This window comes from Sulfitobacter sp. THAF37 (assembly GCF_009363555.1).
Classification (GTDB): Bacteria; Pseudomonadota; Alphaproteobacteria; order Rhodobacterales; family Rhodobacteraceae; genus Sulfitobacter.
The window spans coordinates 115,041-171,315 of record NZ_CP045373.1; the positions used below are offsets into that span (position 1 = coordinate 115,041).

Sequence of the window (56,275 nt, forward strand, 5' to 3'; positions counted from 1 at the left end):
AGCGTCACACGCCGGTCTTCTCGAGCCGCCGATGGGCGTTCGCATGGCGCGACCAAACCGGCGTCCATTTTGCGATTGCGTCATCGGTGATGCATTCCTCACCGGTGACAATGGCCTCGATGGAAAGATCCTTGACTAGGGCGAAAATGCGCGAGGTCACCCCACCGGTCAGTGCAAGTATCTGCTTGAGCGACTTGACCTTCAGATTGGATTTTTTGTTGAGGGGCATTGCCGCGATGAGTGTCTGGATCATATCCGAGAACTCGGCATCATCGCGCCAGTTTGGCAGGTGATGTTCGTCCAGCCGCCTGGCAAGTTGGATATCACCACGGATGGCATCGACAGCCTCGCTGACCCCGAGGCAGACCAGCGACACTTCGAGTTCATTGCTGAGATACCGCAGAACATTGAGAAAGCGTCGCTGTTCGCGGTGGGTCCCGGCCAAAAGGTTGTGAACCTCGTCGATCATGATCATCCGCAGGCCAAGGTCACGCAGTAGCGCGATGACACGGACTTCGAGGGAAGCCACATTTTGAGCGCGGGCGCTCAGTGCCGTCGCCGGGGCGCCAACGGCGGCCAGGATATGCAGGTAAAACCGCCGTTCATCAGGTGCGGGCGGCGCTTGCAACAGCAGAAGCGGTGTGCGGGTGATGCCTGATGCCGGATCGTATTCTGGTGCGTACTTGCGCGACAGGTTTCGGGCAATCATCGTCTTTCCAATCCCGGAGGCGCCATGCACAAGAAGCCCAGGCATACGGGTTTGTCGTGGCGCTTCGATCATGCCCTGCAAGCGGTCCAACACCTGTTCCGCCCGTGGAAAGCCGATCCAGATATCCGATTGAATGAGGGCGATCCGGCCGTCTTCTTCAGTTGTCCCTGCCCTCAATTCACCATCTCTCCACCTTGAACAATGGGCGCGATGTATCACCCGTATCGATCGCGCGCAGCCCTTCGGTTGACGAGACGGCCGAGTTGGCGCTCTCCAATGTCCCTTTTCTTTCACGGGATCGGCGTTCGGCCTTCGTCAGGCCCCGGCTTTCAGTCTCGATCTGGCGTTGCTGGCGGATCAGCTCAGCCAGAACCAGCTCATTGGACCCGGACTTGCCAAGGGCCCGAGCCCTCCTCATGGCTTCGCGATATTCCCAGAGTGGCACGGGCGGAATTTCCAGATTTCTGTACCGCGCCTCAACAAATCGGCCATCGTCCAGTTCGACCCAGATCATTGAGATATCACGAGGATCGTAGCGAACGACCACCTTTCCATCCCCGCGCCCGATGTGGCCTGCAAGGGCATCGGACCAGTACCGTATCTGGAACAGATGGATGCCGTCACGCCTGATCTTGCGCAGTTCGCTCGGCAGGAAACTCACCTGAAAGGCTTCGATATCAAATGGGATATCGCCCGTCATTTGTTCTGAGAGCGCCTCCCATTTGGCAACGGGCGTGCAGCCAAGACTTGAATGAATGCTGTTGTTGTAACGGCAGATTTCCAAAGCAAACCAACGATCGAATTCGCTCAACGTCATCGTGGCCATGCCTTCGGCATCATAGTCGCCCTTGGTCGTGACCGAGGATTGCGTTGTGCCCGGCAGGAGGTGAACCGCCCCCATCATCGTCCCGATCAAACGTTCGATGTGACCTCCGAAGTGAGGACTTCCCGGCGGTCGATAGACCAGATCGATCCCCCATTCCGCACAGGCCGACCGAAAGGCCCGCGACCGGAAATCGCGGCCATTGTCGACATGGACACTCTGCGGTTTGCCTTGTGCGGGCCAAGGAATATTGCACGCCAATTCCGTCAGAAGTTGCGCCTTGGGGGCAACCGCCTGTGTCAGGCAAAGCGCCACAGACAGACGCGAAGGAGCCTCAAGAGAAGTGTAGTATCCGGTTACCATCCGCGTTGCGATGTCGATCGACAGCGTGACCCAAGGCCGGCCAATTGCTTGGCGCTCAAAACTGTCGACAAGAATAATGTCTGCGGGCGTATGGTCGATTTGCACGATTTCCAGAGGATGATTTGCCTTGTTTTCACCCGTGACCGGCGCAAACTTCTGGCGGGCCGCCTTTGCGCCCTCTCGTGCCTTCGCAACTTTGCGGGCATTCATTGCATCCAGACGACGCTGAACCGTCCGCCGCGTCGGTGGCTGCAGGCCCTGTTGCCAGCACGCGCTGCGGATTTCTGTCACGACGCGCGACAGGCTCGAACGCTCCCGGCGCAAAAAATAACGGCGAAGGTGCTCTTCGATCACCGCTTCGACTTTGCTGGATATCAAGATCGTCCCGGTCGGGCGGCCCCGTTTCCGCGGCGTCAGAGCGCTGGTGCGCCCACCCTCTTCCGCCAACCGCTTTACCCAACGCCAGACCGTCGCCCTGCTGACACCAAGCTCCCAAACGGCGTCATTGATGCCACTTTCCAGACTGCCAGTCCCTTTGAGAAAGGCCTGAACAAGGGGACGCAGCACCGCGGCCCTGCGCGCTTCTTCAGCACCAACGGCAACGTAGTCTTCGCCATCATCATCCATCGATATTTGCCGCAAATGTCTGTGAACCCTGTCTCAGGTTTAAGAGCAAAAATATCGGAATTAAAGGCAAAATCTCATATTTAAGGGCAAAGCACAGCTGTTGATTTCGTTGGATTTCTCATCTCACAATTAAGGGCTACGCGACAGTGGCCGAAGCGCAGGCGGCGGTCGCGGCTTCCGTCACCCTGCCCCCCGGCTATTCTTTGGGCTGGAGCGGGCAGTTCGAGTACCTTGAACGTGCGAAACAGCGGCTGGCCACAGTTGTGCCGTTAACGCTGGCGCTGATCTTTCTGCTGCTTTACCTGAACTTCCGCCGTCTGACGGAAACGCTGATCGTGATGCTGTCGCTGCCCTTCGCGCTGGTGGGCGGCATTTGGCTCATGTGGTTCATGGGCTTCAACATGTCGGTTGCGGTGGCCGTCGGGTTTATCGCGTTGGCCGGGGTAGCGGCGGAAACCGGTGTGATCATGCTCATCTATCTCGATCAGGCGTTGAATGAAGCGCGTGACCGCGCAGACGGCCGGGATCTGACCCGCGACGAGCTCTACGCTGCGATCATGGTGGGCGCAGTAGACCGCGTTCGTCCCAAGATGATGACAGTTGTCGCAATCATGGCCGGCCTGATGCCGATCCTTTGGGCGCACGGCACCGGATCCGAGATCATGCAGCGCATCGCCGTTCCAATGATCGGCGGGATGGTGTCGTCAACTTTGCTGACCCTGATCGTCATTCCGGCGGTTTATGCCATCATCAAAGGCTGGAGCCTCAAGAAGGCCGGTACAGCGCCTGATTTAGCCCTCGGGCAGGCCGCAGAATAAGGGCAACAGCATTAAGGAGGCATTGGGAATCGAGATGAATGCTTGAAACCTATGGCGTCAGAGCGACTTCAACGACGCGAATGGTGGTACTGCCGTCCGCGCCGCTGATTGGTTGCGTCCAGGCCACAAACGCCCCGGTTCCGCCAAGCGCCATCCTCGGAAAACCGACCGATCCGCCGCCTCGATTGATGTGGAGCGCCTGAGGCGCGACACATCCGGCATCTGACGTTACGTGGCACATGACGATCGCTTCACCGCCTCCCACATATTCGATCCAGAGCGCCAATGCGCTGCCATCTGCAAATTGCAGGACGTCCACCCGACCCGCGGCTGCGCCGAGGTCAATGCGGAGCGGTTCGTCGAACTGCGCACCGCCATCGTCCGAGAAGGCAATATGAACCTTCGGCTCGTTCTCGGCTGCAGTGAACCAGACAACGGAAACCTTGTCGTCCATCGTATCAATGGCCGGGCCATTGACGGGACATCCGGCGATCTCCCATCCGTCGTTATGAATCGTGGCGGGCTGCGTCCATTCCCCGTTGGTTTGGCGCACAACCGATATGTCGCGGATTTCGTCGGCGGTTCTGTCACGATAGACCGCCACGATTTCGCCTGATGCAGTCCGCGCTGCAGAAGTCTGGCAACAGGTACAGGTGCGCACATCCAACAGGCTTTCTGGCTGCATCGTTCCGTCAAAGTTGATCTGCCGCGCGCGCAACTGCATCGCATTTTCGAAGCTGTCGCCTTCTGTCTGACTGTCATACTCCCGGCCATCCAGCCACAGCGCCGTCAATCCACCAAATTGGTCGGGTACCAACGAAACAAAACCATGCTCACGTTGAGACCTGTCATCGTGAGGGACAACCGGGTCCGTCCAGCTTCTGCCTTCATCTTTGGAAAAAGCGATTTTGACGTCGTATTGGTAATCGCCCGGTCCATTCAACTCTAGCCATTGTGCCGCCAAACCGCCACCAGCAAGCGCCACTACCGAAGGGAAGTCGGCCCAGTTGATGTAAGTCTTTGACGATACATTAATTGTGCGGACGTCCGACCACTCACTGCCGTTGAGGATGGCCATGCGAACTTCCGCTTCGGTTCCGCTTTCTTCGGTCCAGCTCAGTAAAACCCTGCCATCCGACAAGGGTGCGAGTGATGGTTCGCGCGCATTGATGCCAACAGGTGATCCGCGGTCGGTCAATCTGAATAAACCGGTTTCCTCCGCGTATGATGCGGTGGACGAAGCGAACAATGCACCAAGGATCAGAGTCGACGCAGCAGAACATTTAATCATGAACAGAATTTTCCCACCGGTTGTTGCTTTTCTGTGGCAAACCGAATGCTAATTGACCGTGAGGCAACTCCCATTCTTTCGTCCGACGAATGTGCTTAGTTGATTCCGTTGGCCCGCTGCAAAGCTCGAATGTATGCTACGATAGCAAGGATATCTGATCGCGTCACGCCTTCAACAGCTGGCATGTTGCCAAATTTCCAGTGGTGCGCCCGAACTCCATTCTGCGCTGCGAGGACAAACGCCATGTCGCCGTGGTGGCTGGGTTCATAGATCTTGTGAACAAGCGGAGGAGCGACGCCATCTTGGCCCTGCGCGTTTCGGCCATGGCAAGCGGAACAGACCGCATCATAAGCGCTTGCGCCGATTTGCTCCTGCTCTGTGAAACTGTTTGGTAGCTTGACAGTAGCGAGAGCACCCGCGGGAAGCGCGATGCTGTCCTGCCTCTGGGCGCCCGTCCGAGTGTGGCTCGGTTGCACAATGAACCATACTGCTGCAGCGACGGCGACCAGAGCAAAAAATATCGCTGCCCATTTCATACTATCAAACTCTTTCATGATGTTGCGATGGCCCCCTGCCTTTTTAAAGACGAAGCCGGGCATCTCAGTGGGGCTTGCTCGAATTGACTGACCTCCTGCGGCATGGTGTTGTCTGCTTGAACAATTGCGGATTGCTGGATCGATTTGTTGAAAAAGGTCGTGATTTCGTGGTACCGGATCCGCGTGTCTTCCAGCGTCTGATAGTAATTGAAGAGTTCTTTAAGCGGTGCCGAGAAGTCTTTGTGTGCGGCTAGGACGGCCACCAGGGCACCGAGTGTAATACGCCCTTCGATGACGAAATATCCTCCCAATGAGTAGAACAGGAATGGGGTCAGCGCGGTTAGAAAATTGTTGAGGGCCTTGATGAAGAACTTCAGGTGGAAAATTTTCCTGCGGACGTGCTCAAGCTCTCTAAAACTCGCTCCGGCCGGTAGCAGTCCGGTCGAATTGACCTGCCGTTCATGCAACTGTTCGCTGAGCTGTCTGCCGAGCTGTCGGACTTCCTTGATCCTTGTACGTGAAAGGGCGTTTACACGCCGCTGTAGCTTGGGCAGCAGCACGAGCTGAACTGGCAGCACGGTCAGTGCGGCGGCACCCAACACAGGGTCCTGAACGAACATGAAAAACAGAATCGTCAACAGTGTACCGCCTTGTAGGATTGGCAGCGTGAGGACATCTGCCGCGAAGCCACCTATGGGCTCAACCTCCTGTGCGAGAATAGGGACGATTTCGCTCTGGTTTCGGGAGTCGGGATCGCTGCGCCATTGCCGATAGACCAGCAAGCGGAAGCGCCGCAGAAAACGCTCAGCTACATACCCCTTGAACACGTTGAGGCCGTATTTATTTAGCCCATTCAAGATGATCGCCAGAAGGTAGAGACCAGAGAGAAGCATTAGGAAAACGACCTGATCGACGTCTCGTCCCAAAATGGCAACGGGGAAACGATCAGAATCCAAAGCGTTGTTTACGATCTGCTTTGGCAGTTCGAGGGTCAGATATAGAATAGGCATCGCGATGAGGCTGACCACAATCATCAATGCCTGCTGCCTTCTGGAGTAGCGCAGGACCGTGCTGAAAAGACTGCCTTCAAGCCCCCGAATGGGTTCGGGGTGGAACGTAGGGGCCTGACGGCGCTTCCAAAGCTTGAGAATGCCGCCTATAGCAAGATATGAGCCGACAGTGATCAGCAGCGCGGGTGCCAAGACCAGTATCAGATGAATGAACGGGTGAACCCAGTCTGGCGTCGCATCGCTGTAGTCGTACCCAAACGCGGCAGATACGTTGTGTACAAGCACGTGATACCTGTCCAGGAGTGACATCAAAAACTCTAACCCTTGGATTTCGGCGCAAGGTGATCGTGCACGATGATGACGCCCCACATGCCCGCTTCCCGGTGGCCGGGTATCAAGCATACGAACTCCAGGTTCGTCATATCGGAGAACTCCCAGATCAGCTCGGCATTTTGTCCACTTGGGATCAAAACCGAGTTGGCGCGATCATGTTGCATATCGGGGTGTTCGCGCATCCACTGCTGATGTTTCGCAATTTCGTCAAAGGAGCCGAGAAAGAACTCATGATCCAGAGCGCCTGTATTTCCGATCAAGAACCGAACGACCGATCCCTTTTCAATCTGGATCGCGTCCGGCTCGAAAAGCATGTAGCCGCTTTCTGTCTCCCTGATGGATATTTCGATCGTCCGGTCGAATGAGGAACCGACACCGGGCTTCCCGATCGCATCATGGCCAGGCACTTCGAAGGCCCGCGCATGAGGTTGCTGGCCTTTGCCACTGGAAGCGTTCACTGAGAAAGCCGGAAAGACGAGCACAAGGGCGGTGGTGCAGATTATCAGGAAATTCATACTGCTCGGCTACCTCCTTAACGCTTGATTTTATTGCCTCAAAGCGTTGGGGCCGGGCGTGTTCGCCTCGGCCCCATTGTCTATCTTCACTTCATCTGCGTGACAGTAAGCTTGCCCTTGACCCGGTCGGCAACGAACTCGATGTCCTGACCTTCCGCCATCTTGGCCATCATCGCTTCGTCCGCGCGGAACACCATCGTCATCGCGGGCATATCGAGGTTGACCAGAGGGCCGTGGATGATTGTGACCTTGCCGGCTTTGGCGTCGATCTTCTTGATGGTCCCGCTCGTATATTCCACGTCAGCCTGAGCCATCTGGTCCCCCACTGAGACCGCACGGTGCATTCCGGATTCGTAGTGACCCGGGATCAGGCACGCGGCTTCGAACGTACCAGCATTCGCGAACGTCCAGACGACCTCGCCCGTGGCACCCGGATCAAGACGGATACGGTTCGGGTCGTCGTGTTCCATGTCCATCTTGGCCATTTCGATCTTGTGCTCGGCGTTATTTTCCAGCGTGTCGAGAACAAACTCGTGTTCCAGCTCACCCTTGTTCGTGATGTTGAAGCGGATGGTTTCACCCTGCTTGATGGTCATCTCCTCACTCTCGATCAGCATTTCGCCTTCGTCGTTTTCAAGCAGGGTTACATCAATCGACCGGTCGACTTTTGCCGTATGGCCGGGCATACCGACGGCCATTTTGGCATGACCAACGTCAGCGAAAGCCCCAGTTGAAGCGAAAAGGACGAGAGAGGTGCTCAGAAGAAGTTTTTTCATTTGGTTTTCCTGTAGGTTTGGTTTGGTTGGAGTCGACGAAGGGCCGTTCAGCCCTCCGAGTTTGGTTTTGGTGTGAGAATGGTCTTGGGACTGTTGTTCGAGGCGAACTCGGGCAATTCGCCAGTCCATTCGTAGGCCATCTCGCCCGGAGGATTTTCGTACCAGCCGGGATCGGAGTAATCGTCCGCGTCGATGCCGTCCCGCACCTTTACGACCGAAAACATGCCGCCCATCTCGATGGGGCCGTAGGGCCCCCAACCCGTCATCATCGGGATCGTGTTGTCAGGCAGCGGCATTTCCATTTTCGCCATGTCCCCCATGCCGGACATGCCCATGGGCATGTATTCCGGCTGGAACTGACGGATCTTTTGGGTCAGCGGCTTCTTGTTGACCCCGATGAACGTCGGCACATCGTGACCCATGGCATTCATCGTGTGGTGCGACTTGTGGCAGTGAATCGCCCAATCGCCCAGGTGATCGGCGACGAACTCATAGGCGCGCATCGCGCCCACGGGGATGTCGATCGAAACCTCCGGCCATTGCGCGGCCTCCGGCACCCAGCCACCATCCGTGCAGGTGACCTTGAAGTCATAGCCGTGCATGTGGATCGGGTGGTTTGTCATCGTCAGGTTGCCGACGCGCACGCGCACCTTGTCGCCCTTGTTCACGACCAGCGGATCGATGTCGGGGAAGATCCGACTGTTCCACGTCCACAGGTTGAAGTCCGTCATCGTCATGATGCGGGGCACGTATGTGCCGGGATCGATGTCAAAGGCATTCAGCATGATCAGAAAATCGCGATCCACCGGCATGAAGGTGGGATCCTTGGGATGGACCACGAACATGCCCATCATCCCCATCGCCATCTGCGCCATTTCGTCGCCATGGGGGTGATACATGAACGTGCCGGACTTCACCAAGTCGAATTCGTAGACAAACGTTTTCCCTGGCGGGATGCTGGGATGACTCAACCCGGAGACCCCATCCATGCCCGAGGGCAGGATGAGCCCGTGCCAATGCACCGTGGTGCCTTCCGGCAGCTTGTTGGTGACGTAGATGCGGACCCGGTCACCTTCGACCGCTTCGATCGTTGGACCGGTGGACTGGCCGTTGTAACCCCACAAATGCGCAATCATGCCGTCTGCAAGTTCGCGCTCTACCGGTTCGGCGACGAGGTGAAATTCCTTGACCCCGTTGTTCATCCGGTGCGGCAGGGTCCACCCGTTCAGCGTGACCACAGGTGTGTAGTCCGGCCCTGACGACGGACGCGCCGTAATCGCCGTTGCCGCACTGTCCATCTGCGCGGCTTCGGGGAGGCCCATGTTCAGGGTTTGACCCCAGGCTTTTGAAGAGACCAGCGTTGCACCTGCGGCGCCGGCTCCGAGTAATTGACGTCTGTTCAACATGTCAGTTCCTTTCAGTGTCCTGCGCCGCCACCGGCGGCAAGCGTTGCGCCTTCTCCACCAGCACCACCGCCGCCTTCGCCGCCGCCATAGATCGCGGCGGTCAGATCGGCCTGTGCCATATAGAATTCGCGTTTTGCATTTGCCGCTTCCAGGGATGCGCCAAGTTTCTCGCGCACGTCCGTCAGCAGCTCGAACGTGTTGGTGATCATGCCGTTGTAGGACAGCAAACCCTCTTCTTCGACGGTCGTGCGTAGCGGCACCAGAACGTCGCGGTAGTGGCGCGCGATTTTGTATGCGGCATGATAGGAGGCTTCAGCACCCCGCGCTTCGGACCGGACGTTCACGGCCTTCTCTGCGAGCACGTTGGCCGCTTGTAAGTAAGACAACTCCGCCTTGCGCATCCGGGCTTTGCCGGTGTCGTAGATCGGGATCGCGAACTCCACTTCCACCTGAGGGGTGGTCACGGTTTCCGTTTCTCCGTCCTCAATTTCCCGCTCCGCCTCGAATCCGGCAATGAACTCAAGATCGCTGACAATGCGGGTCTGATCGGTCAGGCCAAACGCCTTGGCCTGCGCTTCCAGGCCAAGTTTGGCAACACGCAGATCCACCCGGTTTCGGAGCGCCTTGGCCTCGATGTCGGTCACACGGCCGACAGAACGCGGCAGTGCAGGAAGGGCATCTGGCACATAGTAATCGACTTCGGTGCCCCAGAGACCCATCAACCTGGTCAAAGCCTCCTTGGACCGAGTGGCGTTCAATCGTGCCTGTGCAAGTTGCCCCGCCAGTTCGGCATTGAATGCCTGTTCGCGGGCCTGCCCAGCTTTGTTGAGTGCGCCGGTCTCGCCCAACCTCATCGCCAGTTCAGAGCCGGCGTCAGAGGTCGCTTTCGCGCGCCGCAGATAACTCACTGCCTCGAAGGCGGCGACTGCATCGACCCATGCCTTTCGCGTCTGATTTGCCAGTGCGAGTGTGTCGTTCACGGCATTGAGCTGAGCCTGCCGGAAGCTTGCATCAGCAATGGCCATACGCTGTTTACGCGTGGTGGCATCGAGGACGTTCGACCGGATCAGCCCTTCGATCGCCCTGTAGGCACCGAGTTCAGGCGCACCGATTCCCAAGACACCAATTGAGACGATCGGGTTTTCCGGCGTCGATTGCTGCCAAGCCTCAGCGGCCGAGAGGCCAACATTGGCGTAAGACGCTTGCAGACCCTTATTGTTCAGCAGCGCAACCTGAACCGCCGTATCGGCCGAGATCGTCTTCCGATGCACCATGCTGTGCACCTGTTTCTTGAGAGCTTCGTTTTCGGCCTGGGTTTCGGCGAAGGCCGTCCGTTTGCCGATGGCCGGTGTGACCTGGCTGGAAATGTTGGCGAAGCCGGCTTTCGGTTCCGTGTAGATACCCGGTACTGCGGTAGCGCAGGCACCCAAAATTAGGGGAAAGCCAAGAACCAGCGGAATCTTAGATACCCGCATCAGTTGCCCTCCGTCTGCTCTTGATTGACGGAACGCCAATCACGGGGGCCTGTCGGACCACGATAGGTGTAGCCAGCCAATGGATCTTGATAGCTGATCGGAGACGAAACGGTCGCGTTGACGACAGCCTGTTGTGTCGCAACGGAGGGCAAAGGGGTAGGCTCATAGGCGCATGCGCCGAGCCCGAGGGCCGAAGCCCCCATAAGTAGATGAATTTTCATGAAGGTATCCTGATTGATGAACGATGTCTCACGCAGAGTCTGCGCAAGGCTCACACCCGGATTGGGCGCCGTTTCAGATCAGGAATCGAGGGGGCCGCAGAAACCCTGATGTTTCGACGGAATGCGTCTGACCGCTCAGGATCATATATTCTTTCGCAGCAATAGGATCCGGGAATACCAAGTCTGCGTCTGGAATGACGACAGAAATGCATATTCCGTTACAACACTGAGTTGATTGATGCTCTGTTTCACCCATGTCGGAGGATATGTCATCCACGTCAACTGTCGCCGGGTGTTTCATGTGGTCGGCGTGGATATCAGTTCCCTGACCAACTGTCGGTTCGCTGAGAAGGGAGCTGATCGATCCAGAATGCTGACCATCATGCATTCCCGAGGCCGCGTGTGCCGCAGAAGGTGGAGACAGAACCAGCGCCAACGCAAAAGCGAAGCAAGTGAGGACTCTCACCCATGTTGAAATGGCGACACGCATTCTCATGGATGGTAAATTGGACATTTTGACAAATTAGTCAACGCTTACAGCGCGGGAAGGTTTGGCACATTCTAGCGAGGCAGGCGAATTCTCGCTGCAAGCGCTCAAAACTGTTGCGCAATAGGTACATAGCAACGTTCACCAGTCAGACAAAAGACGCGAAAATGGCAGGGAATATTTCAATAATGACCGGAAGTGCCGGGACTAAGTCAGTCGCTCCGAGCCGTAGCCTGCATCGTGAATCGCTGCCTTCAGCGCGCTTTCATCCAATGCGCTATCTACCTCGACGGAACGCGCAGTCAGGTCACAGGTGACCGTCGCGTGTGGGTCTATCGTCACAATGGCCTTCTCTATCGACGCGGTGCAATGTCCGCAGTTCATGTCCGGGACGCTGAACCTGATCATCACGATCTCCTTCTTACCGCTCCTATCTAGGGCGTTCCCCTATGGGAAGGTCAATGCCCGAAAAATTCCTCGATGCACCTGTTGACCTTCCAGTGAATGGAACCCTTATGTGAGGCAGGATCAGAATCAGGAGATTTCCATGTCCGGTCCGCACAACGTCCGAATTTCCCTTCAAAACATGTCCTGCGCCTCTTGCGTCGGGCGGGTGGAGCGTGGGCTTTCCGGCCTGCCGGGTGTCAGCGACGTTCGCGTCAACCTCGCCAGCGAGACGGCCCAGGCGCAGATCGACGGGCCGGAGCGCATCTCGGACATCGTCGAGAAGCTGGAACAGATTGGCTATCCGGCCCGTAAGCAGAGCACTCGCCTGAACGTGGCCTCCATGTCTTGTGCGTCCTGCGTTGGGCGGGTGGACAAGGCGCTGGCGGCGGTGCCGGGCGTGCTGGACGTGAACGTCAATCTGGCTTCGGAAACTTCGACGGTGACCTATGTCGAAGGCGCGGTCGCGGTCGCCGACCTGCTAAAGGCGGCGGGTGACGCAGGCTATCCCGCGACCCTGCCGTTGGACAGCGCGCCGGAAGACACGAGTGTCCGCAAGGATGAAGAGGCGCGGAGGCTGGCCCTCAGAACCGCGCTGGCGGCGGCGCTCGCTTTGCCTGTGTTCCTGCTGGAAATGGGCGCGCACCTGATCCCCGGCATGCATGGTCTGATCGGCGACACGATCGGCCATCGGGCAAGCTGGCTGATCCAGTTCGTCCTGACCACGGTGGTTCTGCTCTGGCCGGGGCGCAGCTTCTACACGCGCGGGTTTCCAGCCCTGCTCAAGCGTGCGCCGGACATGAACAGCCTTGTCGCGGTCGGCACTTCTGCCGCCTATCTCTATTCTCTCGTGGCGCTATTCGCGCCCGCGCTGCTGCCCGAAGGGTCGCGTGCCGTCTATTTCGAGGCGGCGGCAGTCATCGTCGTGCTAATCCTGCTGGGCCGGTGGCTGGAGGCGCGCGCCAAGGGCCGCACCGGCGCAGCGATCCAGAAGCTGCTGGGCCTTCAGGCCAAGACCGCCCGCGTGCTGGTGGACGGAGAGCCTGAGGACGTGGCCATCGAGCGCATCGCCGCGGGCGACATCCTGCTCGTGCGCCCCGGAGAGCGGATCGCGGTGGACGGCGAGGTGACCGAAGGCATTGCGCGTGTCGATGAGAGCATGATCACGGGAGAGCCGGTGCCGGTCGCCAAATCCGTGGGCGATCCCGTGACCGGCGGGACCGTCAACGGCACCGGCGCCTTCCAGTTCCGCGCGACGCGCGTGGGGGCGGATACGACGCTGGCGCAAATCATCCGTATGGTCGAAGAGGCGCAGGGGGCCAAGTTGCCCATCCAGGGTCTGGTGGATCGGATCACCCTGTGGTTCGTGCCCGCGGTCATGGCGCTGGCGCTGCTGACGGTTATAATCTGGCCACTGGTCGGGCCGTCGCCCGCCCTGTCCCTTGCGCTGGTCGCCGGCGTTTCGGTGCTGATCATCGCCTGCCCCTGCGCGATGGGGCTGGCCACGCCGACCTCAATCATGGTGGGCACCGGCCGTGCCGCCGAAATGGGTGTGCTGTTCCGCAAGGGCGATGCGCTGCAACAGCTTTCTACCTTCGATGTGATCGCGCTGGACAAGACCGGCACGGTGACCGAAGGACGCCCCGAACTGACCGATCTGGTGCTGGCCGACGGCTTTGAACGGGCCGAGGTGCTGGCGCTGGTCGCGGCAGTTGAAGCGCAATCGGAACATCCCATCGCCGAGGCCATCCTGCGGGCGGCAGAGGCCGAGAACGTTGCCGGGCACGAGGCGCGGAACTTTACCTCCATCACCGGCCACGGTGTCCGGGCCGAGGTCGCGGGCCGCGAGGTGCTGGTGGGGGCCGACCGTCTGATGACCCGCGAAGGGCTGGACATCGGCGCGCTGGCGGACGCGGAACGCCGCCTGGCCGAACAGGGCCGTACCGCGCTTTACGCCGCTATCGACGGACGCGTTGCCGCCATGATCGCCGTAGCCGATCCGGTCAAGCCGTCCAGCGCCGCGGTCATCCGCGCCTTGCACGATCTCGGCCTGAAGGTCGCCATGATCACCGGCGACAAGCGCGAGACGGCAGAAGCCATCGCGCGGGAGACGGGCATCGACCACGTGATCGCGGGCGTGCTGCCGGACGGCAAGGTCGCGGCACTGGATGAACTGCGTGGCACGGGCCAGCATATCGCCTTCGTCGGCGACGGCATCAACGACGCGCCCGCGCTTGCCCATGCGGATGTGGGCATCGCCATCGGCACCGGCACTGACGTCGCCATCGAATCCGCCGACGTGGTGCTGATGTCGGCCGACCTGCGCGGCGTGGTCAACGCGCTGGAAATATCGCGGCGCACCATGCGCAACATCCGCCAGAACCTGTTTTGGGCCTTCGGCTACAATGTCGCGCTGATCCCGGTTGCGGCGGGGGCGCTTTACCCGGTGTCGGGCCTGCTGCTGTCGCCGGTGCTGGCGGCGGGGGCGATGGCGCTCAGCTCGGTCTTCGTACTGACGAACGCGCTGCGCCTGCGCCGTGTGCGCCCGGCGATGGACGAGGCGGCGAAGGCTGTGACCGACCCCCGCCTGTCCCCCGTTCCGGCTGAATGAAAACAAGGAGAAGACGATCATGAATATCGGAGACGTGGCCGACCTGTCCGGCCTTCCTGCGAAGACCATCCGCTACTACGAGGACATCGGGCTGGTCGAGCCGCTGCGCAGCGCGAACGGTTATCGCAGCTTTCGGCAGAGCGACGTCCACAAGCTGGCGTTTCTTGGGCGAGCGCGTGCGCTTGGCTTCACCATCGAGGACTGCCGGAGCCTGCTGAAACTCTATGCCGATACCGACCGCGCCAGCGCGGAGGTCAAGCAGATCGCCGAGGAACACCTCGACCGGATCGACCGGAAAATCGCAGAACTGACCGAGATGCGCGCGACGTTGTCGCACCTTGTCGATGCCTGCGCTGGCGATCACAGGCCTGATTGCCCGATTCTCGCAGATCTGGCGATGGAAGAGGGTAAGACCCGGACCGCAAGGGCAGCGGATTAAGCGGGCTTCGATCTGTCCCCCAGCGGGCCGCGCCACCCATAAGGTGCGACTGGCTGCAGCTATTTCGGAACATTCCAGCGCGGGAAAGTTGTTCCACCTCTAGACTTCACGATTTCGAGAGAGGACAACTTCATGTCATATGGCCGCTTTTTCGCGATGATCGCCACATCTACCGTCGTCATGTTCGGTCTGATGTATCTCAATACCTACCTCTGGACGCATGTGTTTTGGTCGGAAACGCGGGCCTACATGGCTCTCCTGATGGGTGCCACCATGGCGATCATCATGCTGGGCTTCATGCTGTCGATGTATTCCAGCAAGATGGCTAACGCCGCCATCTTCATCGGTGCCGCTGTGGTCTTTGCCGCCTCCCTTTGGCTGGTCCGCAGCCAGGTGACGGTGGGCGACACCAGCTACATGCGGGCAATGATCCCGCACCACTCGATCGCGATCATGACCTCCAGCCGCGCCGATATCTCGGACCCGCGCGTGCGCAAGCTGGCGGATGAGATCATCTATGCGCAGGACAAGGAAATCGCCGAGATGCGTTATCTGGTGAACGATATCGACGCCAACGGTGACAGTCCGGCACAGTCAGAAAGCGGACCGGCGCAGATCGTGAGCCTCGACGAGGCGCTATCAACCCCGGAAGTCGGCATTCTCGACCTCGAATTTCTTACTTCGGAGGACATTGCTCAGATGTTTCCCGGCGGCGCCGCGTGCACGTTCACTTACACCACCACAAGCAGGCCTGCGCTGGCGGTGGGCCGCATCGACGGTGGGAGTGTAGCTCTCGCCAAGATCAGCGGCGATCTGGTGCGGCTGGAGGCTGGCGACGCCGGAAGCACTTGGGGCACGGAGGGCATGACAGTGGCGTTGAGCGCGCCGAGCGGAACCGGCACATTGGACGCAAATAGTGGCGAAATGCAGGACGCCGATCTCGTTCTCGAACTTGGGTCCGGTCTGCGTGCAGGGTATCGCGGATATTACGGTTGCGGTGCCTGAACCAGAAACTGGAGGAAACACCATGCCGAAAGACGCATCGAAATCAGCCCAACTCTACCGGATGGTCATGCAGGATCATCTTTGCCCTTATGGTCTCAAGTCCAAAGACCTGCTCGAACGGGAAGGGTACGAGGTCGAGGATCATCACCTGACGACACGTGAGGAAGCCGATGCCTTCATGGAAAAGCACGGGGTCGAGACCACGCCGCAGACCTGGATCGGCGACAAGCGGATTGGCGGCTACGACGATCTGCGGGTCCATTTCGGCCTCGACGCGCCGGAAAGTGAGCGCTCGGACACCTCCTATCAGCCGGTGATCGCGATCTTTGCCGTCGCGTTTCTGATGGCGCTCGGCCTGTCATGGTACAGCTTTGGAACCATCCTCAGCCTGCGCGCGCTGGAATGGTTCGTCTCGATCTCGATGTGCTTGCTTGCAGTGCAGAAGCTTCAGGATGTCGAGAGCTTTTCGACCATGTTCCTGAATTACGACCTGCTGGCGCGCCGCTGGGTGCGCTACGGCTATCTCTATCCCTTCGGAGAGGCCTTCGCCGGTATCCTCATGGTCGCCGGGGCGCTCACCTGGCTGTCGGCACCCGTGGCCTTGTTCATCGGCACCGTCGGCGCGGTTTCGGTCTTCAAGGCCGTGTACATCGACAAGCGCGAGTTGAAATGCGCCTGCGTCGGGGGAGACAGCAACGTGCCACTAGGGTTCGTCTCGCTCACCGAGAACCTGATGATGATGGTCATGGGTATCTGGATGCCGATCCGGGTCTACCTGATCGGTTGACGGCCCCGCGACCTCTACAGAGGCGCGGCGTGTACGACCTTTTTGACTGGTGGAGATGATCCCCACTTACCAGCCATCGCGCCAAGAGCTGGTTCGAAGTTCGTCAGCCGATTGTCGCGAGAAAGGGAAACGTCCCCAGCAGCCAATATGCAAACCGTGACAGTTGCCCGGTCATGATGGCAAATCCCATGATGATCATGGCAACACCCGCGCCCTTGTAGAGCCAGCGACCGGCCTTGCCGATCTGCCTTACCCGCGCGGCGATGGCGTCGGTGAACAGCGCAGCCAGCAGGAAAGGCACCCCCAGACCAGCGGAATAGATCGACAGCAGCCAGATGCCGTCCGACATGCCGCCGGAGGTCGAACTGAGTGTCAGGATCGCGCCGAGGATCGGTCCGATGCAAGGTGTCCAGCCAAAGGCGAAGGCCAGTCCCAGCACGTAGGCCCCAAACGGGCGACCGCCGGGAATGTCGAGATTGAAACGGGTATCGCGCGAGAACGCATCCAGACGAAAGATACCCACCATGAACAGTCCGAACAGAATGATGATCCCGCCACCGAAATAATTCAGCTCGGTGCGCCATGTCAGCAGCAGCGACCCGAGCGCGCTGGCCCCGGCCCCGAGGGCGACGAAGACCGTCGAAAAGCCCAGCACGAAGCAGGCACTCAATCCGAGCGCCCCGGCACGTGCCCGCAGACCAACCGACCGCGTCGTACGCAGGTCCGGCTGCCCCGCAATGTACGAAACGTAGCCGGGCACCAGTGGCAGTACACAAGGCGACAGGAACGAAATGGCCCCCGCAAGGAAGGCCGCGAAAATGCCGATGCCGGAAATATCCATCATGTTTCTCGCTTAGTGTTGAAGGACCACACGGCCCACCAGAACGCGACCAGCGGGACCACGATCCATTGCAAAACAGGTGACAGGCCCGCATCGAGGACCGGAATGATCGGCATCAGGTCCGAATAGGCCCAGGCCGCGCGGATCACGATGTTGAGCCATTCGCTGAACAGCGTGTATCCCAGTCCAAACACCACCGTCAGGACGGTCACAGACCGCCGCGTTGAGGCGACCAGGGGCCAGCCCCGGCCCGACAGCATGAGGGCAAGCATCAGCGCGCTCATGGCGATCAGGATATCACCACCCGTGCAATGGACGGCTGCGAAGACAATCTCACCCCAGGTGCCCTCGTTCCATATCGTGTAGAGCGGCATATGCGCGAACTCCCAGATCAGATTGGCCGGGATGATCACCGAAAAATACCGACGCAGAGCTGTCAGGGAAATTCCGTCTGTCGAGGACAGCCTGACGCCAGTCGCAAAGACACTCATTGAGACACACCTGTCAGCCGGTCCCACCAGCTGGGCTCCCGGCGTCGATGCTGTGCGTTGTTGATCAACTCGCTGACATAGAGGATGAGGTTCACGTTCTTGAATTCCATGCCATGAAATTTTGCAGCGAACCGCCCGCCGATATCCACGACATGGGTGACCGCTCCGTGCATCATCATGTCGCTGTCGGCGGTCATCGTGAACTCCAGCCCATAGTCCCGCGCCAGAACGCGCGTTGCGTCATCAGATTGATCAGGCTGCTTGGTCAAAATGACCCAGTTGCTCGGATCGAGTCCATGCCGATCCACGTAATCGCGCAGCACGTCCGGCGTGTTATTCACCGGATCGGTGGTGATCGAGATGAACTGCACAAGCTCCTTCATCGGCCCGTCGTTGATCGAAGTCTGTATGGCCGCGATCTTTTCGGAGTGGAGCGGGCAGATATCCGGGCAATTGGCGTAGATGAAGTGCAGGATGATCACCTTGTCGCTGAAATCCGACAGGCGCACAGGATTCCCCTCGGGATCCTGCAATTCGAAACTCGGAGCCTGCGCTGCATCGATGGCCTGGAAGTAGGGCTCCATCTCGAACATGCGCGCATCCAGGTTTTCCCCCGGATGATTGGCGAAGGCCGGAGACAAAATCGTGGCCGCGAGTATCGCCAAAGCGGCGCGCCGTGTCAGTGCTGTCAATTCTTGTATCCTTACAATAAATGCCTGCCGATCCGTTGACCGACAGACATTTGGGCAAATCTAGCCGTCAGACTTTTCCGACGGCATCATGCCGCCGTCCATATTCTCGGTCATGGACGCCATCATCTCGGTGCAGGCTTCCATCATGGGTTTCATTTCGGCCATCATCTTCATCATGCCCATCATGTCGCCGTCCATCATGCCGCCTTGCATGGCCCCCTCATTCTGCATCATTTCGCCCGTTTCCGGCGTGGTCTGTTCTTGGGCGCTGACGGCAAATGCACTTGCGGTAAGGGCCGTCGCAACGACGAAAGTTGTAAGTGTTTTTCTCATGGTTTTCTCCTTGGGTTGATCGTGTGGTTATCGAAAGAACTCAGTCGGGAGACGCCCCGTCCGGCGAGTTGGAGCATCCCTTTCCAGACCCGCCCTTCATGCACAGACCCAGGCCGCACATCGCGGCACAGGGGGCCAGCGAGACCAGAACAGGCGCGAGCCCGATCGCGGTGAGCCATCCCCAGTTCAGGGCCATGCCGCCCCCCATCACGGTTGCCGCACCGACGAACAGCAATCGTCTGCGCGTCAACCACCGGGGCCAATTTCCTGCGTTTTCGATGTTGGCGGCACCCGCAATGTTGGAAGGTGATATTTCGGTCATCCGGAAAGTCCTTTCGATGATTAAAAGCTAGTCATTCCAGTAACTGGAAGGTCAAGGGTGAGCAGTGGACTTTTGCTGGGATTCATTCAATAAAGCTTCGCAAAAAGGACACCATCTCGGGATCATCCCATTCGGCCGGGCCCACCAGTCGCCCGAGCTCCCGCCCCTGCGCGTCGATCAGGATCGTCGTCGGCAGGCCAACGGTGCGCAGCGCGGTCATCGAAAGCATGGTCTGGTCGACATACATATTGAGATTGGTGACACCGATCTCGTCGTAGAAACGCCGAACGATTTGTGATCCGGCCCGGTCGATGGAAAGGGCAACCACTTCGAAGTCGTCGCCGCCAAGTTCCGCCTGAAGCGCATCGAGCGTCGGCATCTCTTCGCGGCAGGGGACGCACCAGGTTGCCCAGACATTCACGAGGATCACTTTGCCGCGAAAATCTTCCATGTCTCCGCGGCTGCCGTCATCTTTCTCGTAGCGCACATTGGCGACAGGCTGCGGGGTGTCGTGAAGTGCAAACCCTTGCGGTGTCGCGAAAGCCGCGCCGACGGACAGTGCCCAGGCGATCAGCGGCGGTTTCAGATTTTTCATGGCGTTTTCTCCTTGGCGGATTGGGTTTTGTGGTCGCGGACGATCGGCAGCAGCGTTTCCTGCAGGATTGCTCGTGTGATCGGACCAACATGGCGGTAGGCGATGGTGCCGTCGGGCGCGATGACGTAGGTTTCGGGCACGCCATAGACGCCCCATTCGATACCGGCGCGTCCGTTGATGTCGGCCCCGATGCGCGCGTAGGGATCACCCAACTCGTCGAGCCAGGCGCGCGCCTGATCGGGCGGGTCTTTGTAGTTGATCCCGTAAAGCGGCACTTCGTCTGTTGCGCTCAGTTCCATGAACAACGGATGTTCGGCGCGGCAAGGCACACACCACGAGGCGAAGACGTTCACGAGCGAGACGTGGCCGATCAGGTCCTGTGTCGAAAGACCTTCCTCGCGGCCAAGCACCGGGGGCAGCGCGAAGTCGGGCACAGATTTGCCGAGAAGTGCCGACGGCAAATCGTCGCCACCCCTGAAAAGCCCCCAACCGAACAGGACCATGAGGGCAAAAGCTATCAGCGGCACCAGAAAGAACCCGGAGATTCTGCGCCGTGATACGGGTTCGGTTTTGCCGACGACCTCTTGCGTCATGGCTGCGCCTGCTCATCCGCGAGGGTGCGGCTTTCCTGCGACGCGCGAACCCGGTCGGGCCATGTGCTCTTGATGTAGTCGATGATTGCCGTGATCTCACCGTCTGTCAGTACGCCCTCATATCCGGGCATGTCGCTTTCGTAGCCGTTCCCGACAATCGCCGCCGGTCCGTGTTTCACGATGTCGAACAATATGCGGTCGGGGTGATGCCAGGTATGGCCGGAGGCGTCGTGCGGTGGGGCAGGCAACTTGCCGCTCGGCAATCGTGTGCGCCATTCAGGTTGCCCTTGCAGGTTCGCCCCATGGCAACTGGCGCAATTCTCTTGATAGAGGCGCTCACCCATGCGCACGTCGCTCTGCGCCGCTACGGGCAAAACCGTTGTGGCGAGCAGGACAGCCGAGAGCCTAATCGTGTTTTTCACTAAGTTTCCGCCTTCTTATTGCGAGCCACCTACACAGGACGATGAGTGCCGCGAGCAACGACAGGACAAGCAGGACGCAAAGCGCCCAGACCAACCCGATCGACAACAGGCTGTCGCCGCTGCTGGCACCTTTAGTCCGCATTTCGGCGCATTTCTATTTTCCGCGGTCCGAGCGAATGTATTTGACCAATGCGATCGCCGCGAGCACCAGCACCCCCACGATCAGCAACCAGACGAGGCCCATCGCGATCATCATGCCGCCGCCCATCATTTCACCGTTCATCATCATACAATTCATCCTTTGTTTTCCCTTGAAGCCGATCTGGCACGGGTTCGCACCAGACCGCGTAATTGATCATTCGACCGCATATACGGTCGGGCTCACACCTTCCTCGACGGTGTAAATCTTGAACGGCTCCTGTTTTGCGCCGCCCATACCCGGCGACCCCATCGGCATACCGGGAAGGGTCACACCGGCAATTTCCGGAAGCTCTTCGAGCAGCCTGTTGACGACATCGATCGGCACGTGACCGCTGACAACGTAATCGTCCAGAAAGGCGGTATGGCAGCCCTGAAAATCGTCCGGGATACCAGCCTCGCGGCTGATCTGCGCCAAATCGTGGGTCGGTTTCACCTCCACCGTGAAACCGTTCTCCCGCAGATAGTCCGCGTAGCTTTCGCAGCATCCGCATTGCGGGTTCTTGTAGAGCGTGACCTCCTGCGCGGCGACCGGTGCGGCATTCAGGCTCATCGCAAGGACAGCGGCAGCACCTGCGGTGCCGAGGCTGGCAAATCCAAGTATCTTTTTCATCGGTTCTTTCCCTTCCGTCGTCAGTGATCTGTGAGTTTTCAGGTTTTGGTCGTGTCAGGATCGACACGGATGACGCCCATCATGCCCGCCGCCTGGTGTTCCAGGATGTGACAGTGGAACATCCAGTCGCCTGGGTTGTCCGCGACGAACGCGATCTCGACCCGTTCTTCGGGTGCCATCAGGACGGTGTCCTGCCATTCGCGATACCGAGTCGGTTGTCCGTTGCGGGCGATCACACGGAACGAATGTCCATGAAAATGGATCGGATGGTGCCAAGCCGTGCGATTATCCATCTCGAACACGTGCGACGTGCCCTGCGGCAGGACCAGCGACGGGTCCATCATGTGACCCGTCGCGGCTTCGCCGTTGATGAACCACATGTTTCCTTCGCGCATCTGGCCCATCATCGACCCCATGCCGCCGCCCATCATCATCTGCCCCATCATTCCGCCTTTGAAGACGATCTGATGTCGCGCGGCCGACGCCATGTCCGGTTCCGCCAACGGGTTGGGTCGCAGGTCCATCGACCAATCCGGCACACTGTCCCGCAGCCTGTCAGGCCCATAGACGAGGTCGACCAGACGGTATTCGAGGCCGTCGTAGAACACATCGGTGACGGTGACGACTTCTCCGGGCTTGCCAGTCATGTCGATCACCAGATCAACACGCATGGCTGGTCCGATCACCACAATATCGCTGTCAGGGGCATGGGGAGTCACGGGTTGACCGTCCAAAGCGACCACAACCGGTGCAAGACCACCGAAATCCAGCCCGAATATCCGCGCGTTCGCCGCATTGACTAGCCGCAAGCGGATGCGCTCACCGGACCGCACCGCGATGCGGTCGGGTATCTGGCCGTTGATGGTCACGGAATTACCAATACGACCGCCGTGCGTCGCGTCGTGGCGGTTGCCGAAGTCATCCGCAATTTGCCCGTCCCGGGTCATGCGCCAGTCGTCCAGCATCCAGGTCAGGTCACGATCCACGCGGATCGGGTCCGCCTCCTCGACGATCAGTGGCCCGTAAAGGCCGCGTCCGACCTGTTCCGAACTGCGCTGGTGCGGATGGTACCAGAACGTGCCCGCATCCAGCGCATCGAACTCGTAGAGAAAATCGCCATCAACCGGGATCGGGTCTTGCGTGAGGAACGGCACTCCGTCCATCGCATTGGACGTGCGAATGCCATGCCAGTGGATTGTGGTCCCTTCATCCAACCCATTCTGAGCCAGAACCCGCACGCGGTCGCCCCGCCGGACCCTGATTTCAGGACCGGGGACGGACCCGTTATAGCTCCAGACATTAGTCGGGCCGTATGGTGACGGGCGCAGGGCGGCCTGTCCGGATGCCGCGCGTAGGACGAATGGGTCCCCAGTTGGATCGGCCATTGCCATTCGTGCAGGTGATAGAGCGGATAGGGTTGTGAATGCGGCACCTGTGCGAAGCACGTGCCTTCGTGAAATCGGTCTGTGGAGGATCATCGCAACTGCCTTGATCTGAAAGGGGCGCACTCAGCCAGCTTCGGCCAAGGCAACAATCAGGCCTCGCAGCAGGCGAGGCCGGTTTCAGGTTCAGACAGGCAGTTTGGGAGGGAATGGATCAAGCGACGGATTCGTGCCGAGTGAGATCAGAGGTTCGGCACCCCGGACGGCAGTACCAAAAGGCCTCGTGAGCCGCGCTGACGGCATCTTGGCAAGGAGGCCAGAAGTACCGCTGGAGCCGCAAGGAACAGGACACCCACCTTCACAGGCAGTGCCCTCAGCAAATCCGGTGGCATCGCACCCGCCGCAACGGCCATCCGCGCTTTCGGTGGGTTCCATCTGCGCCATAGCCGTGATTGACATACTGGCCGACGACATATCCGGCGCAGTCACTGCACCGAAGGTCAGCATGAGAATCAAAACAAGGCGAAAAACGCAGGTCATACAGTTACTGCTACAACCTTCCAGCAAGGGGAGGTCAAGTGACATTCTGTAACTTGGACGTGATACCCCTGTAGTGTATCCGCCTCAGACCTTCGCTACTGCCCTTCGCAGCCAGTTGCTCATGCAAAGGTTCATCAGTCCACTTGACGTTGGTCGACGTCAACTTGCCGTCGCAAATGAGGAAATGATATCCTCATGCTCGGTCAGCTTTTTTCGTGAGTATGAGTTTCCTCCCCATCTCTCGAATTACCGTGACCATAGAGATCGGCGTTCTGATGAGCGCGATCCTCGTGCTCGAATTCGAGGCTGGAATGGCTGATGCCGAATTCTCCCTTCAGCCGCTTCTTGATCGCGCTCTTGATCTCTTCAATCTTCGACCACCCCTCGGCTGCCACGACGACATGGCAGTCGAGCGCAGCCTTGTGCTCTTGCATTTGCCAGAGATGGACGTGGTGGACGTCGGCGACGCCTTCGACTTTCCGCATCGCTTCGACGACGGCCTCGTTGTCGATGTCCGGCGGGCTCCCGAGCATCAGGGTTCGGATTGGGCCGCCTATTTCAGTGAAAGACAGATACAGGATGTAGATGGCGATGCCGATGGTGATGGCAGGATCGACCCAACGCATGTCGTAAAGGATGATCAGCGACCCAGCGACGATAACCGCGACCGAAGCAAGCGCGTCCGACAGGTTATGCAGGAAAAGCGCGCGGATGTTCACGCTGCCCTTCTGCATCGAATAGGTCAGCATTGCGGTCAGCGTGTCGACCACAAGCGCAATTCCACCGAGAATGACGACGGTCCAACCCATGACTTCGGGTGGATCAATCATGCGCATGCCACCTTCGTAGATCAGGTAGAAGCCGATCAAAATCAGGGTGGTGTAGTTAACCAGGGCTGCGACGATTTCGACCCGACCATAGCCGAAGGTCATGCGCTCATCGGCTGGGCGGCGCGCGATCTTGCGTGCGGCGAAGGCAATGACAAGCGAGGCCATATCGGAAAAGTTGTGCAGCGCATCGGCGATCAGTGCCAGACTGCCCGAGAATATGCCCCCGACGACTTGCGCAACGGTAAGAAGCCCGTTCGCCCAGATGGCGATGGCAACCCGCCGATCGCCGGAATCCGGATCGATATGCGCGTGCCCGTGGTCATGTGGCATTGGCAGGCTCCGCGTGCGCGTGTGTCGCGCGTCGGTCAGTCTTCAGGCGGCCGCTGCGGAAACCACGTACGCGCGCATTCATCCAGTGGCGAATTATATGACGGTAAAGGGCGCCACGCAGCCATCCAAAGGATTGCTCATGGGACAAATAGAAGGCGTCCGGCGTATCGTACACGCCGAAATCCTGCACGATGCCGGTTTTCTGAATGTAGGTATCTTCTCCGTTCCAGGCAACGGGAGGCGCGCCAAGGCAATCCGTGCCCGCGCCATACCCGCAGAGACTGTCCGTGTCCGAGAAAGACGTTTGCAGGACTTTGAGGAAGGCATCATCCAGGATGAAGCCTTCAAGGTTGATCCAGGCACCTTGAAATTCGATCTCGACCCATGAGTGGAGAATTTCCTGCGGAGCAAGCGGATACACCAGCTCAGGGACAACACCGCGCTGCAAGCCTTTATGGATCGTAAACCCATGCAACCGGCAACGAATGCCGACACCACGCAGCAGCGCCATCAAGAGCGTGCCTTTGGTATTGCACTGCCCGTAGCCGTCGGAAAGCACTTCGGATGCGGGGATGTCGTCAGCTCGATTGTATCCGAACGCGATTTCATTCCGAACGAAATCATAGGCAGCTCCGATCCGATCGTATTCGGATAAGCCGCGCCAGCTGCGGTTCTCAATTAGACGCGCAAGAGGCGCGGCATCAAAATCCAGTAGTTTGGTGGGTACAAGTAGGGGGTCGATCATCTGCAACGGGTCGCTCCTCGAATCGTCTTGGAACAAGACTAATTGCTATAGTCACTATAGCTTCAATCCTTTCTTTCAGAAAGAATCTCCCGCAACTATTTGTCCGTGTGAACCGCTTTGTGGTGTTCGCCGTGTGCGTCGCGCAGGATGTCGATACCGCCCCAGGCCGCGATCCCGGCGACGATCACACCGACGACAAGGTCCGGCCAGTTGGTTCCTAGCCAAGCGACGAGGCCACCGGCCACGACGATCCCGAGGTTCGCGGCGAAATCGTTGTAACTGAAGGTGTTGGCCGCGCGGATATTGACGTTTGGATTTTTGAGCTTAGCGAGCAGCCAAACGCAGACTGCGTTGATAGCCGCCGCGATCAGGGCCATTGCAATCATGATCGTCCCGAGCGGATCTGACCCACCGATGTAGCGGCGCCACGCATCGTAGAGGATGCCTGCAGCGAACAGGATCAGCAGCCCGCCGGAAACGTTCGCCGCCCCGCGTTTCCATTTGGCGGATCGGGACAAAGCGAAAAGGCTGATCGCGTAGACGAAGCTGTCGGAGAGGTTATCGAGCCCGTTGGCGATCAGGGCACTTGAGTCGCCGAAGGCGCCTGTTGCGAAAAAAGCCACGGCCAAACCGATATTGAGCGCCAGAACGATCCAAAGCGTCCGTCTCTCCATTGAATCTTGTCTAGCGGCCATTTTGTGGTTCCAGCTTGTGTTGTACGACACATTAACTTCTGCGGCTGATCTGCGTTCCAGCCGGAATGTTGGCTGAATTCCTTCAGGCCCCGATTTCCTCGTGTTCGGTCAAGCATTCCGAATGGTCCCGCAACACCTCAAGCACCTTGCAATCTCCCGTCCGCCCGCCGCTGCATTCGTGAACCATGCGTTTCAGTTCCGTGCGCAGCGCCTTCAGGCGGGCCATGCGCTGCTCCACCTGTTTGAGCTGGCGACGCGCGATGGCATCAGCCTCATCACAGGGCCGGTTGGGATGGTCGCTGAGGTCGAGCAGCTCGCGGATCGCATCGAGCGAGAAACCGAGTTGTCGCGAATGGCGGATGAAGGACAGCCGGTCGAGCTGTGCATTGTCGTAGCGCCTCTGCCCGCCTTCGGTCCTGCCAGGTTCGGGCATGAGCCCAATCTGTTCGTAGTACCGGATGGTCTGCACCTTCGTGCCAGTCTTCTTTGACAGAGTACCGATCGTGAGCATTTTCGCCTCCATGAAAAAGATACAGTTTGTGTAGGTTTTGCCGTCGGAATAAACAAGTGTCGGTTTCACAGACGCGTGAGTTCAAGCTATACCATGATTTCGTGCTTGAACCTCTAGCGGCTAGAGGATGTATCCGCACAGGCAATAAGAATCAAAATCAGGCGAACAGGATTGTCCCTTACATCGGCACAGAAGTTTCTTTGGGTTTTGGCAGGCGTGGCAGCGCTTGCTTTCGTATGGCTTTTGCTCTGGTCCGATTATCGTGCCGATAGCGCCCGAACCGACGCCGAACCGCCTTTTTTCGCTGAGTTCGAACTGACGGACCACCAGGGTATGGTTCGAACCGAGGAGGACTTTGCGGGGCGCTGGATGCTGGTTTTTTTCGGCTTTACCAACTGCCCCGACGTCTGCCCGACGACCCTATCCGAGGTCGCGGCGGTGATGGACGGTCTGGGCGACGATGCCGCCAAGGTCCAGCCGATTTTCATAACAATCGACCCTGAACGAGACACGCCCGCAGCACTCGCCGAATACGTCCCGCTGTTCGATGCGGGCTTCATCGGGCTGACCGGCACGCCGGAACAGATCGCCGCCACATCCGAGACCTTTCCGATCTTCTTCGAACGCGTCGAAGAGGCTGCGGCGCCGGATGGTTACACGATGGGCCACACGTCGCATCTGTTCCTCTTCGATCCCGACGCGGGCTTCGCCGACTCGTGGCCCTACGGCACCTCCGCCGAAGAGATCCTCGCCGATCTGGAAGAGAGGATCTGACCGACATGAACCGTATGTCCGGAGAAACAGCCCTCGGGCTGGCGTGGATCATCGCGCTCGTCGCCTCGCTTGCCGTGCTTTTCATCGGCGAGGTGCTGGGGCAGACGCCCTGTGTGCTGTGCTGGTTCCAGCGCGCCTTCATGTTCCCCTTGGCCATTGTCCTCGGGCTCGGCCTTTGGTGGCGGGACGGCCGCGTGGGGCGCTACGGCATCGCATTGGCGCTTGGCGGCGGCGCAATCGCCCTCTGGCACATGGGGCTGTACGTCGGTCTTGTTCCCGAACGCGTCCTGCCCTGCACGGCCACCGGCCCCTCTTGCACCGATGACAACCAACTGGTCTTCGGCATCCCTATCCCGCTGATGGCGCTCGCCGCCTTCGCGCTGATCGGGGCGCTGTCGGCCCTTTCATTAAAGGACACACGAACATGAATCGACGCGGCCTGATCCTGTCCGTTCTTGCCCTCGGCGCCGCCGGTTTCGGCGGAGCCACCTGGTTTGCAAACCGCCCCGGCCCAGTGGCCGAAGCGGAGCCCGTTGCTCCGGAACTTGCGGAGGCGATGATCCGCCCCTACTCGCCCATCCTCGGGCCTGCGGATGCGCCCGTCACGATCGTCGAATTCTTCGATCCGGCCTGCGAGGCCTGTCGCGCCTTTCATCCCATCGTGAAGGACATCATGGCCGAGCATGGGGATGCTGTCCGCGTCGTGATCCGCTACACGCCCTTCCACGGCGCGGCATCCGAGGAAGCGATCCGCGTGCTCGAGGCGGCGCGCATGCAGGGCGTCTTTGAGCCGGTTCTCGAAGTGGTATTGCGGGAACAGCCAAGATGGGCGTCGCACGGAGCACCCGAGCCGGGACTGATCCTGGAGATCGTCGCAACGGCGGGCCTCGATACGGAAGCCGCCCGCACGCAGATGCTAGCGCCGGACGTGGTGGCGATCCTGAATCAGGATCGTGCCGACGTCGAGACCGTGGGAATTCGCCAGACGCCCACATTCTTCGTGAACGGCAAGCCGCTCGATCCATTCGGAGAGGCAGAATTGCGTCGTCTGGTGGCTGCCGAAGTCGCTGCCGCGCAAAGCTGAATGGAAAGGGCAGGATCAGAACGATGAAAAAGTATATTCTGACCAGCACACTGGCGGCGCTTTTGACCCTTGGAGGGTTCTCAGCGCCCGCGCTGGCCGGACCCGAGGATGTTGTCGTCGAGAACGCGTGGTCCCGCGCCTCCATCGGGATGAACCGTCCCGGGGCCGCTTACATGACGATCCGCAACACTGGCGACGAGCCAGTGACGCTGATCGGCCTTACAACTCCGCTCGCGATGATGCCCGAAATTCACGAGACGAAGACAAATGCCGAGGGTGTGAGTTCCATGAGCCCGGCGGGGGAGATCGCGATCGCCCCGGGCGAGAGCGTCGCGCTCGAACCGGGGGGCCTGCACGCAATGCTGATGCGGCTACAAGAACCGATGACGGAAGGGGACACCTTTCCGCTGACCCTGCTTTTCGACGACGGAGGCGAAGTGACGGTCGAGGTGCCGATCCTCGGCATCGCCGCGCGGGGGCCAGAGGACTGATGCGGCGACGGGCGATCCTGGGGTACGGCGCGGCTGGTGTCGGGGCGGTCGCCCTGATGCTCTTCGTCGGTTGGTGGCAGGTCGATGGACCCGGTGGACCCGAACCTGTCGGGCAGCGGCCTGTGGCCCTGACCGAAATGGATTTCCGTCTGACGGATCATGAGGGCAACGCGGTCGGGCCAGAAACCCTGATCGGTCGCCCGACGATGGCGTTCTTCGGCTTCACCTACTGTCCCGATGTCTGCCCGACCACGCTCTCGGACATTTCGGGATGGCTCGACGATCTGGGAGACGAGGCCGACGAGATGAACGTGGTTTTCATCACGGTCGATCCCGAGCGCGACACTGTCGAAACGATGGCCGAATACGTCGGCTACTTCCATCCTGGGATACGTGGCTGGACGGGACCGGAAGAGCAGATCGCGCGCGTCGCGGACGGCTTCCACGCCACCTACGAAAGGGTGCCGACGGAGAGCGGCGATTACACGATGAACCACAGCGCGAGCGTCTTCCTGTTCGCAGCCTCTGGGCGGTTCGTCACCATGATCGACTATCACGAACCCAGAGAATTCGCGGTGCCGAAAATTCGCCGCGCGCTGGAAGAAGAAATGGAGGGGGCGACATGAGGCTCAGAACTTTGGCGGCTTGTGTCGCAATTGCGGGGACGGTTTCCGGGGCAGCTATCGTCATCTCCGGTGTTTTCTCGAAAGAACCCGTGCCGCCGAAACTTGCCTTGGCAGGTAATTGGATGCCCCAAGGTCCTGAAGCCCCCCAGAACGTTGACATCCCCGTGACGCTGCCCGCGACGGCATGGGCAGAAGATGCACCCGACATCGGCCCCCTGCCCCTTCTGCAGGTCGCGTTTGCCGACAGGCCCATGCGGGCGATCGAGCCACCCCTGTCGACATGGTCGCGCAACATTGCACCTGGCGAGACGCTCGATTTCTTGCTGTCTGAAGCTGGTCTTGCGGCACCTGACAGAGCCGAAGTTGCCCTCGCGCTTGGCGCGGAATACGATCTGCGACGGCTGCGGCCGGGGCACTCGGTCACTGTTGCTTCGACCATGGACGGCAGCCCCCGCACCGTCTCACTCGCCGTCGAGGACGGGGTTCGGATCGAGGTGGTTTTCGGCGAGCAGTTGTCCACACAGGTCGTGGCTCCGGATCCGGAGATCGTAACCCTTGCCGGCGAAGCCGTGATCAACAGCTCGATCTTCGCGGCACTCGACGAAGCCGGCATACCCGCCCGTTTTTCCGTGGACCTTGCGCAGATGCTGGGTGGGACCGTGGATTTCCGCCGCGAGATGGCCGGCGGCGAAACACTAAGGCTTCTCTGGCGTGAGGCGCGGGTCGGCGAGGACAGGATCGGACAGCCCGAACTCGCCTTCGCCGCACTGGACATCGGCGGTTCGCTCTACGAGATCGTATGGCCTGACGATGGCAGCGGTCAGGCGACGATCTACGTCGATGGCGAGGTGCTGCGCGTCTTCGCACAGCCGGTCGAGGGTGCGCGCCTCAGCTCGGTGTTCGGGCGCCGCACGCATCCGGTCTTTGGCAACGTCCGGATGCACACCGGCGTCGATTTTGCAGCGGCACGTGGGACACCGGTTCAAGCGACGGCACCGGGGCGGGTCAATTTCATCGGCTGGCGCGGCGGATATGGTCGCGTGGTCGAAATCTTGCACGGCTCCGACACCATGACGCGCTACGCGCATCTGAGCGCCGTGCCGGAAGACTTGGCACAAGGTCAACGCGTTGCGGCGGGAGACGTGATCGGCCGCGTCGGCGCGAGTGGCACGGCGACAGGTCCGAACCTGCACTATGAGGTGCTCGTGGATGGGCGCCCGACTGACCCCCTCTCTGACGACCGGCTCGCCGAAGCGGCCGAGAGCGATGCGGATGATACCGCCGCGCTCTCGCGTCTGGCCGAGGCGCGGGCGCTTCTGAATGAAAACCTCGGCAGCGAGATTGCCAAAACGACAACCGAAAGGCTCTGACCCATGAAACGCATGACCCAAGCTCTTGCCATCACGCTCGCCCTGTTCCCAGCGGCCCAGGCCCTCGCAGAGGCAACGGCGATCGACGTCCGCAAGACCAACGGATGCGGCTGCTGCCTCTCGTGGATGAAACATCTCGAAGAGAACGGGTTTGTGCCGACCGGCCAGGACATTTTCGGCGGGCTTCTCGTGCGCTTCAAGCTAGACAACGGCGTGCCGCAGCGCATGGTCTCCTGCCACACCGCGCTCATTGACGGCTACGTGATCGAGGGCCATGTACCGGCCGCTGACATCCGCCGCCTTCTCGAGGAGCGCCCGGACGCCGTCGGCCTCGCTGTTCCGGGGATGCCCTACGGCTCGCCCGGCATGGGGCCAGAAGACGACCGCGAGGCCTATGATGTCTTCCTCATCCGCAAGGACGGGTCGACGGAAGTCTTTTCGAGATACGCCGAAGGATAATCTGGCCCGCCCATGGAAAATCTGTCTCCGATAATGCTCGGCTTTCTCGGAAGTCTTGCCGCCGGATCGCTCACAGCAGTCGGAGCAGTTCCCGTGCTGTTCGGGCGCATCCCATCTCGGGCCACACGCGATCTGTCGCTCGGCTTCGCTGCCGGTGTCACTGTACCCTAATTAATCAGATTCTGCGGATTGGAAGCGTTTTCGGCAGATTCTGTACCCTTAATTGCAATATATCCACAGGGCGCTGCGTCAGTGGCTGACACAGCTTTGGCGCTTCCAGATTGCATCGGCTCGTGCCAGAAGCGCTTGACGATCTGCATCGGCACCGAGCTCGGAGATGGCCTGACGGGCAGCGTCTAGGGCCTGCGCAGACGTCTTTTTGGGCGACGTCGCCCTGGCAGATCGGTCAACGGGACTGCTTTCCTGCCGACGTCTTCGCGGAAGTCGCATATCGAGGTTCATCGACAGCTTGCGCACCTTCTCAATCAAACGTCTGCGCTGAGGAAAGGCGCGTCGGAGATCCCAGAATGCTTGTTCATTTCCGCGCAGCAAGATGGCCACTCCCAATAATGGACGGGCTGAGCAGACATCGACAGCTGCGAGTGCTATTGACCGCTCCAGTTGACACCGCGACGTGAGTGGCACGCTGTATACCAACTCAAGTACTTGTAAGAGGCACAGCGTATGGCTGATCCGCTGCATGTGCCTCAGATCGGCGGCGGCAACCGCCGTCTTCAGCAATGCCGCGCCCCGAGCGGCGCGGACACGTAGCCTGTTTGATAGACCATCGGCCGGATGCCTCGCCACAAGAGGTCGACCACAGTTTTCGCAAGTCAGCGACCAGGCGAAGCGCCAGTGGCGCAGGACCAGTCCCGAGGTTTGTTTCGAGCAGTTTGCGCAACTTTGGAAGTCATCGCTAGATACGCATTGAGCGGGATGATGCGTCGTGTCCGGGAGGGTCATGGCCGCGATCTCATCCCGGGTCTGCTGAACCGCCGGACATAGCCGAGCCCAGTTCACATGCCCAAGGTCACCCGCATGCTCCGGCACCCTGCCCTGCCCCAAACCGAGATAGCCGCAAAGCTCTTCGACGGAACAATGATTGGCCCGGGCCAACCGCCCGATCCAGCTCGAGAGAAGCTCGTCGGATACCGGTGGCGGTCGACGCGGCAATGGGTTCACGGTCACCCGAACTCCGCGATGGGTTGGCGCGGAATGCTCCAAGCATGCTTCGCCCATACCGGCTGCCAGGCCTGAACGGCCTCATCGGTGATCCGCTCCTCACCCGTCTCGATCGCATCGATGGCCAAGGACTTGATCATGATGAACACGCGCGAGGTCACACCGCCCGTCACTTTCAGGATTGTCCGAAGCGACGCAACCGTGAGGCCCGACCGCTGCTCAAGTGCCATCGCGGCAATCAGCGTTTGGATGAGCCGAGAGAACTCCACGTCGTCCTCCCAGAGCGGCAGGTAGTGTTCGTCCAGGCGACGGGCCAGTTGGTCGTCACCGCGGACGGCCTCGAGCGCTTCGTTGACACCGAAAACGACAAGCGAGGCACAGAGATCGTTGGCCAAGAACCGCAGCATGTTCAGGAACCGGCGTTGCTCCCGGTAACTACCGGCAAGCAGATTGTGCACCTCGTCGATCATCAGCATCTTCAGGTCCATATCCCGAAGATGACTGAGCGCGCGGACCTCAAGTTCGGACACGGTATGCCGCCCCCACATCGGCGCCCCGATCGTCGAAAGGATGTGCTGGTAGAAGCGTCGCTCGTCCGGCGCTGGCGGCGCCTGAACCAGCAGGATGGGGGTCTTCGTGATGCCCAGTTCTGCGTTGTACTGCGTCGGATACTTGCTGGCCATGCGCTTGGCGATCATCGTCTTGCCAATACCGGAACTGCCATAGACCATCAGGCCAGGCATCCGGCTCTGCTGCGGCATTTCCATCAGGGACGTCAATCGGTTGAGAACAATCGTGGCACGGTCGAATGCGATCCAATGATCGCTGCGGATGCGGTCAATTCTTTCTTCTGGGGTCATCAAACTCTTCAATCGGATAAGTGGGGAGGTCTGGGTTACCAGTGTCGATGGCGAACATTTCTCGGGACGGATCGCGGCGCGGCTGGTGCTTGGGAAGCCGCGTCTCGCGTTCGCTCTCCAGACGGGCGGTCCTTGTCTTCTGACGCGCCGCCTCGGCCAGTCGTCTCTGCGCGTCGATCACCTGGAACAAGGCCTTCTCGTTGATCCGACCGCCATGCCTGTCTTGCCATTCCTTCCGCGCCCGACGACTTTCCCAAAGCGATATCCGAGGGTGGCTCAGATCCCGATACCGAGCCGGGATCATGCGGCCATCATTGACGAGAACCCAGACCTGCGACAGGTCCCGCGGGTCGTACTTCACCTGCACCTTGCCGCTGCCCCGTCCGACCAACGACGCGAAGGCATCACTCCAGTAGTGCACCCCAAAGAGAGTGATCCCAGTGCGCCCGAGCTGGCGCAACTCAAAAGGCAGGAAGCTTGTCCGGAAGGCTTCGACATCGACAACCTGCCGCCCCGCAGTGTCTCCGCCCAAGTCAGCCCAAGCGGCCAGCGGCGTTCGCCCGAGGGCTTCGTGGCGGGTATTGTGGTAGCGGCAAATCTCCAGATGAAGCCAGTCCTCGAACTCGGCCAGGGTCAGAGCCGCATGTTTCTCGCTGTCATAATCGCCCTTCTCGGCAGCGGAGGATTGCGTGGTCCCGGGCAAAACATGAACAGCCCCCATGGCCGTTCCGATCAAACGTTCGATATGACCTCCGAAGTGCGTTGCACCAGGCGGGCGGTACTCGACGGCAATGCCCCAATCTTCGCAGGCCGATGAGAAGGCGTCGCTGTGGAACTCCTGCGCGTTATCGACATGGATCGCCTTCGGGATGCCGGATGTCGGCCAGACCAATTCTTCCAGCTTCCCTGGGACGTGGATCGATTTCCGACGCACACAATGATCGAGGCAGAGCGCGATCGAAAGAACTGATGGTGCATCAAAGCTGACGAAGACCCCGAGAACGATCCGGGTTGCAACATCGATGGCTACCGTCAAATATGGGCGCGCAAGCGGTCGCCGATCCACGTGATCGACCAAAATGATGTCGGCCAAGGTGTGATCGATCTGAACAATTTCCAGTGGCGTTCCAACCGCAAGCCGGCCCGGACGTGCCGCAAAAGTCTTGTTCGCCTCCTTGGCACCACGGCGCTTTCTAACAATCTCTTTCTCGTCCATTGCATCGAGCCGAGCTTTCAGCGTTTTTCGTGCCGGTGGCTGGAAGCCCTTTGCCTCGCATTCCGAACGGATCTCACGCCAAATTCGCAGAAAGCTGGAGCGTTCGCGGACCAGATAATAGCGCCGTAGGCGTTCATCGATGAGGTCTTCGACTTCTCGCGCGATCCGTTTCGACCCCGGTTTCGGCCCCCGGCGACTGAGTTCCAGTGCTGCGGCCCGCCCATCGTTCTCGCGCAAACGGCGGTAAAGCGACCAGGTGTGGCTCTTCGCCAAACCTAGTTCCCAAGCAGCATCTCCGATTGCCGCACTGATCGGCTCACCCTTCTTCTCAAGTTCCAGGATCGGACGGAGGACTGCTGCTCGATGTTTTGCAAGACGCTCGCTGACCACGCCAATCCCTGCCCTATTCCTGTCAGCACTTATCCACAGAACTGACCGTATGCTAATAAAGGGTACAGTATGGCAATTAACGGTACAATATGAAAATTAAGGGTACATCGTGCCGCTGAAAACAAACGATAATTTTAAAGGCAATTCTGATTAATGAGGGTACAGTGACAGCGATCGACGAAGACCGTGCTGACTTTCCAAGGGTTGGATGGGCATCGAAGGCGGCCGCGATTGAGACCAAAGATCGAGAGCCGAAGTGGTTGAAGCAGGTCTGGTTCCCGGGCTGTCATAGCGACATCGGTGGAAGCTATCCTGAGGCAGAGTCCCGCCTGAGCGATATCGCCCTCGATTGGATGGTCGACGAATTGAAAGACTGCGTGCCGTCGATCCAGATCAACGAGAACGTCTTGAACCGCGCCCCTGACCCTCTGGGTTTGCAGCACCGCGAAGACGCGATGGTAGCATTTGGCCCCCTCCGCATCCGCTGGAAGAAGGGAATTCGCGCAGTTGGCGACGACTTCCCGCTCCATCCTTCAGTCGAAGAGCGCATGCGAGCCAAGGCCGTCGCCCAGTGTGGCGAGGTCAAACCCTACCGACCTGCCCAATTGAAAGAGCGACGCGACTTGAAATTCTACTACGACGAATAGGGGACTAGTCGACGGCGCTCACCCTCCCAACAATTCCTCGATGAAGTCCTCCTGCCGGTCGAGCGCCGCCTTCCAATCCTTCGGCACGGCGGCTTCCCTTTCGAGCGTCTCGGGCTCGGGCTGCCCGCGTCCGGCCTCAATCGGCATCACGCTCATCGCGCGCGCTTCGCGCCGCTGCGATCGATCCCGGACAGGCGCACGTTCGGCTAGTTTCGCCTGGTCGTCTGCGCCGACCTCAAAGTCACCGCCCCAGGGCCCCACGCCCTGCACACTCGGCGGATAGGGGAACGGCTTGCCGTCCTGGCGGGCCAGCATGTCCTTGAAGAACGGATCGTCGTAATACTTGATCCGGCTAGCCTTGATAGGGTGCTGGGGCGAAGCGAGGATTATGACCTCGTCGGGATCCATGAGGCGCGCTTCCGTCTCGGAAAGTAGCGGCCGCTCTTCCAGACGCGCCGAGGTCGAGGTCGCGCCAAGGAAGCCCTTGTTGCGACCGTACATCCGGGTCACCGCCTCGCGGGTGGTGCTGCCGACCGCGGCGGAGACCTCTTTCACCGTGCGCTGGTCCCGCGGGGTGATGTAGAGCTTCAGCCCTGCCCCGTTCTCGAGACTTTCACGGCCCTCGGGCCCGTAAATCCGATCAAGCGAAGCCAGCGACTGCGCGATCATCGCGACGCGGCCGCCATAGCTTGCCAGCGAATGGATCGCCCGCTCGAGATAGGGCATCGCCCCCATCTGCTGGAATTCGTCGATCATCATCATGACCGGCCAGGGCTCGTCCGGGCCGGGCTCGTTCAGCCGGATCGAGGCGATGAGATCGGCGAACATCAGGCGCAAGAGCGGCGCCAGCGTCGCGATGTGATCCTCGGACACCGCGATGTAAAGCGACTGAGGGGTCTTCCGGAAGGTCGAGAAATCGAAGTCGCTCGCCTCGGTGGCCGAGCGCACCGCCGGGTTGTCCCATTGCTTGAGACCGGCCGTCATCAGCGCCTGAATGTTCGAGGTCAGCAGCCGCGACGAGGCTGAGGCCGCATTGGTCCAGAGCTCGCGCAGGATGTCTTCCTCGGCCTCGTCGGCATAGGTCTTGTACTGGGCGTTCTTGTATTCGCCCCCGGCGACGATCTTGTTCACCTCGCCGAGGTTCGGCGTGCCGCGTTGGATCGCCAGCAGACAGGCCGCAACGAAGATCGACTTGCCGGCCTCGGAAAAGGTGTCGAGCGTCTTGTTGTCCTTGTCGAGGAAGAGGTCTGCCAGGATCGAGACCTCGGTGAAGCGCTGCGCGAATGTCGGGGCCTTGGCAATCCGCGCAAGCGGGTTGTACCGATGCGTGGCATTGGCCCAATCAAACGGGCTGAACCGATAGACCTCGTCGCCGTTGAGCGCCCGGAGCCGCGCGGTCTTCTCGAAGTTCTCGCCCTTCACGTCCAGCACCACAACCGAGCCCGCAAAGCTCAGAAGATTCGGGATCACGAAGCCAACCCCCTTACCGGCCCGGGTCGGCGCGACCATCATCACATGCGGGATGGTGGTCGAGGAGATGAACTCAGCTTTGGACGTCGGGGCTCCGAGCTTGCCACAGACAAAGCCCTTGCCAGGCGCTTGAAGCATGTCGTTCTTCTTCAGCTCCGCCTTGGTCTGCCAGTGGGCCGAGCCATAGTCGTCCCGCTCCTTCTTCCAGGTCCAGGCAAGCGCCAGGGCGCCGAGGCCAATCGCCCCGAAGCCTACGGCGCCAAACCCCACCTTGAACGCTTCGGGATGCGCCGCTCGGGTGCCCGCGCTGGCTTTCCAGAGCGCCAGCATGTCAAAACTACCAAACCCGGTTTTCAGGGCCAGGGTCAGGTAGAAGGCGGCGACGATGGTGCCGATGACGGCGCCGCAGATCACCCCGAAGAGGAGCGCGGCCCAAAGGGGGAGTGTCTTGGTCATGGTTGTCATCTCCCCCTTAGAATTCCATCTCGTCATCGAGACCACGATCTAGTGTTTTGTTTCGGGCAAGTTCACGCCCCATTTCCTGCGCCTCTTGCTGGCCGCGCATCCGCGCCACCTCCGTCGCCTTGTCCTGCTGCAACCCGGCGGCGCGGTCGGTGAAGACTTGGTCGCCGGTCTCCTCAAACGTCATCTCGAGGAATTCCTGCGTGACGGTGATCTGGTCGAGCTTGCTCGGAAGGGCCGCGTCCAGCACCTCGTAGTTGCCGCGGCGAAGTGCAGCCAAACCCTCCTCACCCAACTCCTTGAAGAGCTCGGATTGCAGGGTCCGCTCAACCACCTCTTCCTGTTCCTCGGTGAGCTTGCCGTCCCGAAGCATGTCGGCCAGGTCCTGCAGGTAGGGATTGGGCGTCCGGTCGTCTTCGTCGATGAGGGGCAGTGTCGCCTCCTCTTCGTCCGCGAGGGTTCGGCCGATCTCGACGCCCAGTTCCTTCGCCCGCTCCATCAGTGCGTCCATCACGCCGTCGACCTTTTCGAGCGCGGCATCGAGCTGGTCGTCACTCGCGGTCTCCACGCTGAGACCGTCCTTGGCCAGCACCGCGTTCATGTCGCGCTCGACCCAGTCTTGCGCCATGCCGTAGTTGCGCGTGCCGCCGGCAGTGATCCGGGCTACCAGCTCCTCGCTGTCCATGCCCACCTCCTCGGCGCGCTCGAGCACGTAGCGCAGCCCCTCGTCATTGCCGGATTGCAGCGCCGCAATCAGCACTTCGCTGCCCGCCCCCGGCGGATAGGGTTCTTCGAGCTGCTTTCCAAACCGTGCGCGCAGCTCCGGGTCAGGCACCATCTGCGAGAGGTCCGCGATGATCGGCGCGGCCTTGGCCTCGAAGGCGGCGCGCTCGGCCGGGTCCAATTCCTCGGCCTTGAGCCTCAGCGCCTCGATCGTGCGCTCGGAATAGTCGATCGCATCACCGACGGTCTTGATGTCCTTCATGTCTATCTCTCCTTCGGTGAAGTTCCAGGGCGTGCCGGAGCCGAGACCGTCTGCCATGCCGCGCACGGCGCGCGCCATGTGACGCTGGTCCATCCGGTCCAGCAGGTCGGCGAGGTACTTGTAGTCCTTGGCGAAGCCCACCACCTGCGCCTGCGCCATGGCGGATTCCTGGGCCGTCATGACGATCTCGCGCGGAAGGCGGGCCTCTTCCTTGGCGCGGTAGATCTCCTCAATCCCGGCGGGCTTCTCGAAAATGCCGCGCTCGAGCCGGGTGGTGGCGTCGAGCGTCACGCCGTAGCCTTCAGCGATCTCGGCCTGCTTCTCGCGCATCAGCTGCGGCGACATCACGCCCTCGGCCCAGCAAGAGAACCAGGTGCCGTTTTCGACGCCGCGATTGTTCAGGATGATATGGGCATGCTTGTGCGCCCGGTCGTCATGGACCGCGAGGACATAGTCCCACTGATCGCCATATTCCCCGCTCTCGAAGAAATGCTCCGTCCAGTCCATGGCGATGTCGCACACCTGATCGACCGTCACGTCGGTCGGGAACGAGAGCAGCATGTGCGAGGTGAACCCGAGCTTGGTCGAGCCGCGCCAGGTCCCGGCCCAATCCTCGATGATGTCTTCTTTCTGCTCCTCAGAAAGCACCGCCGCATCGGTCAGCGCGTTGGTCATCGTCGAATAGGTGTATACCGCCTTGTCGTTGATGTAGGAAATCTGCGCCCCGAGGCTACACCTCGTCTTGCAGCCTCCTGCCCGGATCCGTTTGAACACCGCAGCCCGGCTCTGCCCTGAAGCCACTTTCAGCGCGTTGCGCGCCGACATGGATCCGACGCGCGAGAAACTTCGCCCCTGCCGACGCCCCGCCAGCCGCGCGTCGATCCGCGCCGCGGCCTGACCCCGGATACGCTCATCCTCCCAGAGCCGGCCCATGACCGAGGCATAGAGGGCGAGCGGATCAGCCATTCCTGACGAGCCTCAAACCTGTCACGGTCTCGCGCGGGGTGCCCTCCAGAACCGCGCCATCCGCCCCCTGCCCTTCTTCCCTTTGCGGCCACTCCTGATGACGCAGCGCTTGCGCCGCATCCTTCATCCGGCCCATCTCACGGCTCATCGACTGCGCAAGATCGAGCAGTTCGATCAGCACTGCGCGATCCGCCGCCGAGACCTCCAGCCGACCGCGATGGACCGCCTTGGCGAGCACCATGCCAGCGTCGCTCACATCCTTCGCCTGTCGCCATGCGGCGCAAAATTCGGCGACCAGATCACGGGGCACATCGAGGAAACCGCACCGTCCGCGCAGCACCGCATTGAGCGCCTGTGACCGGTTGGAAAAACCCCGTTCGCGCCACTCGGCATCGAACGCTGCAAGCTCAGACTGACTAGCCCGGAAAGCCACTGTCTCGCTCGGATCGCGCGCTGCGATCCCCTCGCCCGCCTCCTCTTTCGCGAGCCGGTTCACGTGGCGCGGAGAGATACCGAACGCCGCCGCCAGCTCCTTCGCGCTCTCGCCCGCCGTGAAGCGCCGCGCCACTTCGATGCGCTCTTCAAGCTTCAGGTTTTTCGCTGGCCTCGGCACTAGGGCGTTCTCCCGCTGCCAGAAAAAGATTGCATGCGCAGACGCGCGCGAGGCAGCGATTGCTCGCAATCGCTTTCGCGTGCGGCGGAGCATTCAGCTTTGCGGGAAACGCCCATGACAGACCCCTCGGACAAAATGTGCAAACATTGGCCATATCCTGCCAACGTCTTCCTTCTCTCCTTTGCTTATACTTCAATACATCACATTGCGCAATATAACGTTTTGCATGCTGTGTCTTTTTGCTGGCAATAGGGTGCAGTCAAGACTGCTCCGCAGCGCGACATGGAACGCCGCCGTCCTCATCGATGCGCGGCAATCTGGTCGAATTAATCTGCCTAAACTTGCGCTGGAGCAGCACGCGATGTCAGGCAAACCGAGCGCCCGAGCCGGTAACGGATCGGGCGCGAAGAACACGAAAACGGCCCGCGCGAGATAGCGCGGGTCCCACCATTCGAGGGCGTCACGAAGCTTCTGAGAGACGGTGTCAAACCCCTGCGGATCAGTAGACCCGCAGGGGTGTCTGGGTCAGTGACCCAGTCCCTGAGAGCGCAGGTCGTCGTAGCGGCTGCGGGCGATCAGCGCCTCGGTCTCGAGGCTGTCGAGTGTCTCGGGATGGGCGTCTTCATCAAACGCGGCGAGGTAGGCATCAAAGGCCATGTCGGCTTGCAGTTCGGCGAGGTCGATGGATTGTTCGAGTGTCATGGTGTGATCCTTTCCGTTGATCGTCGTTGGACGGATCGTGGAAAAGACCGGGGGCATGAGAGCGGGCTGCACCCGGCACGGGGCGGAATGAAATGGAGCACGCCGGGGGCAGGTTTGTTGTGAGCGGTGCACCGCAGCGCTCAAGGCGCAGCCGTCCAGAAACCTGCCCCCAGCGTTGCCGGCCGCTCGACCCCGGGCTAGCGATCTGAGAGGCCAACAGGTCGACGGAAAGGCGCGCGACGGTGGCCCTGACGTGAGACGTCGCCCCCCGGACGCATGACGTTGATCTGCGGTTTACACCCTCGCGGCAAAGGGTGAGTTCGGCACCCTGGCAGCCTCGCCAACACGACCCAAGCGCGGGTTGCTCGACTGAGAGAAGGGGTGCGCTTACCTCGCACAGTGGGCTCCCATTTTTCCCCTGCTGACTTTCGGCTCACCCTCGGGTTCGCGCGATCCACTCTGTCCCTCAACAGAACGATCAAAGCTGCTTCTGCGATCGATCCAGTCAGACTATCCGCCTCGGTGTCAGCGTCCGAAATATGCCGCATCCTTCTGACACGGGTTTCGGACCCGAACCGCTGCCATTCCTCATAACGAGAAATAGCCAGACCGCCGGAGCGGTCTGGCCCTTGGCTTAGGCGGCGTCTTTCGGGCCCCAGGGGATGACGGCCTGCAGGGACAGATCGTCCTGGTTCGCGGCCTTGCCGAGGTTGGCGTTGAAGCCGTGGTCGCGGATGGTCAGCGTGTAGTAGTCGGCACCGGTCTCCTTGTTCTGCTTCTTCCAGATGCCGCCGCACTCGACCAGCTTGCCGCGCGGGGAGCGGCCGAGGACGCGGTGCGTGGGGGCCATCGGGTTCGTGCTCGCGACGGGCTCGACCGTGATGTCGAGGTCGAAGGTCAGGGTCGAGATGGAGCCTGTGCCCTTGGCGGTCTCGATGTCGGCGCTGGTGAATTTGATGCAGTTCGTGGTCATTGCTCTTCTCCTTGTTTGCGTTGCAATGATGGTCACCTTGCAGCTGGCCAAGGCCCGGGCACACCGAAGGCGAAGCGTAGCGGAGAGGGGCAGGTGCCGGTCTTTTTGCTCCGCGAGGAATGACCCGCAGGGTCAGGGGAAAAAGATCGGCGGCAACCTTTGTGGACGGGACGACAGCTGCGACCAGCATGTCATGCAACTCAGACAAAGGGAGAAGTGCGTTGGCCGCTAAGGAAGGATGGTGAACAGCCGTCAAAGATGCCAGAGGGCGCATGTTGATGCATGGATCATAGCTGGAGCAGGCATTTTCGGATCCATGTCACTTGCCAGATTCCCGACGCACCCACCTTGCGACGACAGCGAAAACTTGCTGTGACAAAGAAGTGCTACCGGGGGTATCGTAAGAGCGAAATTTTGGACCAAATCGTTTTCGGGCACAGACAAACTAAGCCGAAGTACAAGAAGTGAGGCAAAATAGCTTTGGAACTAGAAGAACTCGCAAAGCAGTGCCAAAACTGTGCACAGCATAGCCCAGTGATAGTCTTGGGCAGCGGGGCCTCGATACCGCATGGCATTCGTGGCATGGGGGATTTGGCCGTTTGGCTCCGCGATAATGTACAGGCCGACGATGGACCGGAAGTCGATGCCTGGACACTTGTTAGAACAGCCTTGGCCGCTGGAGATCATTTAGAAGCAGCACTAGAAAACAAGCCTCTACCCGACTCCTTGGTTGTCAAGATTGTCCGAAGTACCTGGGACTTCATCGCTCAGGGCGATTATAGCCTGCTCAAATCAGCTATAAAGACCGAGACCATTTTTCCGCTCCGCACCCTATTCACAGGTTTATTCCGAAGTACAAACCGCAATATCCATGTCGTAACAACAAACTACGACCGCGTTGCAGAGTATGCAGCCGATTCAGGCGGCTACATCCACAACACGGGTTTCCTTCCGGGCTATCTGCGACGGGCCGATGGGGCGGAGAATCTGATTTTCAAACAAGGGGCCAATTTGGCGCGGACGGTCACAGTCTGGAAAGTCCACGGGTCTCTTGATTGGTTTTCAGACCCGCATGGGGGTGTGATGTCGCTACCGATGACGAGCGAGTTGCCCGATGGTTTGGTTCCGTTGATCGTCACGCCAGGTGTAAGCAAATATCAGCGGACGCACGACGAGCCCTTTCGGAGCGCGATACAGGGCGCCGATCGTGTGTTGAGTGCCGCGACCGCATTCATTTGCATAGGATACGGGTTCCGCGACGGCCATATCCATCCGAAGCTGATGACGCGTTGTCGTGTGCATGACGTTCCCATCCTTGTCGCAGCGCGCACCTTAACGCCCGAAGCCAAGGATTTTCTCAAGAACAACGCCGGGCGTCACTACCTCGCGCTCGAGAACCACGATGAGGGGACGATGGTTTACAACCGTGACAGCCCAGACGGTATTGTTGTTACCGGGGGCAAATATTGGGAGTTGCCTGCATTGAACGAATTGATTGGGTTTTAGGAGGAAGAGTTGGGCATACTTGATTTCAACGATGATGAAAGTCTCGGCAAAATTATTGCCGTCGATACTGCCACTGTGACGGTGCGAGTCGATGAACTTGAACGCCTCAAACGGATTCAGGTCAATCGGTTGACCGCGATCAGAAGCTCGAAAGCCGGGCAGCACTTAATCGGGATAGTTTCGCGCATCACACGCAAAGCAGGTGACGAAACTGCAATAGACGGGTCTGAGGAGGATCCGGAAGCCGCGCTCCCCGAAAACAACCTCGTTCGGGTCGCTCTGATTGGAACACTCGTAGACAAGGAGGGGCTGAAAGAGAACGTCTTTAAGCGCACCCTAGAGACTGTGCCCGAAATCGATGCGGATTGCTTTTCCTTGGAAGGTCAGCGCCTGACAGACTTCATGCAGGTCATTTCGCAGGTTTCCGGCGACGGCCCGCAGCTTGATCTTGGTCGCTATGCTTTGGACGAGGACGCGCGGGCCTTCTTGAACGGCAACCGTCTGTTCCAACGTCATGCCATCGTGGTCGGTAGCACTGGCAGCGGCAAATCGTACACAACTGCGCGGCTCCTAGACCAGATTGCCGGTCTTCCACAAGCCAACGTAATCTTGTTCGATATCCATGGTGAGTACCAGACCCTCGATAGCGACGAGTTTCGGCATCTACGCATCGCTGGGCCGGGGGACATTGGACACGATCGCCGACTGGCCGACGGTGTTCTACATCTACCGTTCTGGCTTCTCGGCTATGAGGCATTGGTCGCTTTGTTTGTAGATCGGTCCGATCAGAACGCTCCGAACCAAGCCATGCTCATGACGCGCTGTATCACCGATGCGAAGCGCGCAATGCTTGATCCGGGAAAACACGCCGACATTCTTGCAAATTTCACTATCGATAGCCCCGTGCCTTTCGATATCGACAGTGTCCACAAGCAACTATCTGACTTGAACGAACAAATGGTTCCGGGCGCTAACAACAAGGATAAGCAAGGACCATACTTCGACAAGCTCAGCCGCTTAATCGCGCGATTTGAAGCCAAACGAAATGATCGCAGGCTTGGGTTCATATTTCAGCCGCCAGCAGCCTGTATGGATATGGCCTGGCTGTCGGAGGTAACGCATTTCCTGATAGGCGGGCGCGGATCGCAAGCTGATGGCAAGGGTGGGATCAAGATCATCAATTTCTCGGAAGTGCCGTCCGACATCCTGCCGCTCATGGTCAGCTTGATTGCTCGGCTGATATTCACAGTCAGCCAGTGGACGCCACCAGACAACCGTCATCCCATCGCATTGTTCTGCGATGAGGCACATCTGTATATCCCGGAGCGTGCATCGTCAGAGTCAGCCGATGAGATCTCTGTCGGGATTTTCGAGAGGATCGCCAAAGAAGGCAGGAAATACGGTGTTGGACTAGTGGTTATCAGCCAAAGACCATCCGAAGTGAACCGCACCGTTCTGAGCCAGTGCAACAATGTCATTGCGATGCGGCTGACCAACGGCGACGATCAATCCGTGATCAAACGGTTGCTGCCTGACAGCCTCGGCGGGTTTGGTGATCTTCTACCGGTCCTCGACATCGGTGAGGCATTGGTGGTCGGCGATGCGAGCTTGCTTCCGACGCGAGTTGTGGTGTCCGAGCCGCGCTTCAAGCCCAATAGCGCGACAGTCAATTTCTGGGATCGTTGGAGTGACGCGGCACCAGTTGCGGGAACGGAAGATGCCGTCCTTTCTTGGCGGAGACAAAGCAATCACTAGCCCTAGGAGCGATGAAAACAGTCAACGAGTATTGCCGCACATATTATGCTGGGACGATTCTACCGACCATCGCGGTAAGAGTATCGGGCGCAAGCTTGGAAGAAATTGCATCCAACTCCAAGAGGGGCTGCGACAGGTAAGGATGAAACTTCTCCGACATTAAATTCCCAGCTCCAGCGAACAGATCGACAGGTTCGCCAGATCGAATGTGCGCTAGTACCGTTTGAAGATCGGGGGTTTCGTCCCCGGCCTCCACCATCAGAAACCCGTCATGCAGTTCGACCGAAAACCCCTCACTTCTCAGTGCTAGCGCGAGGGTTGATGTCTTCACAGTACCGACCCGCGTCGCAATGACTGATGTATGCTCGCCAATGGTGTGTAGGTTATTGGCCCTAAACCCCAGCTGTTCATAGTGAGCACGCGCTTCCTCGAGCATCATCAAAGAGACTGTATCCATGTAAGCTGGGCTGGAATCCCCCTCGAGCACGGCGAACATTCGGTCGATCACTTTGTCATGAATGTCCCCCGCATCGCCGCCGAAGACGGGCGGCACACCAGCCTTCGCGGGTTTGACGACGATGACCTTTTCACGATCATGGATTTCTTGAACAACCCAACGTCGCCCAGAGAATATTAATAGCATCCCAGGGGCAAGAACATTATCGATCGGCAGGGTTCCAAGGTCCCGCCCCTCTGCGACCAACCGGAATTCCTCAGGCGTCTGAAACACCGCATAGAAGCTGTAATGCTCAACCAGTTTTTCGCCCGCGGGTCCCAAAAGCAACAGCCCGCTGCCGACCTGTTCGATCAAGCCGGTTTCTGGGTGGCCGATTGCACGCAACACATCTGCGAAGACTTCGGTTGTGACCTTCCGAAAGGGGCCTTCGCGGCAGAGCACATTGTAGACCACGCTTGCAGACGCACCGCCGCGCTGCGCTATGACTGACAGTATCTGGTGGACGAGCGTCGAGAGATGAAGCGCCTGAGGTTTTGGAGGTTCGCACCAGCCTTCCAGCAGCAAGTCTATCATCGCGATGGACCTGATCAGGCCGAGGCGAAGACGATCCACGAAACTGCTCTCCGGCGTCAACTTGGCTTCGACAGCATACTGCCTGAGAATGGCCGGCTGTCCTTCACGCCGGCCTGATCGGCCAAGCCGTTGTCGCAACGCGGCGACGCTGAATGGCGCACCGATTTGAGCCACGCAGGTCACGTCACCGATGTCGATTCCAAGCTCGAGCGTCGATGTGCAAACGGCTGTCGTCGGTTTCGCAGGGTCCTTCAAGCGCCGCTCAACGAAGTCACGGTGTTCTCGGGAGAGGCTCGCGTGGTGGGGATAGAATTCCTGTGGCAGGTGCTCCCGTTCGCAAAGCTCCCGCAACCGATCTGCGTAAATCTCGACCCGTTGACGCGCTCCGGCGAAGACCAGGTTGTCGCTGCCTCGAAGGTGTTTGAAAAGATGTGCTGCGATCGCGTCCGTTGCGGATGGGCTGTTTTCATCTTCATCGCCGGAAAGGTAACCGCGAAGCTGAAGCTTCAATTCAGCCTCGCCGCCATCTGCTTCGATCAGCTGGACAGCGTTTGCGGCGTCAGGGCGAAGATAGGCCTTAGCGAGGTCCATGTCGCCTAGCGTAGCTGACAGACCTATCCGACGGATTGGGCGCTTTATCGCGAGCTCGAGCCGTGTGAGCAGTGAACGAAGCTGGACACCGCGTTCGCTGTCCAGAACTGTGTGCAGCTCGTCGATCACGACCGCCCGTGTCGCCCCAAACAGGCGGGCAATTTCCAAACCGCGACGAATGAAAAGCGCCTCAAGGGACTCTGGGGTTATCAGAAGGATCCCTTTTGGAGATATCAACGCGCGCGTCTTGATGGATTGCGAGACATCTCCGTGCCAGGGAACAACCGGAAGCTCTGCTTCCTGGCAGATGCCCTCCAGCCGCATGGCCTGGTCCGTGATCAGGGCTTTCAGCGGACCGATGTAGAGCAGGTCGAAGCCGGTGCCGCCCGACGGCTCGTCAAGCACCTGTGAAATCAACGGCAGGAACGCCGCCTCGGTCTTTCCGCCCGCCGTAGAAGCTGCAACGATTAAATCGGCATTGGATTCGCAGATCGTCCGGATGGATCGCGCCTGGATGTCGCGAAGTTCGCGCCAACCTTTCTGGCGTATCCATTTCTGCACAGGCCTCGCCAGTTTGTCGAACGCACTGCTCATCGGCGTCAGAGCTTGAAGCTGATCAGATCATCGTCACCGGGGTCTTGGGCACCAGTCGACTCGTCTACCTCGTTCATGTCTTCGCCGAGGTCTTCGGAGACCTCGATCTTTTCGATCAGATCGCTCCACTCGACACCGGGGTTTTGCTCAAGCACGGAAAGCAGGTTCACGAATGCCGTCACCGTATTGCGCGGGGTGCGGAAGTAAGCTTCACCGATCCGGTCCGAACAATGCGCCATGAAGGCCTCGAGCGCGTCGTCCGGCAGAGCACCGGCATCGTCCTGCATGATCCGCCGCACATTGGCCAGAAGAACGAAGAGATCTTCAGGGGTCAGGCTGGCCAGCCGGACAACCGGTCCTGAAAGGTCGACCAATCCGTCCCGCGCGAAGGTGTTCTCGGCCAAACGCGATTGAAGGGCTTCGTAGCTATAGAGCCCTCGACGGGTGTTCATCAGAAACTCCGGGGTTCCACCCATAAGGAATCCGAGGTTCTCGGCGCTACCCTGCAGCACATCGTTCAGGATCCGGAGGATCTGTTCGTAGTTTGCATTGCGGGCCTGCGACGAAGTGAGCTTGTAGAGGTTCACCATCTCGTCGAGGCCGACCAGCAATCCTTTATACCCGGCCTCGCACACGAATGCCGACATCAGCTTCAGATGGTCATAGACACTGGCGTCGTCGATGATCGTTCGCACACCAAGTGCTTTGCGCGCGTCGGTGCGTGTCGCGAACTCGCCGCGCAGCCATCTCAGGGCTGCGGATTTCAACTCGTCGTCGCCGGTCTCATGGCCTTCCCAATATCGACGGATGACTTCGGCGAACTCAAACCCTCCGGTAAGTTCTTCAAAGTGGCCAAGGCGTTCACGAATGACGGTCCCCGTGGGCAAATCCCGTTCTTCAGCATCTCGGTGAGCCTGGCTGACAAATCGCTCCACCACGCTGGCCAATGCCCCGCCATCGGGCTTGGTCCGCGTCGAGAGGTTTCGGGCCATCTCGGCATACAGCCCGCGAGCTTGTCCGCCGGTCGCGTGAATGCGCCGATCTGGCGCTAAATCCGCGAACATCACGACCAGGCCTTTCTCCAGAGCCACGAGGCGGATCAGGTTCATGAAGAACGTCTTGCCCGATCCGTACTCCCCGATGATGAACCGGATCGCCGATCCGCCATCGGATATCCGGTCCATGTCCTTGACGAGCTCTTCAATCTCTCGGACGCGGCCAACCTGAATATGGCGCAAACCGAGTTTGGGCACGACCCCGGCCCGAAGCGCCTGTACGATTGCATCGCGTTCACGTGGTTTCAACTTAGACATCCCTGCCCTCCGCACTCATCTTTTCTTTTACCGCCTCCGCAATTTCCAGAGACACGTCATATCCATCATACTCGTCGAGCAGTGCTTCGTTGTAGGTCTCAAAAGCCCATTCATTCACGACTTCCAAAGCCCCGGATGCCATCAACCCATGCGAGGCGCAGATCGTCTCGAACTCGGTTTCAGACCAATGCTCTCGAGTGACCAGTTCGAGGACAAGGGCGCCGTGTTTCGGGTCAAGCCCTACCAGCTGGCTTTGGCTGGCAGGCGCGGAGGCACCACTTTCTTCCTCTTTGACATCGAAAATCTGACCGAGGACGGACGACACGCGCTCTGTGTCCGAACGAATTGCTGCGATCCGTGAAGCGTCGAGTTTCGGTCCGCTGGCTTTTTCGAGCGCGGGTATCGCTTCGCCCGGGCGACCCGGTTGCGACGCGCGAACAGTGCGTGGACCATCCGCAACTTCGCCAGCATGCAGGTCGGTGTAGGCAAGCGCAGGATCAAGTCCCAAAGCCTTGTAGATTTTCTCGATGCTTGCGACTTCGTCGGAGTGAATAATGCCATCGGCATGTGCTGCACCGACCAGCGCTGCCCGCATAGCGGCTTGGCTGTCTTGGCCCACCTCCTTCAGTTTGCGCCGCAGAAGCGTCATGTCCGGTGGCACGGCCAGGAACCATTCAAGGTTTGCACGCAGCCTGCGGCGTTCCTGATCGCTGAGGGCCGTGGCAGAAACCTGATCTTCCAACGCCCTGCGTTCAGGCTCCGCGATGCGACCATCAGCATGGGCGACTAACGACCCAAGTGCCAATTCGATCAAGGCGCTTCGATAGCTGTCGGAAACGTCCTCCAGTCTTTCGATGGGTTCGCCCAGACGAAACAGCACAACAGGCTCCTCCGTCTTGGGCGACCGGAGCGCAAACCGAGGGTCGGGCGCCAGACCGAAACCGAGGCGCGCGAGCGCGTCGGCGGCTCCTGTCATTTGCCGTTTTCCGATCTTCTCGTTCGTTTCTCCCTCCAGTCGTCCGATCACCTCCTCAAGCGGCACCAATCCCCCGCGATCGACGATATCGCTTGCCCAAGATTTCAAGCGGTCCATTTCCTCTGATGGGAAAGCATCCCAAAGTTCAGAGGGTAGCAAGGCATGCGCTTCCACACTTCCGCGGCCGTCAGGGTTTCGGCCCAGGAAGCGACTGAGCTTGTCGAGGTCGTTCATCACCTCGTCAGCCAGCTCTTGCGCAATCTCGACCGGCTTGCGCAAGCCGGAGATGTCGGGCACGGGTTTGCCATCCACGGTCGGATTGACTGACCCCTGAAACTCGCTGGAGGCGGCGCGATAGGATGCCGTGAGTGATTTCCGGGGTTTTGTCACTTTGAGCCCATCAGGAAAACGCCGATCAAACCGCATACGGAAAAGAGCGACGAACTCGTCACGGCACCGCGTCGCGGGAGTTCTCAGATTTGTTTCCGGATGGCAGATGAACCAACTCAGCAACCAGTCAGCCGTCAGGTTCTCGCCTTTGTCGATCCGAGCTCCGATTGCGTATTTGAGTGAGAACGGAAGTTCCCAGCCCTGCTTCTCGAAAATCGGTTCGATAGCGTCGAGGTCGGTTTCGGCAAGCATCGCAATGTCGAGGAACTCACCCAAATAGCGCCTGACGGAGTGGTTGTCAGGGTAAAGTGACTGCAGCCGCCGAACTTCCTGGACGATATCCTTGGCATCTTCGTTGGACTGATCGACGAAGAAGCGACGCTCCAGCCCGTAGAAGTACAGGAACATGTATCCGGGGTTGTAGGAGGCGTCGTTGCGCCCGCTGGCCAACCAGTCGAGGTAGGTCGCCCGGCACTGAGGTGAGATATCCGCGTATCCGGGCCAGTAAGGCATACCTTCACCAGCTTTGTCGGCTCCAGAGCGCGCGACAGACAGAGACGGATCGATATAGGCTCGGCACTTGTCACGATACCCGTAGGTGTTCAGCAAGGGAGCCGTGCCGACATAGACCATCCCGCCGATGTTGCGGCCGGCGACGCTAGCTGTTTCATAAGACGGGACCCACCCGCTTTTCGATGATCGGACCGATGCGCTCGATGCCACTCGCGAGGGCTGATTTCGTTCAGCGGCCGCGGCAAGTGCCGGCGCCGCAGACTTTCCAGCCCGAACGATTTCAGCGTAGTCCTGCTTTGGTGGGGAGTAAGCCTGCACGGCAGCCGGCTGTTTGGACGCGTTGGCTTCGCGAGTTCGTTCGCGCTCACGCTCGATACGCTTGTCGTAGGCACTTGGGCGCGGCACCGGCTCAGGTCGGGGGGGTAGATTTTCGGAACTCCCCTCAGCTTGCGCCTTTGCAGCGACTTTCCGCGATCTCCGTTTTTCTTGCCACCAGACCAGAATGACGGGAACACCAAATGCAAACAACATCTGGCCGCCAATCGGCCAACCCTGAAGCATTGTGGTCACCACGACCATACATAAGAAAAAATACAGGACGAGAAAGAATGTAATTCGGAAAAACTTGATTATTGAAGACATTATCGGAACCCTCTCCGAACCACACTATTTTGCACAGCCATCTTTGCAACGACTAACGTCATGGTTGAAGCACTTCCCATGCTTTATGCTTGATTGGGCCGATGGCCACATACATCTGTTCGCACCGTTGCGGGCACACCCCTGCCCCAGTGACCGTAACCGGAACGGCCGAGATGAAGCGTTGCCACGACCATGCGACGGCTGGTCGGGCTGGCTCCGGAGGAGACGGCCGGGCCAGCGGCACGTCGCAGGGAGAGGCGGCGTTTCAGCTCGGGGAGGGCGGCTGCGCGCAGCCGACCGAGTAGGGCGCGGTCCTGGCCAAAGGGCGGGAGGGGCCAATGTTCCCCTTGAATGCTTCAACTTAAGAATCAAAAGTTACTTCAACGGCAGGGCCATTGAGACAGGCGGAACACACTTTGATTGAGCTGAAAATCGAACTGGTTGGCATCAAACCACCCATCTGGCGCCGTATCGTCGTGCCGAATGACATCAGCTTGGACATCCTGCATTCCGTTCTCCAGGGCGCTATGCCTTGGCAAGACTATCATTTGCATGAGTTCGAGATTGGCGAAGACAGGTTCGAGGCCCGCGACGAAAGTGACGACAGCTGGGACCCTACCGATGGGCGGAAGGACGAGAAGAGGTTTACTCTTGGAAAGCTGGTCAAGAAAGGCAGTCAGTTCACATACACTTATGATTTCGGCGATGGCTGGCGGCATCTCGTCACCGTTGAGAAGTTTAGCAAACCAACCGGAAGACCAGATCTGGACTTTCCCGCCTGTGTTGACGGAGAGCGAGCCTGCCCGCCAGAGGACTGTGGAGGACCCTACTCTTACGAAGAGTTTCTCGACGCGCTGACCGACAAACACCACCCGGAACATCGCGATACAAAGCAATGGGCGGGCGCGTTCGAACCGGAAGTGTTCAGCGTGCAGCAAGCCAATGCTGCCGTCGGTGCGATGTTTGTATGGGCAAAAGAACGCCACAATCGAAAGTGAAACCTGACTCTGGTTTGGCGCAGCGGCTTCGACAGGGGCACATAGCTTCGACTGTTCGATCCGAATGGCCGGATGTCTTCTCAGCCCTCCGAGGGCATCCACGCCCTGCTTTGCTGGTGAGCTTCAGAGCTGACAACCACCAGTCTCTTTGAAAATTCCAGAATTTGTCGATCCTTGACGGACTATCTCACAGGTTATCACAGAAACAAGTGGCGGCATCTTTAAAAATACATCATTATGTCGCCCATGAGTGGACAAGAACACGAAAAACTAAAGAGTCTTCTTGAGGCTGTCCCCACGGGGTTCCTCGTGGACTCCGCCTGGCTGGAGCACCACGGGATAGGTCGGCGTTCGTCCTACGGCTATGTGCAACGCGGCTGGCTAGAACGCCTAGGACGCGGAGTGTTCCGCCGTCCCGCACCAAGCAGCGCCACCACGAATACGCTCGACTGGAAGACCAGCCTGCTCTCGCTCCAGCACATCATGCACTACCCTGTCCATATCGGGGGGGCGACGGCATTGGGCCTGCAAGGCTATGCGCACTACCTCTCACTCGGCGACAAGAGCACAGTCTGGCTCTACGGCTCAAAAATCCCCAACTGGCTCGAAAAACTGCCGCTCAACACCGAACTCCGCACACGCAGCGTATCGCTGTTCTCCGATCCAGAGTTGGGTGTCAATGACGCGCGAAATAATCTCAACGAGACAGCATCGTCCCTGCCATGGGACTGGAAACTGGTGATGTCCTCGCCGGAACGCGCCATCCTCGAAGCGCTTGACGAGTTGCCGGATCAGGAGAGCTTTCACAACCTCGACATGGTGTTCGAAAGCCTGACGACGTTGCGCCCAAGAACCCTCTCGGCACTGCTCAGAAGTTGCAAGAAGATCAAGGTCAAACGCCTGTTCTTCGTGTTCGCCGACCGCCACGACCATGCCTGGCGCAAGCGTCTCGATCCGGAAGACTTCGACCTCGGCAGCGGGGATCGCGCATTGGTCAAAGGCGGCAAGATACATCCACGCTACAGGATCATGGTGCCCGAAGAGTTTGTAAGAAAGGAACGTGGTGATGGCGCGTGAAGACTATGCCGCCCAAGTGGCCCTGCTCGTACGGGTACTTCCATATGTGGCGAAGGAGGAGATATTTGCGCTCAAGGGCGGGACGGCCATCAACCTCTTCTATCGCGACCTTCCGCGCCTCTCGGTCGATATCGATCTGACCTATCTGCCTGTCAAGGACCGCGCCGACAGCCTCGTCGAGATCAACGACGCGATGGACCGGATTACCGCCGCCATCGAAGGCGGCATCGCCGGCGCCAAAGCGCAGCGAATTGCCGGCGGTGGCGGCGGCGCCACGCGTGCGCTCGCCCGCCTCGGCACAGCCGAAATCAAAATCGAAACCTCCCCCGTTACCCGGGGCGTCGTGCATGATCCGGAACAACGCGAAGTCTCCGAAGCCGTCGAGGAGGCGTTCGGATATGCGACGATGAACATCGTCTCCTTCGAGGATTTGTTCGGCGGCAAGCTACATGCGGCCCTAGATCGCCAGCACCCGCGAGACCTCTACGACGTTAAACTGCTCTACGAGAACGAAGGGTTTACCGACGAGTTGTTCCGCACGTTTCTGATCTACCTCGCGAGTTCACCACGCCCGCCGCACGAACTGCTGAATCCAAACCTGATCGATCTAGATCAGCCCTACGCGCGGGAATTCGAGGGCATGACGAAGGAAGCAGTCGACCTAACGGAATTGGTCTCAACGCGCGACCGCCTGATCGGTGATATCCAATCCCGCTTGGATGAGGGCGCGAAGAGGTTTCTGAGAACCCTGCATGACGGCGATCCAGACTTCGACGCGATCGACCGCCCTCAAGCGGCCGAGCTTCCAGCGGTCCGATGGAAGCTCATCAACGTGAACAAGCTGAAAGCAGAAAACCCCAAGAAGCATGCCGCCCAAGGGGAAGAGTTGGAGAAGCTCCTCGGCTGAAGATGGACCAGAGATGACTGATTTCGAGAACGACCCCGACTACGAAGAATGCCTTGTGACCTTTTTTGATGTCCTCGGTTTCAGGAACCTCCTGCACACGCGAAGCGGTGCAGAGATCAGGCACTTGCTTTCGATGTTTCGCAGGGTGTCCGAAGGGGATGCCACGCCGCCCACCCGCTCCGACGAGATGCGGATGATCAGCGAAGTCCATGCAGAGATCGTGTCTGACGCGATCGTAAGAACCAGAACCATTGAAACTCAGTACCAGGCTGGCCCTTTGGTCTGGGAACTCATCGATCTGCTGCACATCCAGATCGAATGCGTGGCGAACGGCATAATGGTGCGCGGCGCGATGACCATCGGCCCTATGCATCTCGGCATCGACTTCAGTGGTCCGGTGTTTGGGCCTGCCCTCGTTCAGGCTTATTTCATGGAAGAAGGCGAGGTCATCTTCCCGCGCATTGCGATCCATGAAGATGTCATCGAACGCCACCGACAGGACCAAACGCTTTGGCGGGAAGGACATTCCTATGAGGATGAAGAGCGTCACCTGAACAACCTCCTGCGCCAGGACGAGTCAGGCCTCCACTACATCGACTATCTTCGCGCCAGTCTGAGCGAGCTCGACGGCGAATACGCCGGCTGGATCGAGTTTCTGGGTAGGCACAAAACGTTGGTGGAGAGCGGTCTCGCCGACAGTCCCAACGCGACGGTGCGGCGCAAATACAGCTGGCTCAAGAACTACCACAACGCAGTCATCGACGAGAACATAGCAAACCTGGAACCGGGCGCGATGACCGAGGATGGGGACCCTTGGGAAGCTCTGTTCAGAGGGCTCAGGATCGAAGCCTGAGTTCTCTCAACAAGTCACAACTGAGAGCGTCACGAAATGTCCACGACATGCCTCACCGTTTGGCCAATACGGGGATCGCCAGCCCGCAACCATTCCTATGACCCGCCATCCAGACCTGCGTCCTCCAACTGCTCCCGCTCTGGCAGATCCGCGAGAGTCTCCAGATCAAATGCAACAAGGAACTGCTCGGTCGTCACAAATGTGTATGGCGCACCGCGGCGCGGCGATCGTGGCCCGGTCCCGATCAAGTCGCGCGCATGCAGCCGACCGATCAGGTCGCGGCTGATCTCCTTGCCGAAGATGTCCTTGAGCCCGTCGCGCGTGATCGGCTGGTGATAGGCGATGGCGGCCAAGACCGCGACGTCGAATTCACTCAGGTCGAGTAGCTGATCCTCGACATCCGCGGCGACCCGGATCGCGGGAGCGTAGGCCGCCCGCGTCCGAAACATCCAGCCGCCAGAGACCTGGGCGATCTCGAAGGCCCGCCCTTCCAGATCGGCGACGAGATCCTCGACCAACAGATCCACCGAGACCCCCTGCCCCACGACGCGGGCGAGGTCTTGGCGCGGGACAGGCGAGGCGGAGGCAAACAGCACCGCCTCGATCCGGCGCATCCATTCCCGCCAGCGCAGCTCAGGCGGCAGGTCGGCCAACTCACGGTCCAGGTCCGGCTCTGAACGATCCTTCGCCATCGCTACACCCCGTAGAGCCGAAACGTGTCTCGCCCTGTCAGCTCGCGCACCGCGCCGAGATCGACCAGTCGGTCGCAAAGCCGCCGCGCGGCGCGATCCGACAAGGGCAAGGCCAAAGGTGCCACGGCATCGCGGGTGAGGAACATCTCGACAGCGGCATCCGCTCCCTTGGCGCGAAGCTTTGGCGCAACGGCCTTTAGGTGTGCCGCCCGACGCGCGAGGTCGGCGGAGAGACGCACAGCCTCGACCGCCGATAAGATGAGTGCCCGATGACAGACGAGACGCAAATCGTCGCCCTGCTTGCGCAGGTCGGCACGTTTCAGACCCGCGGCCAACAACGGCACGAGATGATCCCAACC

At 59.6% G+C, this 56,275-nt stretch carries 57 protein-coding genes and 2 pseudogenes (2 of these 59 only partly in view); 20 read left to right on the top strand and 39 right to left on the bottom strand.

From position 1 onward, the window contains the following. The 3 genes from FIU94_RS17350 to FIU94_RS17360 all read right to left on the bottom strand — a co-directional run. A protein-coding gene (locus FIU94_RS17350) for a TniQ family protein (RefSeq protein WP_254702667.1) crosses the window boundary here: on the bottom strand, positions 1–68 show its 5' end (the start). 655 nt of this gene lie to the left of the window's left edge; the window shows 68 of its 723 coding nt (coding positions 1–68); the start codon lies at positions 66–68; its stop codon lies beyond the left edge, outside the window. After that, positions 5–802: a TniB family NTP-binding protein gene (locus FIU94_RS17355; protein ID WP_254702679.1), complete on the bottom strand. Its 798-nt coding sequence runs from the start codon at positions 800–802 to the stop codon at positions 5–7. Before FIU94_RS17355 ends, FIU94_RS17350 begins: the two co-directional genes overlap by 64 nt. 85 nt (positions 803–887) lie before the next feature. Further along, positions 888–2,522, bottom strand: coding sequence for a Mu transposase C-terminal domain-containing protein (locus FIU94_RS17360; RefSeq protein ID WP_152467153.1), 1,635 nt, complete (start codon positions 2,520–2,522; stop codon positions 888–890). A gap of 128 nt (positions 2,523–2,650) precedes the next feature. Between FIU94_RS17360 and FIU94_RS17365 the strand changes: the two are divergent. Continuing rightward, positions 2,651–3,340, top strand: a pseudogene (locus FIU94_RS17365) (efflux RND transporter permease subunit); the annotation flags it as partial. A gap of 49 nt (positions 3,341–3,389) precedes the next feature. Here FIU94_RS17365 and FIU94_RS17370 read toward each other — a convergent pair. From FIU94_RS17370 to FIU94_RS17415, 8 genes are all read right to left on the bottom strand, one after another. Next, the gene (locus tag FIU94_RS17370) at positions 3,390–4,631 is read right to left on the bottom strand and encodes a sialidase family protein (RefSeq protein WP_254702668.1); all 1,242 of its coding nucleotides are present in this window, start codon (positions 4,629–4,631) and stop codon (positions 3,390–3,392) included. 95 nt (positions 4,632–4,726) lie between these two features. Continuing rightward, positions 4,727–5,185 (bottom strand): cytochrome c, encoded by a 459-nt coding sequence (locus FIU94_RS17375; protein ID WP_254702669.1) that lies wholly within the window; start codon positions 5,183–5,185, stop codon positions 4,727–4,729. Beyond that, complete coding sequence (locus FIU94_RS17380) at positions 5,182–6,486, bottom strand: ABC transporter transmembrane domain-containing protein (protein ID WP_152467154.1); 1,305 nt, start codon at positions 6,484–6,486, stop codon at positions 5,182–5,184. Before FIU94_RS17380 ends, FIU94_RS17375 begins: the two co-directional genes overlap by 4 nt. A gap of 8 nt (positions 6,487–6,494) precedes the next feature. After that, a complete protein-coding gene (locus FIU94_RS17385; protein WP_152467155.1) occupies positions 6,495–7,025 on the bottom strand; it encodes a plastocyanin/azurin family copper-binding protein in 531 nt (176 codons plus the stop codon). A gap of 86 nt (positions 7,026–7,111) precedes the next feature. Beyond that, positions 7,112–7,801, bottom strand: a complete 690-nt coding sequence (locus tag FIU94_RS17390) for a copper-binding protein (RefSeq protein ID WP_089852425.1) — start codon at positions 7,799–7,801, stop codon at positions 7,112–7,114. A 47-nt stretch (positions 7,802–7,848) separates the two neighbouring features. Next, a complete protein-coding gene (locus FIU94_RS17395) occupies positions 7,849–9,207 on the bottom strand; it encodes a multicopper oxidase family protein (protein ID WP_152467156.1) in 1,359 nt (452 codons plus the stop codon). Positions 9,208–9,218: 11 nt separating this feature from the next. Next, the gene (locus FIU94_RS17400; protein ID WP_071974100.1) at positions 9,219–10,682 is read right to left on the bottom strand and encodes a TolC family protein; all 1,464 of its coding nucleotides are present in this window, start codon (positions 10,680–10,682) and stop codon (positions 9,219–9,221) included. Positions 10,683–11,597: 915 nt separating this feature from the next. After that, on the bottom strand, positions 11,598–11,798 hold the full coding sequence (locus tag FIU94_RS17415) for a heavy-metal-associated domain-containing protein (RefSeq protein WP_066010354.1): 201 nt from the start codon (positions 11,796–11,798) through the stop codon (positions 11,598–11,600). Between the two features lie 139 nt (positions 11,799–11,937). Between FIU94_RS17415 and FIU94_RS17420 the strand changes: the two genes are divergently transcribed. From FIU94_RS17420 to FIU94_RS17435, 4 genes are all read left to right on the top strand, one after another. Further along, complete coding sequence (locus tag FIU94_RS17420; protein ID WP_152467158.1) at positions 11,938–14,445, top strand: heavy metal translocating P-type ATPase; 2,508 nt, start codon at positions 11,938–11,940, stop codon at positions 14,443–14,445. Between the two features lie 19 nt (positions 14,446–14,464). Beyond that, positions 14,465–14,884, top strand: coding sequence for a Cu(I)-responsive transcriptional regulator (gene cueR / locus FIU94_RS17425; RefSeq protein ID WP_111734050.1), 420 nt, complete (start codon positions 14,465–14,467; stop codon positions 14,882–14,884). A 132-nt stretch (positions 14,885–15,016) separates the two neighbouring features. Further along, complete coding sequence (locus FIU94_RS17430; protein ID WP_152467159.1) at positions 15,017–15,889, top strand: DUF305 domain-containing protein; 873 nt, start codon at positions 15,017–15,019, stop codon at positions 15,887–15,889. 22 nt (positions 15,890–15,911) lie between these two features. Further along, positions 15,912–16,676, top strand: a complete 765-nt coding sequence (locus FIU94_RS17435; RefSeq protein WP_172975948.1) for a MauE/DoxX family redox-associated membrane protein — start codon at positions 15,912–15,914, stop codon at positions 16,674–16,676. Between the two features lie 103 nt (positions 16,677–16,779). Here the strand turns inward: FIU94_RS17435 and FIU94_RS17440 are convergent, their stop codons facing one another. The 15 genes from FIU94_RS17440 to FIU94_RS17510 all read right to left on the bottom strand — a co-directional run bounded on the left by FIU94_RS17440 (position 16,780) and on the right by FIU94_RS17510 (position 26,809). Continuing rightward, complete coding sequence (locus tag FIU94_RS17440; RefSeq protein ID WP_172975949.1) at positions 16,780–17,520, bottom strand: cytochrome c biogenesis CcdA family protein; 741 nt, start codon at positions 17,518–17,520, stop codon at positions 16,780–16,782. Next, positions 17,517–18,008, bottom strand: coding sequence for a hypothetical protein (locus tag FIU94_RS17445; RefSeq protein WP_089963146.1), 492 nt, complete (start codon positions 18,006–18,008; stop codon positions 17,517–17,519). Before FIU94_RS17445 ends, FIU94_RS17440 begins: the two co-directional genes overlap by 4 nt. Beyond that, positions 18,005–18,700 carry an SCO family protein gene (locus FIU94_RS17450; protein WP_254702670.1) on the bottom strand — a complete coding sequence of 232 codons (696 nt, stop codon included), beginning with the start codon at positions 18,698–18,700 and terminating at the stop codon, positions 18,005–18,007. Before FIU94_RS17450 ends, FIU94_RS17445 begins: the two co-directional genes overlap by 4 nt. 60 nt (positions 18,701–18,760) lie before the next feature. Beyond that, on the bottom strand, positions 18,761–19,033 hold the full coding sequence (locus FIU94_RS17455) for a hypothetical protein (RefSeq protein ID WP_071974092.1): 273 nt from the start codon (positions 19,031–19,033) through the stop codon (positions 18,761–18,763). Between the two features lie 40 nt (positions 19,034–19,073). Next, a complete protein-coding gene (locus FIU94_RS17460) occupies positions 19,074–19,355 on the bottom strand; it encodes a hypothetical protein (RefSeq protein ID WP_152467161.1) in 282 nt (93 codons plus the stop codon). Positions 19,356–19,437: 82 nt separating this feature from the next. Next, positions 19,438–19,950, bottom strand: coding sequence for a TlpA disulfide reductase family protein (locus FIU94_RS17465; protein WP_043772509.1), 513 nt, complete (start codon positions 19,948–19,950; stop codon positions 19,438–19,440). Further along, entirely contained in the window at positions 19,947–20,543 is a 597-nt protein-coding gene (locus FIU94_RS17470; protein WP_152467162.1) for a DsbE family thiol:disulfide interchange protein, read from the bottom strand. Before FIU94_RS17470 ends, FIU94_RS17465 begins: the two co-directional genes overlap by 4 nt. Further along, positions 20,540–20,935, bottom strand: coding sequence for a cytochrome c (locus FIU94_RS17475; RefSeq protein WP_254702680.1), 396 nt, complete (start codon positions 20,933–20,935; stop codon positions 20,540–20,542). Before FIU94_RS17475 ends, FIU94_RS17470 begins: the two co-directional genes overlap by 4 nt. Before the next feature lie 184 nt (positions 20,936–21,119). Then, entirely contained in the window at positions 21,120–21,254 is a 135-nt protein-coding gene (locus FIU94_RS21150; protein ID WP_302848728.1) for a hypothetical protein, read from the bottom strand. A gap of 66 nt (positions 21,255–21,320) precedes the next feature. Continuing rightward, entirely contained in the window at positions 21,321–21,776 is a 456-nt protein-coding gene (locus tag FIU94_RS17480; RefSeq protein WP_068286433.1) for a DUF411 domain-containing protein, read from the bottom strand. Positions 21,777–21,814: 38 nt separating this feature from the next. Next, on the bottom strand, positions 21,815–23,254 hold the full coding sequence (locus tag FIU94_RS17485; RefSeq protein ID WP_152467163.1) for a multicopper oxidase family protein: 1,440 nt from the start codon (positions 23,252–23,254) through the stop codon (positions 21,815–21,817). Positions 23,255–23,901: 647 nt separating this feature from the next. Further along, complete coding sequence (locus tag FIU94_RS17495; protein ID WP_152467164.1) at positions 23,902–24,858, bottom strand: cation diffusion facilitator family transporter; 957 nt, start codon at positions 24,856–24,858, stop codon at positions 23,902–23,904. Then, the gene (locus tag FIU94_RS17500) at positions 24,848–25,603 is read right to left on the bottom strand and encodes a transglutaminase family protein (RefSeq protein ID WP_152467205.1); all 756 of its coding nucleotides are present in this window, start codon (positions 25,601–25,603) and stop codon (positions 24,848–24,850) included. The genes FIU94_RS17495 and FIU94_RS17500 overlap by 11 nt, the downstream gene beginning before the upstream one ends. Before the next feature lie 95 nt (positions 25,604–25,698). Next, the gene (locus FIU94_RS17505; RefSeq protein WP_009573601.1) at positions 25,699–26,277 is read right to left on the bottom strand and encodes a cation transporter; all 579 of its coding nucleotides are present in this window, start codon (positions 26,275–26,277) and stop codon (positions 25,699–25,701) included. A 103-nt stretch (positions 26,278–26,380) separates the two neighbouring features. Beyond that, positions 26,381–26,809, bottom strand: coding sequence for a helix-turn-helix domain-containing protein (locus tag FIU94_RS17510; protein WP_013959865.1), 429 nt, complete (start codon positions 26,807–26,809; stop codon positions 26,381–26,383). A 207-nt stretch (positions 26,810–27,016) separates the two neighbouring features. Between FIU94_RS17510 and FIU94_RS17515 the strand changes: the two genes are divergently transcribed. From FIU94_RS17515 to FIU94_RS21080, 8 genes and pseudogenes are all read left to right on the top strand, one after another. Continuing rightward, positions 27,017–27,583 carry an SCO family protein gene (locus FIU94_RS17515; protein WP_076367366.1) on the top strand — a complete coding sequence of 189 codons (567 nt, stop codon included), beginning with the start codon at positions 27,017–27,019 and terminating at the stop codon, positions 27,581–27,583. A gap of 5 nt (positions 27,584–27,588) precedes the next feature. Then, positions 27,589–28,011: a disulfide bond formation protein B gene (locus FIU94_RS17520; protein WP_076981272.1), complete on the top strand. Its 423-nt coding sequence runs from the start codon at positions 27,589–27,591 to the stop codon at positions 28,009–28,011. Continuing rightward, a complete protein-coding gene (locus tag FIU94_RS17525) occupies positions 28,008–28,667 on the top strand; it encodes a thioredoxin domain-containing protein (RefSeq protein ID WP_152467165.1) in 660 nt (219 codons plus the stop codon). Before FIU94_RS17520 ends, FIU94_RS17525 begins: the two co-directional genes overlap by 4 nt. 23 nt (positions 28,668–28,690) lie before the next feature. Next, positions 28,691–29,158, top strand: coding sequence for a copper chaperone PCu(A)C (locus tag FIU94_RS17530; protein WP_009503840.1), 468 nt, complete (start codon positions 28,691–28,693; stop codon positions 29,156–29,158). After that, positions 29,158–29,784, top strand: a complete 627-nt coding sequence (locus tag FIU94_RS17535) for an SCO family protein (RefSeq protein WP_038008350.1) — start codon at positions 29,158–29,160, stop codon at positions 29,782–29,784. The genes FIU94_RS17530 and FIU94_RS17535 overlap by 1 nt, the downstream gene beginning before the upstream one ends. Continuing rightward, on the top strand, positions 29,781–31,154 hold the full coding sequence (locus tag FIU94_RS17540) for a M23 family metallopeptidase (protein ID WP_152467166.1): 1,374 nt from the start codon (positions 29,781–29,783) through the stop codon (positions 31,152–31,154). The genes FIU94_RS17535 and FIU94_RS17540 overlap by 4 nt, the downstream gene beginning before the upstream one ends. 3 nt (positions 31,155–31,157) lie before the next feature. Continuing rightward, the gene (locus tag FIU94_RS17545) at positions 31,158–31,613 is read left to right on the top strand and encodes a DUF411 domain-containing protein (RefSeq protein ID WP_152467167.1); all 456 of its coding nucleotides are present in this window, start codon (positions 31,158–31,160) and stop codon (positions 31,611–31,613) included. A gap of 12 nt (positions 31,614–31,625) precedes the next feature. Then, positions 31,626–31,778 (top strand): annotated as a pseudogene (locus FIU94_RS21080) (ZIP family metal transporter); the annotation flags it as partial. An 84-nt stretch (positions 31,779–31,862) separates the two neighbouring features. Here FIU94_RS21080 and FIU94_RS17555 read toward each other — a convergent pair. Genes FIU94_RS17555 through FIU94_RS17565 form a run of 3 tightly spaced genes read right to left on the bottom strand, consistent with a single transcriptional unit; the run spans position 31,863 to position 35,261 of the window. Then, positions 31,863–32,852, bottom strand: a complete 990-nt coding sequence (locus FIU94_RS17555; RefSeq protein ID WP_083545780.1) for a TniQ family protein — start codon at positions 32,850–32,852, stop codon at positions 31,863–31,865. Next, positions 32,798–33,655: a TniB family NTP-binding protein gene (locus FIU94_RS17560; RefSeq protein ID WP_071974414.1), complete on the bottom strand. Its 858-nt coding sequence runs from the start codon at positions 33,653–33,655 to the stop codon at positions 32,798–32,800. Before FIU94_RS17560 ends, FIU94_RS17555 begins: the two co-directional genes overlap by 55 nt. Continuing rightward, entirely contained in the window at positions 33,633–35,261 is a 1,629-nt protein-coding gene (locus FIU94_RS17565) for a Mu transposase C-terminal domain-containing protein (protein ID WP_093455154.1), read from the bottom strand. Before FIU94_RS17565 ends, FIU94_RS17560 begins: the two co-directional genes overlap by 23 nt. 164 nt (positions 35,262–35,425) lie before the next feature. Here FIU94_RS17565 and FIU94_RS17570 point away from each other — a divergent pair, with 164 nt between their 5' ends. After that, complete coding sequence (locus tag FIU94_RS17570) at positions 35,426–35,908, top strand: DUF2235 domain-containing protein (RefSeq protein WP_254702671.1); 483 nt, start codon at positions 35,426–35,428, stop codon at positions 35,906–35,908. 18 nt (positions 35,909–35,926) lie between these two features. On the opposite strand, the gene FIU94_RS17575 is transcribed toward FIU94_RS17570, so the two are convergent. The 5 genes from FIU94_RS17575 to FIU94_RS17590 all read right to left on the bottom strand — a co-directional run bounded on the left by FIU94_RS17575 (position 35,927) and on the right by FIU94_RS17590 (position 42,079). Next, the gene (locus FIU94_RS17575) at positions 35,927–37,834 is read right to left on the bottom strand and encodes a type IV secretory system conjugative DNA transfer family protein (RefSeq protein ID WP_084353827.1); all 1,908 of its coding nucleotides are present in this window, start codon (positions 37,832–37,834) and stop codon (positions 35,927–35,929) included. A gap of 16 nt (positions 37,835–37,850) precedes the next feature. Further along, complete coding sequence (locus tag FIU94_RS17580; protein ID WP_084353828.1) at positions 37,851–39,791, bottom strand: relaxase/mobilization nuclease domain-containing protein; 1,941 nt, start codon at positions 39,789–39,791, stop codon at positions 37,851–37,853. Next, complete coding sequence (locus tag FIU94_RS17585; RefSeq protein WP_084353843.1) at positions 39,784–40,404, bottom strand: helix-turn-helix domain-containing protein; 621 nt, start codon at positions 40,402–40,404, stop codon at positions 39,784–39,786. The genes FIU94_RS17580 and FIU94_RS17585 overlap by 8 nt, the downstream gene beginning before the upstream one ends. 525 nt (positions 40,405–40,929) lie before the next feature. After that, complete coding sequence (locus FIU94_RS20945) at positions 40,930–41,106, bottom strand: hypothetical protein (protein ID WP_165198475.1); 177 nt, start codon at positions 41,104–41,106, stop codon at positions 40,930–40,932. 634 nt (positions 41,107–41,740) lie between these two features. Continuing rightward, complete coding sequence (locus tag FIU94_RS17590; protein ID WP_037207756.1) at positions 41,741–42,079, bottom strand: DUF736 family protein; 339 nt, start codon at positions 42,077–42,079, stop codon at positions 41,741–41,743. Positions 42,080–42,559: 480 nt separating this feature from the next. On the opposite strand from FIU94_RS17590, the gene FIU94_RS17600 reads away from it, so the two are divergent. Together FIU94_RS17600 and FIU94_RS17605 are read left to right on the top strand one after the other, a co-directional pair. Then, entirely contained in the window at positions 42,560–43,585 is a 1,026-nt protein-coding gene (locus FIU94_RS17600; RefSeq protein WP_084353830.1) for an SIR2 family protein, read from the top strand. Between the two features lie 9 nt (positions 43,586–43,594). Continuing rightward, complete coding sequence (locus FIU94_RS17605) at positions 43,595–45,340, top strand: ATP-binding protein (protein WP_084353831.1); 1,746 nt, start codon at positions 43,595–43,597, stop codon at positions 45,338–45,340. 43 nt (positions 45,341–45,383) lie between these two features. On the opposite strand, the gene FIU94_RS17610 is transcribed toward FIU94_RS17605, so the two are convergent. From FIU94_RS17610 to FIU94_RS17620, 3 genes are read right to left on the bottom strand one after another with little or no spacing between them, the layout of a single operon-like run. Beyond that, positions 45,384–47,555, bottom strand: a complete 2,172-nt coding sequence (locus FIU94_RS17610) for a DEAD/DEAH box helicase (protein WP_084353832.1) — start codon at positions 47,553–47,555, stop codon at positions 45,384–45,386. Positions 47,556–47,560: 5 nt separating this feature from the next. After that, positions 47,561–48,868, bottom strand: a complete 1,308-nt coding sequence (locus FIU94_RS17615) for an ATP-binding protein (protein WP_084353833.1) — start codon at positions 48,866–48,868, stop codon at positions 47,561–47,563. Continuing rightward, entirely contained in the window at positions 48,861–51,389 is a 2,529-nt protein-coding gene (locus tag FIU94_RS17620) for a TerB N-terminal domain-containing protein (RefSeq protein WP_084353834.1), read from the bottom strand. The genes FIU94_RS17615 and FIU94_RS17620 overlap by 8 nt, the downstream gene beginning before the upstream one ends. Positions 51,390–51,805: 416 nt before the next feature. On the opposite strand from FIU94_RS17620, the gene FIU94_RS17625 reads away from it, so the two are divergent. The 4 genes from FIU94_RS17625 (at position 51,806) to FIU94_RS17640 (ending at position 55,224) form a co-directional block, all read left to right on the top strand. Next, on the top strand, positions 51,806–52,387 hold the full coding sequence (locus tag FIU94_RS17625; protein ID WP_235866649.1) for a plasmid pRiA4b ORF-3 family protein: 582 nt from the start codon (positions 51,806–51,808) through the stop codon (positions 52,385–52,387). A 246-nt stretch (positions 52,388–52,633) separates the two neighbouring features. Further along, positions 52,634–53,464, top strand: a complete 831-nt coding sequence (locus FIU94_RS17630) for a type IV toxin-antitoxin system AbiEi family antitoxin domain-containing protein (protein ID WP_084353844.1) — start codon at positions 52,634–52,636, stop codon at positions 53,462–53,464. Beyond that, positions 53,454–54,371: a nucleotidyl transferase AbiEii/AbiGii toxin family protein gene (locus FIU94_RS17635; protein WP_084353836.1), complete on the top strand. Its 918-nt coding sequence runs from the start codon at positions 53,454–53,456 to the stop codon at positions 54,369–54,371. Before FIU94_RS17630 ends, FIU94_RS17635 begins: the two co-directional genes overlap by 11 nt. A gap of 13 nt (positions 54,372–54,384) precedes the next feature. Beyond that, a complete protein-coding gene (locus tag FIU94_RS17640; protein ID WP_084353837.1) occupies positions 54,385–55,224 on the top strand; it encodes a hypothetical protein in 840 nt (279 codons plus the stop codon). A 95-nt stretch (positions 55,225–55,319) separates the two neighbouring features. Here the strand turns inward: FIU94_RS17640 and FIU94_RS17645 are convergent, their stop codons facing one another. Together FIU94_RS17645 and FIU94_RS17650 are read right to left on the bottom strand one after the other, a co-directional pair. Then, on the bottom strand, positions 55,320–55,916 hold the full coding sequence (locus tag FIU94_RS17645) for an SMC-Scp complex subunit ScpB (protein ID WP_084353838.1): 597 nt from the start codon (positions 55,914–55,916) through the stop codon (positions 55,320–55,322). Between the two features lie 2 nt (positions 55,917–55,918). Beyond that, positions 55,919–56,275: the 3' portion of a DUF1403 family protein gene (locus FIU94_RS17650; protein WP_084353839.1), read on the bottom strand. Its footprint extends 528 nt past the window's final position; only the last 357 of its 885 coding nucleotides appear in the window; its start codon lies beyond the right edge, outside the window; the stop codon is at positions 55,919–55,921.

Excerpts from the sequence above, each read along its gene's own strand:
- FIU94_RS17360 (WP_152467153.1), bottom strand. The coding sequence starts at position 2,522 with ATGGATGATGATGGCGAAGACTACGTTGCCGTTGGTGCTGAAGAAGCG.
- FIU94_RS17370 (WP_254702668.1), bottom strand. The coding sequence starts at position 4,631 with ATGATTAAATGTTCTGCTGCGTCGACTCTGATCCTTGGTGCATTGTTC.
- FIU94_RS17375 (WP_254702669.1), bottom strand. The coding sequence starts at position 5,185 with ATGAAAGAGTTTGATAGTATGAAATGGGCAGCGATATTTTTTGCTCTG.
- FIU94_RS17380 (WP_152467154.1), bottom strand. The coding sequence starts at position 6,486 with ATGTCACTCCTGGACAGGTATCACGTGCTTGTACACAACGTATCTGCC.
- FIU94_RS17385 (WP_152467155.1), bottom strand. The coding sequence starts at position 7,025 with ATGAATTTCCTGATAATCTGCACCACCGCCCTTGTGCTCGTCTTTCCG.
- FIU94_RS17390 (WP_089852425.1), bottom strand. The coding sequence starts at position 7,801 with ATGAAAAAACTTCTTCTGAGCACCTCTCTCGTCCTTTTCGCTTCAACT.
- FIU94_RS17395 (WP_152467156.1), bottom strand. The coding sequence starts at position 9,207 with ATGTTGAACAGACGTCAATTACTCGGAGCCGGCGCCGCAGGTGCAACG.
- FIU94_RS17400 (WP_071974100.1), bottom strand. The coding sequence starts at position 10,682 with ATGCGGGTATCTAAGATTCCGCTGGTTCTTGGCTTTCCCCTAATTTTG.
- FIU94_RS17415 (WP_066010354.1), bottom strand. The coding sequence starts at position 11,798 with ATGATCAGGTTCAGCGTCCCGGACATGAACTGCGGACATTGCACCGCG.
- FIU94_RS17420 (WP_152467158.1), top strand. The coding sequence starts at position 11,938 with ATGTCCGGTCCGCACAACGTCCGAATTTCCCTTCAAAACATGTCCTGC.
- cueR (WP_111734050.1), top strand. The coding sequence starts at position 14,465 with ATGAATATCGGAGACGTGGCCGACCTGTCCGGCCTTCCTGCGAAGACC.
- FIU94_RS17430 (WP_152467159.1), top strand. The coding sequence starts at position 15,017 with ATGTCATATGGCCGCTTTTTCGCGATGATCGCCACATCTACCGTCGTC.
- FIU94_RS17435 (WP_172975948.1), top strand. The coding sequence starts at position 15,912 with ATGCCGAAAGACGCATCGAAATCAGCCCAACTCTACCGGATGGTCATG.
- FIU94_RS17440 (WP_172975949.1), bottom strand. The coding sequence starts at position 17,520 with ATGATGGATATTTCCGGCATCGGCATTTTCGCGGCCTTCCTTGCGGGG.
- FIU94_RS17445 (WP_089963146.1), bottom strand. The coding sequence starts at position 18,008 with ATGAGTGTCTTTGCGACTGGCGTCAGGCTGTCCTCGACAGACGGAATT.
- FIU94_RS17455 (WP_071974092.1), bottom strand. The coding sequence starts at position 19,033 with ATGAGAAAAACACTTACAACTTTCGTCGTTGCGACGGCCCTTACCGCA.
- FIU94_RS17460 (WP_152467161.1), bottom strand. The coding sequence starts at position 19,355 with ATGACCGAAATATCACCTTCCAACATTGCGGGTGCCGCCAACATCGAA.
- FIU94_RS17465 (WP_043772509.1), bottom strand. The coding sequence starts at position 19,950 with ATGAAAAATCTGAAACCGCCGCTGATCGCCTGGGCACTGTCCGTCGGC.
- FIU94_RS17470 (WP_152467162.1), bottom strand. The coding sequence starts at position 20,543 with ATGACGCAAGAGGTCGTCGGCAAAACCGAACCCGTATCACGGCGCAGA.
- FIU94_RS21150 (WP_302848728.1), bottom strand. The coding sequence starts at position 21,254 with ATGATGATGAACGGTGAAATGATGGGCGGCGGCATGATGATCGCGATG.
- FIU94_RS17480 (WP_068286433.1), bottom strand. The coding sequence starts at position 21,776 with ATGAAAAAGATACTTGGATTTGCCAGCCTCGGCACCGCAGGTGCTGCC.
- FIU94_RS17485 (WP_152467163.1), bottom strand. The coding sequence starts at position 23,254 with ATGATCCTCCACAGACCGATTTCACGAAGGCACGTGCTTCGCACAGGT.
- FIU94_RS17495 (WP_152467164.1), bottom strand. The coding sequence starts at position 24,858 with ATGCCACATGACCACGGGCACGCGCATATCGATCCGGATTCCGGCGAT.
- FIU94_RS17500 (WP_152467205.1), bottom strand. The coding sequence starts at position 25,603 with ATGATCGACCCCCTACTTGTACCCACCAAACTACTGGATTTTGATGCC.
- FIU94_RS17505 (WP_009573601.1), bottom strand. The coding sequence starts at position 26,277 with ATGGAGAGACGGACGCTTTGGATCGTTCTGGCGCTCAATATCGGTTTG.
- FIU94_RS17510 (WP_013959865.1), bottom strand. The coding sequence starts at position 26,809 with ATGCTCACGATCGGTACTCTGTCAAAGAAGACTGGCACGAAGGTGCAG.
- FIU94_RS17520 (WP_076981272.1), top strand. The coding sequence starts at position 27,589 with ATGAACCGTATGTCCGGAGAAACAGCCCTCGGGCTGGCGTGGATCATC.
- FIU94_RS17525 (WP_152467165.1), top strand. The coding sequence starts at position 28,008 with ATGAATCGACGCGGCCTGATCCTGTCCGTTCTTGCCCTCGGCGCCGCC.
- FIU94_RS17530 (WP_009503840.1), top strand. The coding sequence starts at position 28,691 with ATGAAAAAGTATATTCTGACCAGCACACTGGCGGCGCTTTTGACCCTT.
- FIU94_RS17535 (WP_038008350.1), top strand. The coding sequence starts at position 29,158 with ATGCGGCGACGGGCGATCCTGGGGTACGGCGCGGCTGGTGTCGGGGCG.
- FIU94_RS17540 (WP_152467166.1), top strand. The coding sequence starts at position 29,781 with ATGAGGCTCAGAACTTTGGCGGCTTGTGTCGCAATTGCGGGGACGGTT.
- FIU94_RS17545 (WP_152467167.1), top strand. The coding sequence starts at position 31,158 with ATGAAACGCATGACCCAAGCTCTTGCCATCACGCTCGCCCTGTTCCCA.
- FIU94_RS17555 (WP_083545780.1), bottom strand. The coding sequence starts at position 32,852 with ATGGGCGAAGCATGCTTGGAGCATTCCGCGCCAACCCATCGCGGAGTT.
- FIU94_RS17560 (WP_071974414.1), bottom strand. The coding sequence starts at position 33,655 with ATGACCCCAGAAGAAAGAATTGACCGCATCCGCAGCGATCATTGGATC.
- FIU94_RS17575 (WP_084353827.1), bottom strand. The coding sequence starts at position 37,834 with ATGACCAAGACACTCCCCCTTTGGGCCGCGCTCCTCTTCGGGGTGATC.
- FIU94_RS17580 (WP_084353828.1), bottom strand. The coding sequence starts at position 39,791 with ATGGCTGATCCGCTCGCCCTCTATGCCTCGGTCATGGGCCGGCTCTGG.
- FIU94_RS20945 (WP_165198475.1), bottom strand. The coding sequence starts at position 41,106 with ATGACACTCGAACAATCCATCGACCTCGCCGAACTGCAAGCCGACATG.
- FIU94_RS17590 (WP_037207756.1), bottom strand. The coding sequence starts at position 42,079 with ATGACCACGAACTGCATCAAATTCACCAGCGCCGACATCGAGACCGCC.
- FIU94_RS17610 (WP_084353832.1), bottom strand. The coding sequence starts at position 47,555 with ATGAGCAGTGCGTTCGACAAACTGGCGAGGCCTGTGCAGAAATGGATA.
- FIU94_RS17615 (WP_084353833.1), bottom strand. The coding sequence starts at position 48,868 with ATGTCTAAGTTGAAACCACGTGAACGCGATGCAATCGTACAGGCGCTT.
- FIU94_RS17620 (WP_084353834.1), bottom strand. The coding sequence starts at position 51,389 with ATGTCTTCAATAATCAAGTTTTTCCGAATTACATTCTTTCTCGTCCTG.
- FIU94_RS17630 (WP_084353844.1), top strand. The coding sequence starts at position 52,634 with ATGAGTGGACAAGAACACGAAAAACTAAAGAGTCTTCTTGAGGCTGTC.
- FIU94_RS17635 (WP_084353836.1), top strand. The coding sequence starts at position 53,454 with ATGGCGCGTGAAGACTATGCCGCCCAAGTGGCCCTGCTCGTACGGGTA.
- FIU94_RS17640 (WP_084353837.1), top strand. The coding sequence starts at position 54,385 with ATGACTGATTTCGAGAACGACCCCGACTACGAAGAATGCCTTGTGACC.
- FIU94_RS17645 (WP_084353838.1), bottom strand. The coding sequence starts at position 55,916 with ATGGCGAAGGATCGTTCAGAGCCGGACCTGGACCGTGAGTTGGCCGAC.